The organism is Planococcus beijingensis, from assembly GCF_016820615.1.
GTDB classification, from domain to species: Bacteria; Bacillota; Bacilli; order Bacillales_A; family Planococcaceae; genus Planococcus; species Planococcus notacanthi.
This window is the reverse complement of sequence record NZ_JADHDZ010000009.1, coordinates 57,672-104,355: the sequence shown is the minus strand read 5'-3', so window position 1 is coordinate 104,355 and position 46,684 is coordinate 57,672. Positions and strand designations below refer to the sequence as shown.

General features: G+C 39.5%; 48 protein-coding genes (1 of these 48 running past the window's edge). 19 read left to right on the top strand and 29 right to left on the bottom strand.

Annotation, left to right across the window (positions count from 1 at the left end):
• The 5 genes from IRE19_RS17150 to IRE19_RS17130 form a co-directional block, all read left to right on the top strand.
• Window positions 1-2,040: heavy metal translocating P-type ATPase (locus IRE19_RS17150; RefSeq protein ID WP_203341329.1), on the top strand; the 2,040-nt coding region annotated here is incomplete at its 5' end.
• A 231-nt stretch (window positions 2,041-2,271) separates the two neighbouring features.
• Window positions 2,272-3,690 carry a dihydrolipoyl dehydrogenase gene (gene lpdA, locus IRE19_RS17145; protein WP_203341328.1) on the top strand — a complete coding sequence of 473 codons (1,419 nt, stop codon included), beginning with the start codon at window positions 2,272-2,274 and terminating at the stop codon, window positions 3,688-3,690.
• Window positions 3,691-3,873: 183 nt separating this feature from the next.
• On the top strand, window positions 3,874-4,536 hold the full coding sequence (locus tag IRE19_RS17140) for a class I SAM-dependent methyltransferase (protein ID WP_203341327.1): 663 nt from the start codon (window positions 3,874-3,876) through the stop codon (window positions 4,534-4,536).
• 483 nt (window positions 4,537-5,019) lie between these two features.
• Window positions 5,020-5,418 (top strand): MerR family transcriptional regulator, encoded by a 399-nt coding sequence (locus IRE19_RS17135; RefSeq protein ID WP_101803168.1) that lies wholly within the window; start codon window positions 5,020-5,022, stop codon window positions 5,416-5,418.
• A gap of 2 nt (window positions 5,419-5,420) precedes the next feature.
• Entirely contained in the window at window positions 5,421-5,699 is a 279-nt protein-coding gene (locus IRE19_RS17130; RefSeq protein ID WP_101803167.1) for a thioredoxin family protein, read from the top strand.
• A gap of 102 nt (window positions 5,700-5,801) precedes the next feature.
• Here IRE19_RS17130 and IRE19_RS17125 read toward each other — a convergent pair whose 3' ends face one another.
• The 11 genes from IRE19_RS17125 to merR all read right to left on the bottom strand — a co-directional run bounded on the left by IRE19_RS17125 (window position 5,802) and on the right by merR (window position 15,505).
• A complete protein-coding gene (locus IRE19_RS17125) occupies window positions 5,802-6,080 on the bottom strand; it encodes an adhesin (RefSeq protein ID WP_101803166.1) in 279 nt (92 codons plus the stop codon).
• 51 nt (window positions 6,081-6,131) lie between these two features.
• Window positions 6,132-6,560, bottom strand: a complete 429-nt coding sequence (locus IRE19_RS17120) for a protein-tyrosine phosphatase family protein (RefSeq protein WP_101803165.1) — start codon at window positions 6,558-6,560, stop codon at window positions 6,132-6,134.
• On the bottom strand, window positions 6,557-7,525 hold the full coding sequence (gene trxB / locus IRE19_RS17115) for a thioredoxin-disulfide reductase (protein ID WP_203341326.1): 969 nt from the start codon (window positions 7,523-7,525) through the stop codon (window positions 6,557-6,559). The genes IRE19_RS17120 and trxB overlap by 4 nt, the downstream gene beginning before the upstream one ends.
• Before the next feature lie 19 nt (window positions 7,526-7,544).
• Complete coding sequence (gene arsA / locus IRE19_RS17110) at window positions 7,545-9,317, bottom strand: arsenical pump-driving ATPase (RefSeq protein ID WP_203341325.1); 1,773 nt, start codon at window positions 9,315-9,317, stop codon at window positions 7,545-7,547.
• A gap of 13 nt (window positions 9,318-9,330) precedes the next feature.
• Window positions 9,331-9,690 carry an arsenite efflux transporter metallochaperone ArsD gene (gene arsD, locus IRE19_RS17105; RefSeq protein ID WP_149457020.1) on the bottom strand — a complete coding sequence of 120 codons (360 nt, stop codon included), beginning with the start codon at window positions 9,688-9,690 and terminating at the stop codon, window positions 9,331-9,333.
• 82 nt (window positions 9,691-9,772) lie between these two features.
• Complete coding sequence (gene arsC / locus IRE19_RS17100) at window positions 9,773-10,192, bottom strand: arsenate reductase (thioredoxin) (RefSeq protein WP_149457019.1); 420 nt, start codon at window positions 10,190-10,192, stop codon at window positions 9,773-9,775.
• A 33-nt stretch (window positions 10,193-10,225) separates the two neighbouring features.
• Window positions 10,226-11,521, bottom strand: a complete 1,296-nt coding sequence (locus tag IRE19_RS17095) for an arsenic transporter (protein WP_149457018.1) — start codon at window positions 11,519-11,521, stop codon at window positions 10,226-10,228.
• Between the two features lie 13 nt (window positions 11,522-11,534).
• Window positions 11,535-11,885: an ArsR/SmtB family transcription factor gene (locus tag IRE19_RS17090; RefSeq protein WP_101803159.1), complete on the bottom strand. Its 351-nt coding sequence runs from the start codon at window positions 11,883-11,885 to the stop codon at window positions 11,535-11,537.
• Window positions 11,886-12,198: 313 nt separating this feature from the next.
• A complete protein-coding gene (locus IRE19_RS17085; protein ID WP_149457017.1) occupies window positions 12,199-13,167 on the bottom strand; it encodes an arsenic resistance protein in 969 nt (322 codons plus the stop codon).
• 292 nt (window positions 13,168-13,459) lie between these two features.
• Window positions 13,460-15,100 carry a mercury(II) reductase gene (gene merA, locus IRE19_RS17080; RefSeq protein WP_203341324.1) on the bottom strand — a complete coding sequence of 547 codons (1,641 nt, stop codon included), beginning with the start codon at window positions 15,098-15,100 and terminating at the stop codon, window positions 13,460-13,462.
• Between the two features lie 3 nt (window positions 15,101-15,103).
• A complete protein-coding gene (gene merR, locus IRE19_RS17075) occupies window positions 15,104-15,505 on the bottom strand; it encodes a mercury resistance transcriptional regulator MerR (protein WP_101803156.1) in 402 nt (133 codons plus the stop codon).
• Between the two features lie 303 nt (window positions 15,506-15,808).
• Here merR and IRE19_RS17070 point away from each other — a divergent pair, with 303 nt between their 5' ends.
• Window positions 15,809-16,417, top strand: coding sequence for a recombinase family protein (locus IRE19_RS17070; protein ID WP_203341323.1), 609 nt, complete (start codon window positions 15,809-15,811; stop codon window positions 16,415-16,417).
• A 112-nt stretch (window positions 16,418-16,529) separates the two neighbouring features.
• Here the strand turns inward: IRE19_RS17070 and IRE19_RS18510 are convergent, their stop codons facing one another.
• From IRE19_RS18510 to IRE19_RS17035, 8 genes are all read right to left on the bottom strand, one after another.
• Window positions 16,530-16,655 carry a hypothetical protein gene (locus IRE19_RS18510; protein ID WP_255548324.1) on the bottom strand — a complete coding sequence of 42 codons (126 nt, stop codon included), beginning with the start codon at window positions 16,653-16,655 and terminating at the stop codon, window positions 16,530-16,532.
• Between the two features lie 62 nt (window positions 16,656-16,717).
• A complete protein-coding gene (locus tag IRE19_RS17065) occupies window positions 16,718-17,203 on the bottom strand; it encodes a type II CBASS E2 protein (RefSeq protein ID WP_203341322.1) in 486 nt (161 codons plus the stop codon).
• Window positions 17,193-18,350 carry a nucleotidyltransferase domain-containing protein gene (locus IRE19_RS17060; RefSeq protein WP_203341321.1) on the bottom strand — a complete coding sequence of 386 codons (1,158 nt, stop codon included), beginning with the start codon at window positions 18,348-18,350 and terminating at the stop codon, window positions 17,193-17,195. Before IRE19_RS17060 ends, IRE19_RS17065 begins: the two co-directional genes overlap by 11 nt.
• Window positions 18,351-18,431: 81 nt before the next feature.
• Entirely contained in the window at window positions 18,432-19,442 is a 1,011-nt protein-coding gene (locus IRE19_RS17055; protein WP_349291300.1) for an SAVED domain-containing protein, read from the bottom strand.
• Window positions 19,443-19,958: 516 nt separating this feature from the next.
• Window positions 19,959-20,729, bottom strand: coding sequence for a hypothetical protein (locus IRE19_RS17050; RefSeq protein ID WP_203341319.1), 771 nt, complete (start codon window positions 20,727-20,729; stop codon window positions 19,959-19,961).
• Between the two features lie 81 nt (window positions 20,730-20,810).
• A complete protein-coding gene (locus IRE19_RS17045; protein WP_203341318.1) occupies window positions 20,811-24,236 on the bottom strand; it encodes a PIN domain-containing protein in 3,426 nt (1,141 codons plus the stop codon).
• Window positions 24,237-24,835: 599 nt separating this feature from the next.
• Entirely contained in the window at window positions 24,836-25,780 is a 945-nt protein-coding gene (locus tag IRE19_RS17040; RefSeq protein WP_203341317.1) for an HNH endonuclease, read from the bottom strand.
• A 206-nt stretch (window positions 25,781-25,986) separates the two neighbouring features.
• Window positions 25,987-26,700, bottom strand: coding sequence for a hypothetical protein (locus IRE19_RS17035; RefSeq protein WP_203341316.1), 714 nt, complete (start codon window positions 26,698-26,700; stop codon window positions 25,987-25,989).
• A gap of 244 nt (window positions 26,701-26,944) precedes the next feature.
• Between IRE19_RS17035 and IRE19_RS17030 the strand changes: the two genes are divergently transcribed.
• Window positions 26,945-28,516 carry a DUF4062 domain-containing protein gene (locus tag IRE19_RS17030; RefSeq protein ID WP_203341315.1) on the top strand — a complete coding sequence of 524 codons (1,572 nt, stop codon included), beginning with the start codon at window positions 26,945-26,947 and terminating at the stop codon, window positions 28,514-28,516.
• Between the two features lie 550 nt (window positions 28,517-29,066).
• On the opposite strand, the gene IRE19_RS17025 is transcribed toward IRE19_RS17030, so the two are convergent.
• Window positions 29,067-30,260, bottom strand: a complete 1,194-nt coding sequence (locus IRE19_RS17025) for a hypothetical protein (RefSeq protein WP_203341314.1) — start codon at window positions 30,258-30,260, stop codon at window positions 29,067-29,069.
• A gap of 672 nt (window positions 30,261-30,932) precedes the next feature.
• On the opposite strand from IRE19_RS17025, the gene IRE19_RS17020 reads away from it, so the two are divergent.
• The 3 genes from IRE19_RS17020 to nadS all read left to right on the top strand — a co-directional run bounded on the left by IRE19_RS17020 (window position 30,933) and on the right by nadS (window position 32,697).
• Window positions 30,933-31,223, top strand: a complete 291-nt coding sequence (locus tag IRE19_RS17020; protein WP_203341313.1) for a hypothetical protein — start codon at window positions 30,933-30,935, stop codon at window positions 31,221-31,223.
• A gap of 791 nt (window positions 31,224-32,014) precedes the next feature.
• The gene (locus tag IRE19_RS17015; RefSeq protein WP_203341312.1) at window positions 32,015-32,377 is read left to right on the top strand and encodes a type II toxin-antitoxin system RelE/ParE family toxin; all 363 of its coding nucleotides are present in this window, start codon (window positions 32,015-32,017) and stop codon (window positions 32,375-32,377) included.
• Window positions 32,374-32,697 carry a NadS family protein gene (nadS, locus tag IRE19_RS17010; protein ID WP_203341311.1) on the top strand — a complete coding sequence of 108 codons (324 nt, stop codon included), beginning with the start codon at window positions 32,374-32,376 and terminating at the stop codon, window positions 32,695-32,697. Before IRE19_RS17015 ends, nadS begins: the two co-directional genes overlap by 4 nt.
• A gap of 196 nt (window positions 32,698-32,893) precedes the next feature.
• Here the strand turns inward: nadS and IRE19_RS17005 are convergent, their stop codons facing one another.
• The gene (locus IRE19_RS17005; protein ID WP_203341310.1) at window positions 32,894-33,199 is read right to left on the bottom strand and encodes a hypothetical protein; all 306 of its coding nucleotides are present in this window, start codon (window positions 33,197-33,199) and stop codon (window positions 32,894-32,896) included.
• Between the two features lie 375 nt (window positions 33,200-33,574).
• Between IRE19_RS17005 and IRE19_RS17000 the strand changes: the two genes are divergently transcribed.
• Both IRE19_RS17000 and IRE19_RS16995 read left to right on the top strand, forming a co-directional pair.
• Entirely contained in the window at window positions 33,575-34,420 is an 846-nt protein-coding gene (locus tag IRE19_RS17000; RefSeq protein ID WP_203341309.1) for an MBL fold metallo-hydrolase, read from the top strand.
• A 2-nt stretch (window positions 34,421-34,422) separates the two neighbouring features.
• Window positions 34,423-34,644, top strand: a complete 222-nt coding sequence (locus IRE19_RS16995) for a DUF3006 domain-containing protein (RefSeq protein ID WP_203341308.1) — start codon at window positions 34,423-34,425, stop codon at window positions 34,642-34,644.
• A 177-nt stretch (window positions 34,645-34,821) separates the two neighbouring features.
• On the opposite strand, the gene IRE19_RS16990 is transcribed toward IRE19_RS16995, so the two are convergent.
• The 7 genes from IRE19_RS16990 to IRE19_RS16960 form a co-directional block, all read right to left on the bottom strand.
• On the bottom strand, window positions 34,822-35,190 hold the full coding sequence (locus IRE19_RS16990; RefSeq protein ID WP_203341307.1) for a hypothetical protein: 369 nt from the start codon (window positions 35,188-35,190) through the stop codon (window positions 34,822-34,824).
• A gap of 699 nt (window positions 35,191-35,889) precedes the next feature.
• Window positions 35,890-36,096 (bottom strand): hypothetical protein, encoded by a 207-nt coding sequence (locus IRE19_RS16985; protein WP_203341306.1) that lies wholly within the window; start codon window positions 36,094-36,096, stop codon window positions 35,890-35,892.
• Between the two features lie 127 nt (window positions 36,097-36,223).
• Window positions 36,224-36,469, bottom strand: a complete 246-nt coding sequence (locus tag IRE19_RS16980; protein WP_068870671.1) for a hypothetical protein — start codon at window positions 36,467-36,469, stop codon at window positions 36,224-36,226.
• Between the two features lie 109 nt (window positions 36,470-36,578).
• Window positions 36,579-36,911, bottom strand: coding sequence for a hypothetical protein (locus tag IRE19_RS16975; RefSeq protein WP_203341305.1), 333 nt, complete (start codon window positions 36,909-36,911; stop codon window positions 36,579-36,581).
• A 541-nt stretch (window positions 36,912-37,452) separates the two neighbouring features.
• Entirely contained in the window at window positions 37,453-38,130 is a 678-nt protein-coding gene (locus tag IRE19_RS16970) for a hypothetical protein (protein WP_203341304.1), read from the bottom strand.
• A 150-nt stretch (window positions 38,131-38,280) separates the two neighbouring features.
• Window positions 38,281-39,129 (bottom strand): site-specific integrase, encoded by an 849-nt coding sequence (locus IRE19_RS16965; RefSeq protein ID WP_203341303.1) that lies wholly within the window; start codon window positions 39,127-39,129, stop codon window positions 38,281-38,283.
• 143 nt (window positions 39,130-39,272) lie between these two features.
• Window positions 39,273-40,778, bottom strand: coding sequence for a primase C-terminal domain-containing protein (locus IRE19_RS16960; RefSeq protein WP_238943292.1), 1,506 nt, complete (start codon window positions 40,776-40,778; stop codon window positions 39,273-39,275).
• A 946-nt stretch (window positions 40,779-41,724) separates the two neighbouring features.
• On the opposite strand from IRE19_RS16960, the gene IRE19_RS16955 reads away from it, so the two are divergent.
• The 3 genes from IRE19_RS16955 (at window position 41,725) to IRE19_RS16945 (ending at window position 44,024) form a co-directional block, all read left to right on the top strand.
• The gene (locus IRE19_RS16955) at window positions 41,725-42,534 is read left to right on the top strand and encodes a ParA family protein (RefSeq protein WP_149456994.1); all 810 of its coding nucleotides are present in this window, start codon (window positions 41,725-41,727) and stop codon (window positions 42,532-42,534) included.
• The gene (locus IRE19_RS16950; protein ID WP_203341301.1) at window positions 42,527-42,988 is read left to right on the top strand and encodes a hypothetical protein; all 462 of its coding nucleotides are present in this window, start codon (window positions 42,527-42,529) and stop codon (window positions 42,986-42,988) included. Before IRE19_RS16955 ends, IRE19_RS16950 begins: the two co-directional genes overlap by 8 nt.
• 763 nt (window positions 42,989-43,751) lie before the next feature.
• On the top strand, window positions 43,752-44,024 hold the full coding sequence (locus IRE19_RS16945; protein ID WP_149456992.1) for a hypothetical protein: 273 nt from the start codon (window positions 43,752-43,754) through the stop codon (window positions 44,022-44,024).
• A gap of 7 nt (window positions 44,025-44,031) precedes the next feature.
• Here the strand turns inward: IRE19_RS16945 and IRE19_RS16940 are convergent, their stop codons facing one another.
• On the bottom strand, window positions 44,032-44,256 hold the full coding sequence (locus IRE19_RS16940) for a helix-turn-helix domain-containing protein (protein ID WP_203341300.1): 225 nt from the start codon (window positions 44,254-44,256) through the stop codon (window positions 44,032-44,034).
• Between the two features lie 437 nt (window positions 44,257-44,693).
• On the opposite strand from IRE19_RS16940, the gene IRE19_RS16935 reads away from it, so the two are divergent.
• The 4 genes from IRE19_RS16935 to IRE19_RS16920 all read left to right on the top strand — a co-directional run.
• Window positions 44,694-45,185 (top strand): helix-turn-helix domain-containing protein, encoded by a 492-nt coding sequence (locus IRE19_RS16935; protein ID WP_203341299.1) that lies wholly within the window; start codon window positions 44,694-44,696, stop codon window positions 45,183-45,185.
• Between the two features lie 294 nt (window positions 45,186-45,479).
• The gene (locus tag IRE19_RS16930; protein ID WP_203341298.1) at window positions 45,480-45,665 is read left to right on the top strand and encodes a hypothetical protein; all 186 of its coding nucleotides are present in this window, start codon (window positions 45,480-45,482) and stop codon (window positions 45,663-45,665) included.
• A 33-nt stretch (window positions 45,666-45,698) separates the two neighbouring features.
• A complete protein-coding gene (locus IRE19_RS16925) occupies window positions 45,699-45,926 on the top strand; it encodes a hypothetical protein (RefSeq protein WP_203341297.1) in 228 nt (75 codons plus the stop codon).
• Window positions 45,927-45,998: 72 nt separating this feature from the next.
• Window positions 45,999-46,684 carry the 5' portion of a hypothetical protein gene (locus IRE19_RS16920; RefSeq protein ID WP_203341296.1) on the top strand. The gene runs 436 nt beyond the window's last position, so 686 of the gene's 1,122 nt are visible here — the first part of the coding sequence; its start codon is at window positions 45,999-46,001; its stop codon lies beyond the right edge, outside the window.

Genomic DNA, 46,684 nt, shown 5'->3' with positions numbered 1-46,684 from the left:
GCTTCGAAAATTTCCGTTTACGGGACGGCCTCGGTTGAAGAATTGGAGAAAGCCGGTGCCTTTGAAAATTTGAAGGTCGCTCCTGAAATCACAGGCCGGCCAGCCGGTCCGAAAACGGAAACCGATAAAACGACGACTGCAAAGGAGAAGAAAGTGCCGTTCTACCAAAAGTACAACGTCTTGCTCTACTCCACCCTGTTGATCGTCTTCGGGTACATTTCCCAGTTCGTCAACGGGGAAGAAAACCTGATGACATCCCTCCTGTTCGTGGCAGCCATCGTCATTGGCGGATACTCGCTCTTTAAAGTCGGCTTCCAGAACTTGATACGCCTGGATTTCGATATGAAGACACTCATGACGGTTGCTGTCATCGGGGCCGCTTTTATCGGCGAATGGGCGGAAGCGTCCATCGTGGTGATTCTCTTCGCCATCAGTGAAGCATTGGAACGCTATTCCATGGACCGGGCCCGACAATCCATCCGTTCGTTGATGGACATTGCCCCGAAAGAGGCACTGGTTCGTCGAAATGGACAAGAACAGTTGATTTCGGTGGACGACATTGCCGTCGGGGATATCATGATCGTCAAACCCGGGCAAAAGATTGCGATGGACGGTATGGTGGTCAACGGCTACTCGGCAGTCAATCAGGCAACGATTACCGGTGAATCCGTGCCCGTCGCCAAAACGGTGGATGATGAAGTCTTCGCCGGCACGCTGAATGAAGAAGGTCTGCTGGAAGTTAAAATCACCAAACTGGTCGAAGACACGACCATTGCGAAAATCATTCACCTGGTCGAGGAAGCGCAAGGCGAACGCGCTCCTTCACAGGCGTTTGTCGATAAATTCGCCAAATATTATACACCGATCATCATGGCCGTTGCCGCACTCGTGGCCATTGTCCCTCCCCTCTTGTTTGACGCCAGCTGGGAAACCTGGGTCTACCAAGGGCTGGCTGTGCTAGTCGTAGGTTGTCCGTGTGCATTGGTCATTTCGACTCCAATTTCGATTGTATCCGCGATTGGCAACGCAGCGAAAAAAGGCGTTCTGGTAAAAGGCGGCGTGTACCTGGAAGAAATGGGCGCCATCAAAGCGATTGCGTTTGACAAGACCGGCACCCTGACCAAAGGGGTTCCCGTCGTCACGGACTTTGAGGTATTGAACAAGGATCTCAATGAAAAAGAACTGCTTTCCATCGTCACAGCGCTGGAGTATCGCTCACAGCACCCTCTTGCTTCGGCCATTATGAAAAAAGCGGACGCAGAAAACATTTCTTATTCTTCGGTCTTGGTCGAGGACTTCTCATCCATTACCGGCAAAGGGATTAAAGGGACCGTAGAAGGGATCACGTACTACATCGGCAGCCCGATTCTCTTCAATGAGCTGGGCGCCGCAAGTGCCGATAAGAACTTGGAACAAAACGTCACAGCTCTTCAAAATCAGGGCAAGACGGCGATGATCATCGGAACGGAACAGAATATCCTGGCGGTCATTGCCGTGGCAGATGAAGTCCGTGAATCCAGCAAGGAAGTCATCGCTAAATTGCATGAAATGGGCATCAAGAAGACGATCATGCTGACCGGTGACAACAAAGGGACCGGTCAGGCCATTGGCCAGCAGATCGGCGTCACCGAAATCCAGGCCGAACTGATGCCGGAGGATAAACTGAATTTCATCAAACGTTTACGAGCTGAATACGGCAACGTCGCGATGATTGGAGACGGCGTGAACGATGCTCCGGCACTCGCTGCTTCTACTGTCGGAATTGCCATGGGTGGTGCCGGAACCGATACCGCTATGGAGACCGCTGATGTGGTCTTGATGGGCGATGATTTGAGCAAACTGCCCTTCACGGTGAAGTTAAGCCGGAAATCCTTGAACATCATCAAAGCGAACATCGCGTTTGCCCTCGGCATCAAATTGATTGCGCTGCTGTTGGTCATTCCGGGCTGGCTGACCCTTTGGATCGCCATCATGTCCGATATGGGCGCTACCCTTCTGGTTGCGCTAAACAGCTTACGGCTGATGCGCGTAAAAGAGTAACGAAAAGAGCTTTCCAGCCTAATGGAAAGCTCTTTTCTGAAATACATACTATTGCTCAACCAGTCTAAAGCATAATTTTATTTAATTCTCGAGATAAAGGGTATGGAGTTTTAGAAGAGGCTTACCTGTCACGAAGCAGCATGTTGTTACTGCAGGCTCTCCTCTTGTGTAATAAAAAGAAGTAGAATCATCGTTTTATTCAATAACCAAATGCTGAAGGAGGAAACAGAAATGACTGAAGAAGCAAAAAAGGATATTGATCTATTGGTGATTGGAGCCGGATCGGGCGGCTATGTGGCGGCCATTCGTGCTGCACAGCTAGGGAAAAAAGTGGTGTTAGTGGATAAGGCCGAATTAGGCGGCGTTTGCCTGAACCGGGGGTGTATCCCTTCCAAGGCGCTGATCAGTGCTTCTGAACGAGTAAAACACATCCAACATGCCGGCTCCATGGGCATCAAGGTTTCGGGCGAAGTGGTCGTGGACATGCCGGAAGTTGTGAAATGGAAGGATGGCATCGTGAACAAATTGACGAGTGGAGTCCAGACCTTGCTGAAAGGCAATGGCGTGGAAGTCATTAGCGGGGTAGCTTATTTGACAGAATCCCATCAGGTAAAAATCAAAACCGTAGACGGAGAACAGCTTTATACGTACAAAGATCTGATTCTGGCAATCGGTTCCCTGCCGACCGAACTGAAAAGCCTGCCGTTCGATCAAGAACGGATTCTCTCATCAACAGAAGCTTTGACGCTCCAGGAAGTGCCGAAACATCTCGTGGTGGTCGGCGGCGGGTATATCGGATTGGAACTCGGAACAGCCTATGCCAAATTCGGGGCGAAAGTGACCATCCTGGAAGGAACGGATACCATTCTTCCGGGAACGGACTCAGCACTGACAAATGTGGTTAAACGTCACTTAAAAGATATGGGCATCACCGTCATCACCAATGCCATGGTCCAAGGCGGTGAAAATACAGGTGAAGAAGTCAATGTCCGGGTTCAAGTGGATGGCAAAGACGAGGTCATTAATGGCGATTACTGCTTGGTTTCCATCGGGAGAAAACCGAACACAGGAAACATCGGCTTAGAAAATATTGGTGTGGGACTTGATCAACGCGGGTTTATCAAGATAAATAACCAATGTCGAACCACGGTTGACCATGTGTACGCGATCGGTGATTGTGCAGGCGGTGACCTTCTGGCCCACAAAGCGAGTTATGAAGGCAAAATTGCGGCAGAGGTGGCAAGCGGCCAAAAAAGCGTCATTGATTTTCAAGCGATGCCGTTTGTTATCTTCAGCGATCCGGAAGTTGCGTATACCGGATTAACCGAAAAAGCGGCAAAAGAACAGGGCTATGAGACGGTTTCCAGTCGCTTTCCGTTCCAAGCGAACGGTCGCGCTTTATCCATTTCCGATGCCGATGGTTTTGTACAGATTGTGGCTGAAAAAGAGACCAAAAGAGTGTTGGGCGTCCAGATGGTTGGACCGGAAGTATCGTCCCTTATTGCCGAAGCGGTCTTTGCCATTGAGACCGGAGCGACTGCCGAAGACCTCAGCCTAACGATTCACGCCCACCCTACGTTACCGGAGCCACTGATGGAAGCTGCGGAAGGAATCATGGGACACCCAATTCATATGCTAAACAGAAAATAACTTATAGCGAAAACACATCGAGGCCGGTCTGCACATTCATAAGCGCAGGCCGGTTTGTTTTTATACGAGTATCTATGACATTCTGAAGTGATGATAAATCGAATAGATTAGCGAGTTCTCTCTTTTTTCAAAACGGAATTATTCGGAACAAAAAATCCACTTAATTGAAAGGATGCGAACTTCATGAAGATAGATAAGAACAATGCGTATATACCGGCACTCAAATACCGCTGGATGACCCGGTTCTACGATCCGTTAATTCAATGGGGGATGCAGGAAAAAAAGCTTAAAATGCATTTGGTCAATCAAGCAGCCCTTCAACCTGAGGAAGTGGTGATGGATCTAGCTTGCGGCACAGGAACCTTGGCGCTCTTAATACGGCAATCACATTCTCACGTTCAAGTGATTGGAGTCGATGCGGACCCGAAAATAGTAGCAATTGCGAAAGAAAAAATCAACAGAAATCAAACTAATGGAATTAGCTTCAAGGAAGGATTTTCTGACCGGCTTCCCTTTTCTAATAATCTGTTTCATCATGTCTTTACCAGTTTATTTATTCATCATCTGACGCTAGAGAAGAAGAAGGAAACTTTTGAGGAAGTTCGCCGGACACTCAAACCGGGCGGCCAATTCCATATTATTGATTTTGAGAAGCCGCAAAACGGTTTGATGCGTGTTGCATTCTTACCCGTCCAGTTGTTAGACGGGTTCGAGACCACTTCCCCTCATGTCAAAGGCATTATTCCGAATCTCTTGAAAGAAACCGGATTTGCTGCAATTGAAGAGACGGGGCAATTTCCAACCGTGGTCGGCACGTTACGGGCATACAGAGCTTTTAAGGCATAAAATTTTGATACTCAGCTACTTTCTTTCACCTTACGTACTTGCATTTTCTATATATCTATTTTCATTCAATTCACTTTGTAGTCATAAGGAACAAAACTTAAAAAGGGTATTAGAAAAGCGTTAGTAAAAGTACTTTAACAAATTAATAGGGAGAGAAGATGTGCTTGTAGCAACCTCTTCTCCTCCTTTGTATTCAGCAACTTCTGATAACTACTGATATGTAAACCGACTATACCTGAATCTTCTCTTGTGAATTCGATAGAATTCACAAGTTAAACGTGATTTACTTTTTCAGAAACCATTTAAAATTCTTGTTTCCAGAAGAATGAGAAAATGAATTAATTGAGTATGTCTCTTCTTCTTTTCTATAAAATAACTTCAATTTTAATAACCTTTAATTAACCAAGTGAAAGGATTTCAAACCGCTTGACCCTGTAGTTAGGTTTAGGGTTTATACTGTATTCAAAGGGAGGGAGAGAAGAAATGAAAATTGGTGAAGTAGCCAAGGCGGCCAACGTGAATATCGAAACCATTCGCTATTATGAGAAATACGGGTTAATTTCGGAATCTCCCCGAACCGATTCCGGTTACAGAATTTTCTTCGCTGAAGTCATTGAAGACATCCGGTTTATCAAGAGAGCACAAGGCTTAGGATTTAGCCTCGAAGAAATCAAAAAACTTTTATCAGTCTCGAGAGAACATGAATTTCATGCAGAAGAAATGCATCATTTTATGATGAACAAAGCAGAAGAAGTAGAAGTTAAGATTCAAGAGTTAAAAAGTATGAAAAATTTATTGGAAGACCTGGCAGGAAAGTGCCCTCGTTCGAAGGTCGCTAAAGACGAATGTCCCATCATTCAAAAACTTGAAGGAGTGAATTAAGAATGGCTAAAAGACGAGTTGAAATATTTACAGCAGGGTGTTATTTATGTGATGACACGGTACAGCAAGTCAACGACCTGGCTTGCGATAATTGTGAAGTTACTGTTTACGATTTGAATAAAGGCTGTGAAACGAATGAATGCCGGGAGAAAGCAAAAGCTTACGGTGTTCAAACGGTGCCGGCCGTTGCAGTTAATGGCGAATTAGTAGACTGCTGCAAGGACACAGGAATTGATATGGATTCCTTGAAGAAGGCCGGAGTTGGAAAATCCGATTCGTAAATTTAAATCAAGCGTCAATTTTTAAAAAAGCATCCAATCTACAGTATTGTAGATTGGATGCTTTTTAGCTAAGTAAATATTAAAAAATACAGATTTTTCTACTTAACAACCAGCCGGTGCACCGACCATGACCAGACCCGATTGTTCCCCTTGTTTTTCAAAATCTAATGTTAAGCTGTCTGATGCATCTTTTGCTTCAACAGCAATTGCCATCCGGATGCCGTTGATGTCCAGTACTTCATCTGTTGCTTCTGGTGCATCCAGCGACAGGCCGATTTGCGGTCCGCAGCACCCAGCTACTGCGTGAATCCGCATGCCTTCGGCTTTCTGCTCTTCCAGAATCGATTGGATGTATTGTTTGGCTTCATTTGTGATCATCATAGGTTGTACCTCTCCTTTTGGATTCATTTTCGGTTTTAATTCTATCATTCATTAGGCTTCTGGGAAAATCCGCTGAAGGGATTCCTTCAAAGGCGGTTTCACATTGATTTTCTCGCGAACGGATTTCGCCTGCGCTTCCGCTTCTTCGATACTATTGGCTTTGCCGATGGATAATAGCGTACCGATGGCCACCGTGCCGGTCCGGTTGCTGCCGCCTGCACAGTGGAAATAGATTTTCTTGCCGTCGTTATAGGCGTCCACCACTTGATCGATCGCTTTCTTGACCGATTCATCCTGCTGGTCGTCGGAATCATCCACGATCGGGCTGTGGACCCGGAGGTATTCGTACTCGCCTTCGGTCACTTCTGCCCGCAAATCCACCACAAGGTCAACCTGTTCCGTGTTGACTGCATCCTTGGCATCCGCTGCGCCGCCAATGAAAATGCGGTCCTTTACCAGTTCCTGATAATTTTTGCTCATTGTGCTTCCGCCTTTTCTGATAACGTTTGGCTCCAGTCGATGATTTCCTGGCCTTCGAGGTGACGTTCGGTGTCCATTGCCGCCATGCACCCGGATCCGGCTGCGGTAATCGCTTGGCGATACCGTTTGTCCTGAACATCGCCGCAGGCAAAGATGCCTGGAATGTTTGTTTCCGTTGTGCCTGGCACGATCTGAATATAGCCTGTTTCATCGGTGTTAATTTGCCCGTTCAGGAAAGCCGTGTTCGGCGTGTGGCCGATGGCGACAAAGATGCCGTCCGTTTCAATAACCTCTTCGGCCTCTGTCTCGCCGTTCAATACTTTCAACCCGGTCACTTTCGTTCCGTTGCTGATGACTTCAACCGGTGTGTTGTTTAATTTCCACGAAATCTTTTTGTTCTGTCTGGCACGGTCCTGCATGATTTTGGACGCCCGCAATTCATTGCGGCGATGGACGATGACCACTTCATCTGCAAACTTCGTCAAGAAGCTCGCTTCTTCCATGGCCGAATCGCCTCCGCCTACGACGATGATCTTTTTCCCGCGATAGAAAAAACCGTCACAGGTCGCGCAGGTGCTGACGCCTGAACCAATGTTCTCGGTCTCCCCCGGGATCTGCAGGAGTTTAGCCGAAGCACCGGTTGATAGAATCAGCGCTTCCGTCACCACTTCACCTAAGCCGCTGACCTGTAATTTAAACGGCTGCTGGGAGGCATCCACTGCCGTCACCCAACCGCTTTTGAATACGGCACCGAAACGTTCCGCTTGTTTGCGCATGTTGTCCATCAATTCCGGGCCCATGACCCCATCGACAAAGCCGGGGAAGTTCTCAACTTCGGTTGTCAGCGTCAATTGTCCGCCCGGCTGATCGCCTTCAATAATAAGAGGATTCATGTTGGCTCTTGCTAAATAAATCGCTGCCGTCAATCCGGCAGGTCCTGTTCCTAGAATGACTACTTTATGCATATTGATTCCCTCCAACGGGTTATAGGATGAATTCTTTCAACTGGGTGTAGCCGACTTTTTCTTCCTGCAGCCAGGGGATCACAGCGCATTTTGGCGCCAGTTCTTCGTCCACTTTTTTGATCCATTTCTTCTCGGAACGTGCCCGGCCGCGTAAAATCGGGTCTGTCGTTTCCGTGGCGTACAAGCTTTGGTTGATGACCCACCATTTGGGCTCGATCTGGGCGCGCTTCAAGTCCTCTTGCAGCCGTGCCGCTTCGAGTACGGGCGTCGCTTCCGCCAGCGTCACGATAACGACGCCGGTTTCTTGCGGATTGCGCAAACGCGGCAACAGCTTCTTCACGTTTTCCGGCACGTCCCCGGTCGAACGGCTCATCTCTTTGTGGTAAGCTTCCGTCGAATCCAGCAACAACAATGTATGGCCGGTCGGGGCCGTATCAATCACAACAATTTCGTTCTCCGATTTCTCGACGACCGCCGCAAATGCCTGGAATAACGCGATTTCTTCCGTACAAGGCGACTCCAGATCTTCTTGCAGATAAGCCAATTCTTCTTCGCTCAGTCCGGTTCCGGCATTGGCAAGAACCGTCTGTTTGTAGCGTGCGACTTCGATTTCCGGGTTGATGCTGCTAATGGACAGGTTGTCGCGTGTTTCACTGCCTGCAAACGTATAGTCCAAATGGGCAGCTGGGTCTGTCGTGGTCAAATGGACGCGGTGTCCTCTTTCAGACAATCCGACTGCAATGGCTGACGCAATCGACGTTTTGCCTACGCCGCCTTTGCCCATTGTGAAAATAACACGGGTATTTTTTTCTGCGAAATCCTCAATCACTTGGTTCAACCCCGGAAGAGCTAACGCTTCTTCGTCTGTCTCTTCCAGTTCAACTGTTGTGATGGCATACGAACTGAATAGGTGCCGAAGATTTTCTATACCCGTCAACGAATACGATACGAATGGCAGCGAGAAGGTCATCACTTGCTTTAACGCTTCCGGTGTTTCCTGTAAAGCTAAGCGCTGTCGGCTATAGAATGCGGTCGATACGGCATCTTCCGGCTGGTGCGTCTGCAGCAGTCCGTTCACAATCAGCAACTGGTTCCGGATGCCAATCTCTTTCAGTTCCGCAGAAGCCCGGTCCGCTTCAAACAACGACGAGTTGTCCGGACGCGCAATCAATAACAGCGTCGTCTTTTCCCGGTCGGAGAGGGAGGCAACCGCTTTGGCATACATCTCTTTCTTTCCTTCTAACCCGGCCAGCGGCCCCAAGCAAGAAGCCCCATGTGTGCTTTCATTCAGGAACCCACTCCATGCCGTCGGCAGCTGCAACAGCCGCAGTGTATGGCCTGTCGGTGCGGTATCAAACAAGACATGATCGTATTGCGTCAAGATGGTTTCGTCCGCCAACAGGTGGGAGAATTCGTCAAAAGCCGCAATTTCTACGGTGCAAGCGCCGGACAACTGCTCTTCCATGGTTGCCAACACCGCATCCGGCAGTTTTCCACGGTAAGGGCCAACGACGTTTTCCTTGTAAGCCCGGGCAGATTCTTCCGGATCGATGTTGCACGCAAATAGATTTGAAACGCTTGGAATGGCCATCGGTTCATTCGTCAATGCGACTTCCAACACGTCTTGGAGATTGGATGCGGGGTCCGTGCTGACCAACAGCACCTTCTTCCCTTGATCGGCAAGTGCCACGGCCGTGGCGCAAGCTGTCGACGTTTTGCCGACACCGCCTTTTCCGGTAAAGAACAAGAACGGCGTCAAGGGCATCTTTTTTGGATTGAACAGTGAATACATGTGCTTCTCTCCTTTAGTTGCCAAAATTAACGGACACGCGAACCCGTGGATTTTCCTGCAATTCGGCTGGTGCGGTTCCGGACCATTCAGCCAGCTCTTCGTTTGTCGGATACTCCGCCACTTTGACGACTTCCCCGTCTACCAGCACTAGCGGAAGTGATTCCGGCCCTTTCTCAACCAACACTTGGTTGACGACCTGATTCTCTACAAATGCACTTGGATCGTTCGTCAAATTGTAACGGGTAATTTCAAAGCCCTTTTTCTCGAGCGAATAAACCGCAGAAGCGATGCGCGTTAAATCTGGGTCTACAACGGGACCGCAGACGCCTGTCGAACAGCACATGGCCGGGTCAAAGATTTCAATTTTTTTCATGACAGATTCCTCCATTACGATAGTAGAATATGCTAATGTTCTATTGAGAAAGAAAGCCGGACACAAGGTCACGGCTCTTTTTTTACTTCCCTGTTTCGGCGAATTGTCGGATGCGTTCGCCCATTTCATCACGGACGCTTTGGAACACGGCCCATTTTTCTTCTTCTGTTCCTTCTGCTTTTGCCGGATCCACAAAGCCCCAGTGATCGCGCTTTACATGAGGAGGCGTCATTGGACACTTGTCTGCAGCATCGCCACAAAGCGTGACGACAAAGTCCGCATTGTTCAGGATGTCCGTGTCGATGATATCCGATGTTTGATTGGAGATGTCGATGTCCACTTCGTTCATCGCCTTCACCGCGTTCGGGTTCAAGCCATGCGCTTCAATCCCAGCGCTCAATACTTGCCACTCGTCTCCAAGAATTTCTTTCCCCCAGCCTTCCGCCATTTGGCTACGGCAAGAGTTACCTGTGCAGAGGAAATACAATGTTTTTTTCGTCATGATAAAAACTCCTTTTTGAATTCTATATTTTTTCTAGAGAATCAATAACCATAGATACAGCCCGATGAGTGTTGACAGAAGCACCGGAACCGTCAGGATAATCCCGACCTTGAAATACGTTCCCCAGGAGATTTTTACGCCTTTGAGCGACAACACATGGAGCCACAGCAACGTGGCCAGGGAACCGATCGGCGTGATTTTTGGTCCCAGATCCGATCCGATGATGTTCGCATAAATGAGTGCTTCGCGAATGGTTCCGGACGTTTGCGTTTCGGAAATGGCGAGCGCGTTGATCATTACGGTTGGCATATTGTTCATCACCGATGACAGGATGGCAGCGATAAAGCCCATCGAAATCGTGGCGACGAACAAGCCTTGCTCTGCTGCCACTTGGATGACGTCCGCAAGCACACTCGTCAAGCCGACATTGCGGAGCCCGTAAACCACAACGTACATGCCGAGTGAGAAGAAGACGATGTTCCACGGCGCGCCGCGTAAAATGATCCGTGTCCGGACCGCCGGACTTTTCTGCGCCATCAGTAAAAAGAAGATGGCGATGATGCCCGCCACAATCGAAACCGGAACGCCGATGAATTCGCTGGAGAAATACCCGACAAGCAGGATCACCAGAACAAACCAGGACAGACGGAACATCTTATGGTCTTTGATGGCCTCATTCGGTTTTTTCAAGTTTGTGACATCGTAATTTTTCGGAATATCCTTACGGAAGAACAAATACAGCACCAAGATACTGGACACTAAGGCGAATAGGTTCGGCACGATCATACGGGACGCGTATTCCACAAACCCGATGCCGAAAAAGTCAGCCGAGACAATGTTCACCAGGTTACTGACGACCAACGGCAAGGATGTCGTATCGGCAATGAATCCACTGGCCATGATAAACGGAAAAATCATTTTTTCCGAGAAATTCAAGTTTCGGACCATCGCCAGAACGATCGGCGTCAAAATCAGGGCTGCCCCGTCGTTCGCAAACAAGGCCGCCACAAAAGCACCAAGGATGCTGACGAAGACAAACATGCGCACGCCGTTCCCTTTTGCAATTTGCGCCATGTGAAGCGCTGACCATTCGAAGAGGCCGATTTCATCCAAAATCAACGAAATGATGATGATGGCGATAAAAGCAAGTGTGGCATTCCACACAATTCCAAATACATCTTGTACATCTTGAAAATCAACGACTCCAACCAGCAAAGCAAGTACTGCCCCCCCAATAGCTGACCACCCAATCGAAAGATTCCGTGGCTGCCAGATGACGAGTACCAGTGTGAGGAGGAAGATCACGGATGCTAAAATTCCTTGTACCATTTACTTCCCTCCACTATTCACAACTGATTCTTAGTCCTTGTTTTTCCAATTCACGAATTCTCTCATCCTGACTAGGAATGAATTCCATGATGTTAAGAACCATTTCATACATGTCGCTTTCTTTATTCAGCGAGTAGAAAATCCACTGGCCTTTCCGATTTTCCTTCACCAACCCGACATCCCGGAGTTTCCTTAGATGCTGGCTAATGGCTGACTGGCTGATGCCGAAGATCTCCACAAATTCACATACGCAGCATTCGTTCTGTTCCAACAGTTTCATCATTGAAAGCCTGGTTTTATCCCCTAAGAGCTTTAAGACCATGCTGGCTTTTTCGATTTCAATTTCCTTCGCTTTTACTTCCATCTGTTTTTCACCTCTTCACTTTACTGACAATATGTCATCTCTTTGATTCATTTATTATATTATTTCTAAAACCAATAACAGCATATCAGCATATACTTATATGTTCAAGTGCTTTTTCTTATTTTTTTATAAAATTCGCCGCACAAAGTATATATAAAATAAAAAAAGAAGGACAGATTGCCAGGCAATCCGTCTTCCCATTTATTTTCCTTCTATAATAAGTACTGTGTGTTCAGTTAATACTTCCGGTAACATCATGATATATAAACTTAAAATAATTATTTTCTAATCACTATCTGCTTCCGGCAAATTACTAATTGAGATTTTTCGGTGGACTGGTTTTTCTTAATGAGAGCAATACTTGAGAAGCGATTGCTAACACGGGCAATTCAATAAGCGGACCAATCACTAACGCTAACGCAATCAAGGGTTGATCTGGAAAAGCGATGACCGCAATCGCTAACGAAACGGGCGAATTGCGTGCAATGATGGTAAGACTTAGGCTCACTGTATCTTCGTACGAAAACTTCATGGCTTTCCCTACTGTTTGTGCAAGCACGAAATTAATAACGAAGAAAAGTAACACCGGTATGATTAATACAGAAATGACCTCAAGATTATTGATTAAATAATTTCCTTGTGAAGCAAACATGGCCATAATTGCTAGGGATAAAAAGATGATTTGTGCAGTAGCAAAAAAGGGAACCAACTTCTTATTTAAGAAGACTTCTTTCTTACTCAAGGCATAACGGGTCAAATGGGCAAGAGCGAAAGGAATCACCAGTACCAGTAGAATGCTTTCTCCAATGGTCGATAACGGAATGGATTCAATCGTGCCGGCGAAAATGAACAGGTAAACCGGCAAAAGCACGACCTGCAGAATCAAGTTAATCGGCAAAACGGAAGTGGATAAGGGGACATTTCCTTTGGCAATGGAAGTGAACATCAAGTACCAATCTGTACATGGAGTCACCATCAGCATGATAAAACCAATCCATAGGGCTGGATGATCAGCAAGGAAGATAGCTCCCAGCCCCCACGCTACTAAAGGCGTCCAGACAAAATTGATAATGGTATTGGCACTTAGAAATTTCCTGTTTTTAAAGGCATCTTTTAGGTGCTGCAAGGGAATGGTTAGAAATAATCCATAGAGCATCAGCAGTAAAAATGGAACGATAAAAGACTCTGCGTAAGTTTCAAAAAAAACAAACTGTCCCAGTAAAAGTCCGATACCTACTGCCGATAAAATGATAACAGTTTGAAACTTTTCAAATACGTTCATGATGGCACTCCTTTATGGAAAGAAAAAACTAAATATATGAGCGACTCCCTATTTAGATTAACTAAGTCAAAAATTTTCAGCCAGCACTTTTGCACACAAAAAAGAGAGAAGATAAGCTTCGATGAGCCTATTGGTTCCCATAACATGATAGAGATTCTAATTAAGCAAGTACTTGCTCCAATCCAGTCAAATAATCGAACGGCTGTCGCAATGTGATTGATCTATTCTTCTGCTTCCTAATTGTTCAAATGGGCTCCCAATCAACAGCTTGAATCTTCAACAATGGGCATTTTTATCCGGCACAACATGACAACTGAGAAACATCGTTGTCGAACGTTAGCGCAGCCAGTTTCACACCTTCGGCCATGGTTAGATACGGCGCGAGGGTTTCGCTAAGATTTTCGATGGTCAAACCGAATTTCACAGCAAGTGTCACCGCATAGATGACATCCCCAGCATTTTCCGCTACGATATGCCCGCCCAGCAGCTGGCGTGTTGTCGCATCCGCCACCAACTTGAATACTCCGGTTGTTTCCCGGTTCACTTGCGCTCGCGGAACAGCCTCCAACGGCAGGACGGAAGTGATGACATCATAGCCGTTTTCTTTTGCCTGTTTCTCTGTCAAGCCGACCGTGGCAATCGCCGGAGCTGTAAACGTTACCCCCGGTACAATGGCCAAATCCAGTTTTTCATTCTGCCCGCCGACCGCATTTCCTGCTGCCACTCTTCCTTGATATGCCGCGACATAAACAAATTGAGGACCGAGCGTCACATCACCTGCTGCATAAATCCGTTCATTGGTGGTTTTGGCATAATCATCAATCCGAATTTCTCCAAGGCCCCCTGTTTCAACACCCGCCGCCTGCAGATTCAAGTTTTCCGTATTGGGCGTTCGGCCGGCTGCAATCAGCAATTGATCAGATTCGATGATCCGCTTCTGACCATCCACCTCGACATAAACTTTTTTCACCTCTCCGACCTGTTCAATTCGCTCGTACGTGGCACCGGTCACTAACCGAATGCCTTGTTCGGTCAAAGCTTTCGTTAGGGCTTCCGAGATTTCCGGATCATATTCCTTGAACAAACGCGAACTTCTTTGCATCAGTGTGACTTCTGAACCGAGATGGTGAAATAGCTGGCCCAATTCCACACCAATATAGCCGGAACCGATGACTGTCAGGCGTTTCGGCACTTTCTTTAGCTCCAACAAGGTCGTGCTGGTCAAGTAATCCACTTCTTCCAATCCGGAAATGGCTGGCACAGCCGGAGCCGCCCCCGTCGCAATCAGAAACCGTTTGGCAGATAGCTTCAGGCCGTCCACTTCAATGGTGTGTTCATCTATAAACCTGGCTTCCCCTTTGATCAACTCAAAACCGTAGTCTTCAATCAAATCGACATATTTCTTGTTCCGGAGATCCGTCACCAATTCCTCTTTCTGTTTGACCAGCGGAGCCAAATCCACTTCATTCGCAGAGGTGTGCAGTCCGATAAACGGGTTGTTCCTGGCCAAGTGATTGATTTCTCCCGCCCGTAATAAGGTTTTGGAAGGAACACAGCCAATGTTCACACAGGTACCGCCTACCGTTCCCCGTTCAATCATCGCCACTTTCGCCCCATATTTTACAGCTTCGATGGCGGAAGAAAAGGCAGCGCCCCCGGAACCGATGATGATGTAGTCATACTCGCCTTCTTCATCCGGTTGCATCGCTTTTGGTTTTTGAACTTCTTCTGCTTTTCCCGGCTGATACTTGGCATCAGCAATTGCTTTTTTTGCCTTTTCAACCTCCATGTCTTCCGGCAGTTTAAATACAGCTTCACCTTTTCGGAAATCGGCTTGGATCTCTTTTGCGCCAATCGCTTCAAGCGCGACTGCAATGTGTTCTTCGCATCCTGTGCAGGTCATCCCTTGGACATCCACTCGGTATTTGTTCATGTTCTACTCCTCCTCCATCAAAACATCAATAATCGGGCATTCATGCAACTCTTTTTCATTTGGACACCGCTCTTTCAACTCACTCAGCATCCGTTCCGCCCGCTTTAGATCCTCAATCTGCTTTCGGACTTCCACTTCTTTTCTGGACACAAAATCGAACATATCTTCACAGCGCACATTGTCTTTGTCCACAACACCCAATAATTTATAAATTTCATTCAATGAAAATCCCAACTCCTGCAGCCGCCGGATAAATCCTACCCGTTTGACCGTTTCCTTTGAATAAATACGATACCCCGAATTATTCCTGACAGGTTCTTGCAATAGCTCTTTTCGTTCATAGTACCGGATGGTTTCCTTATTCACTTCACATAGAGTTGCAAGTTCACTGATTCGATAGCTCAATTTTCTTCACCTCAGAAAAAGTATAAACCATGTACTTAGGTACATGGTCAAACATCTACACTTCAATACTTTCTATATATAAAATTTCAAGTTACTAAAACGAGATTTAAAATAGTCGTTTATTAAAAATAAAGCGTTCGTAAAAGTACACTTTTACGAACGCTTTGAAAAGGGCTAAAAAGGGCCGAAAAAAGCGTTCGTAAACGTGTCAAATCACTTTACGAACGTTCGCTAATTTGCATACACTTTTACGAACGCTTTTCAGGTATAATGAGAGGAAAGAATCGCTTACTGAGGTGAATTATGGAACATCGCAAATTTGGTTACATACGTGTCAGCAGCAAAGATCAAAATGAAGGCCGACAAAGGGAAGCCATGCGAAAAATCGGCATCACTGAACGGGACATTTATTTGGACAAACAAAGTGGGAGAAACTTTGAACGGGCGAACTATCAATTACTGAAACGGATTATCCGGAAAGGTGATATTTTGTATATCCACTCGCTTGATCGGTTCGGCCGGAACAAAGAGGAGATCCTCCAGGAATGGAACGACCTGACAAAAAATATTGAAGCGGATATTGTGGTGCTAGATATGCCGTTATTAGATACGACGCAGTACAAAGATAGCATGGGGACCTTTATTGCGGATCTGGTTTTGCAGATCCTATCCTGGATGGCTGAAGAGGAACGGGAACGCATCCGAAAACGGCAGCGTGAAGGAATCGACCTAGCATTGCAAAATGGCATTCAGTTTGGGAGGCCAACCGTTTTTGTTTCAGAGGAATTCAAAGAGGTTTATAGAAAATGGAAAGCTGGAGAATTTACAGCAGTGCAGGCCATGCAAGAATTAGGAATTAAGAAAACAACTTTCTATAAATTGGTGAGGAATTTTGAATCTGAAGTAAAATAATGCTTTCTAAGTAAGTGGCTATTATATATAGAAGAAACTCGAATAAAAAGAGGATTTCAGTAAATTGAAATCCTCTTTTTTGCTTAGGTATAATTCAATTAAGTAGGTATTATTAATGCTTACTGTCTTGATGATTTTTCAAAGTTTTGGCTGCTTCACTCTTTTGTTTTTTAATTGAAGATTTGTTTCCTAGAGTTTTACCTGCTTTGCCAACTTTCCCCCCCGAATGTTTAGGCATATATTTTCCTCCTCTATTTTCTCAACGATATTTCTTTTAAATTATGAACAGATTTTTGTCTCTTAACTTTTATAGTATGCCGGATTTTCTTCAACTATAGGGTTTCCATGATCAATTCCCCCACCTAACCATTCACCAGTTACCACCCATAACTCATAGTAGGTTAGCCAAAGGCTTATCCACGGTATCGTGGTCTTGTAAATCCACATACTGCGCTTCCACTCCTTTGCTTTGGGATAAAAAAGACAAAGGGTGTCTTGGCCATACATATGTGGAATAGGTTGATTTTTATAAGATTTGAATGGCGGACTCAACACCCATACACTGGGAGGTCCTTGCATTTCATATTCAATCTTAATGGTATATTCGGGACTGAGAGGCTGAGGCTGTAATGTGCCTATCCACGTCACTTTCTGTTCTGATAAAGACTCTTGAAACTGGGGAAAGCGATTAACCAATGAATAAGATTGCTCCCCTAAAGAAAGATTTTTTTCTTTAATTTTTTCATTCTTTCTTTTCGGCTTTTGATTAAATTTATCATTCACCATAAAACGTATTCCGTTTTACAGTAGTAATTTCTTCAGCTGCTACAACGGGTGTAAAGCTCATTACACCTGCAGCCGTGATTCCTAACTGACCGGCTTGTCTATATGCTTCATTAACTTTAGCCTGTTTGTTCATTCCTTTGTTTATTGGTTCTTCCCCAAACATTTCTTTCAAAAGAGAAGCTACTTCTATATATCCTTCTTCTTTCGCATCGCTAATTTCTGTCCATTTTTCTCTAAAATCACGAATAAAGAAAAGGAAGGAATCATACAGCTCTGGTTTCTCGTTCCAACGCTCACTTAATACCTCCAATTTATTCTGTGGATTATAAACTGTAATTTTGCCTGATTGAGCAGCATTTAAAATTCCGTCCAGTATACCTTCGATTGCATCATGAACGGAAGATTGGTTGCCATAAAATTCACCCGCTAACGTGGTAAGTACAATACTGATAGGAGCTTTTTTAGGATTTTCTTCAAAATAAATATCACGGTGTCGCTTCATTAATTGAACGGCCCTTTTCAAAGGTGGTTTGATTTGTATCGGTTCTACCCCTGGCATCTTCTCAATTTCCGCACTTTTTTCCATTAGAATTTGATTATTGAAAGAAACATCATAATCCTTAGCCGTCTCTTCAAACCAATTGGCATAGCCCTTTGGATTGCTGTCCTTCCAATCGGCTAACTTTCTGTCCGGAACTTTCACACACCCATTCGAATCTTCCTTGACCGGGCAGGCAGGCAAAATATCCATGTGAAAGTTCCGTTTGTAATTCAATCGAATGCACCTATTTTTCCGTTCGACCATAGGGGCATAAACCTCATGTTCACGAAGCCTTTCTTCAATCAAATCAAGTATTTCAATAGGGTTCTCATATTTTTTCCAATCTAGATTTAATTCACAAACAAAATCTAAATCAAACTCTTGATTGAACATTGGATGCACAGTGGTGCCGATTTTAAGAGAACCTTGAGGGTAGATATCGATATCAATATCTGGGAAACGTTCCTCATCTTCTGATAACCAGTTAGCTACAGCATTATAAGAAGTCTCAGATTGGTCATATTGGCTTTTACTTATTTGTAGAGCTTCACCAATACTTTGAAGCAATTCATCTAACTGATGGTCCTTTGAATATGTCTTCAGCATAAAATACCCCCTTTAATATTCTTAGCAAATTTTTTCTCTGAAAGCCAAACCCTTTAGATTCCGCTTTTTGAATCATTATTTTTAGTCTATTGTCAAAGCTTTGATAAATATTCTTTCATGGTTGTTTTGGTCATAGATAACCCATGGCATTTCTGCTTTAGGCATTCTAGCTCTGCCCATTTCTACTGCACAAGAAACTGCCATTGCCGGAAAAATGCTTAAGGAAGTAGAAAACCCGTGTTTTTCTTTTATATCCCTCATTAGTTGTCTAACTACCGTCCGCATCATAACCAACTGTGCTTTTGATCGAATGATATCGTTACCTACCAAGCCATCTTTCACAGTTAATTCCCAGATGGATACCTCTTTCCCTAAGATACTGTGAATCCTGTCATGTGAAACTTTGTCGCTTAATGAAATGACAAGTACAGGAGGATGATTACAAGTAACTGGTTTCTTAATTAAAAATTCGAAGCCTTCCGGAAAATCCTGCCACATCCAAGTCTTTGGTTCTCTAATGGGTTGATAGACATCAACATCAACTTTATCAGTAAATAATGTTCCTAACTGAATTAGCAAAGGCATCGGCGCTAAAGAAAATAATGAAAAATGAGCTCCATTTTTATTTCGTATCCTTTTTTCAACCTCGCTTTTAAACTCGGATTTCAGGTTTACAGATTCGGCCGTCCAAAATTCTGGCGAATGATCTTGTTGAGCCCAAGCCATGGAAATAGCAACTGGATTTTCTTCGGCAGGATATCGATTCGGGAATATAGCTTCAATTGCTTCCTCTTTATTTAATGGAGAAAATTGTGCTCCTATGTTGCTTCCATAAAAAACAATATGAGACTTTTTATCGGAGGCTATTCCCGTTACAATAGCAATTCGCTTCTCTTGTTCGCGTTTCCACTGTTGAAGCAAAGATCCAGAATACTTTTCTCCATCTTTATCAGCATCAATCAGTTTATGGCAACCGGGACACATTAAAGTTAAGTTCTCAATGCTATTTAAAGATGAGAGTCGTGTTTTAAAAGGTCCCCAACCTCGTGGTCCAGACTTTGAAAACGAATAAATATGGGCTTTTTCTGAAATGTTTACTGATTCTTGGGTTACTGGTGATTTATAGAGTAATCGATTGCACCCTGGAAATTGGCAGCGGCCCGCGGCTCTTGCCCAAAGCTCTCTTTCTACTTTTGGATCAATACGGCGAGTAAGTTTAATTTCTGTCGTGATACAAATTCCTCCTTTATGGATTATTTTTTATAATCTATTTCTATTGTGTAAACATATGGTATCACGAAAACCGAACTTAATCAACATGTAGTACGAACATATTTTCTATAACACATCATATTGTGTTCCTTACTATTCCCTTCAATGATAGAAGTCAAATCACTGTCTTCTTTTAAGCTAAAATGTAGAGAAGATTTTTGGACCCTTGAATTTACCACTGTTTTTCTTAACTACCATCCCCATAGATTTAAGATATATAGTTTGTGAAATAAGTTTTGATAAAATAGAAATAAAAAAAGAAGATGACTTTTGTCATCTTCTTGCATCTATCAATAACCATCGTTTTTGATAGGATACATTTCCTGAACTATACTCCTATTTGTCTTTCGCCTTTGCCCATTCCGAAAAATTTTTTATTGTTGTTCCGACTATTATATTAGAAACAGCTTCATTAAAATCTTTTGGCATAAGTGGGATTACTGTATTATTGAAATATTGATAAAAAAGAATATCAAAATTTATTAATTTCTGTTTCATTTCTTCTATATTGACTTCTTTTCTACTTAAAACTCTTAGCTCATAATCCCCTTCTTTTCTAAGTAAACTGTCATCATTTATACCTAATCCTTCTACATGAATTGACCCAGCATGTTTGACACGATTATAAAGGGTTCGAATTTCAGAAATTAAAGGATCATTTAAAAAATCCTTTACTGCTTTAAAAAGAGGTGAACTCTTATCTAAGCGTTTCTCTAGTTTATGGAATCTAAATTCTTTGATTTCTTTTTGGTAGTATTCAGTTTGAAGAACATCAAAGCTTTTATTTCCATGATATAAATACAGTGCTTGCCAAGAAAGATCTATACAGTAATTATAATTGGCCATTGCATCAAATAAAAACTTCGCCTTTATAAATACTGTAGTAAGTTGCGATTCTTCAATAGACATTTCAGTATAATTTTGCTTTTCTAAGAATATTAGCGAAGTTCTAGCGTTAGAAACTTGATAATAAACATCTTGAATTTTATGTCCAGTTAAAATTAAATTGGCATTGTCTTCTGCATATTTACCATAATGTAGATAACTATCTCCAAAATTAAGCCAAGAAGAAGTACTGTATTTATTATATAAGTCTCTAACTTCCATATTTGTCCTCCCTGTTACAAATAATTAATTTACATCTAATGTTGCTACTTTTATTCATCTCTTAGTTATTACCTATTTATTTTATCGTTCTATATAAGCATCAATCGGATAAAAATACTCTTTTTCTATTAGAATTTCAAGAAGCGAGAGTGCTTCTTCTGTGTTAATTAAGTTCTCAACAGATAATAGACCTACAAAATTATTTGTCTTTATTTCTGAAGAAATAGCAGCTGTAGCTTTTCTCAAAAACAAATCATCTACTATTAAACTATGGTTCTCCCTTTTACTCAACTCAATAGCTGAAATATCTTCAGCAAACACTATATCTGATAGGACATCATATACCTCCGCTGCCGCACTTTCCACTTCAACTTTTTCTACTTTTGAAATAAAATTTAATATTTTTATCCAAAACCTTCTTTGTTCTAATATTTCTTCAGTGCTATTCATATGACGAGAAATTTGATTTTCTTCTGTTAAGTTTAATCTTCCAACTTTGTTCTCTTCATAACTACTTAACTCTTTAATAACACCCTTAACTCTATTTTCTATATTTTTCACAACTATTAATTTATCAACAATAGGCTCCAGGTTCGATAAATAATCTAAATGGGTTAATAAAATGATGGAACTAAGAGATAAAATGTATTTTTGACTTTTGTGTGATGCTGGAGCTCCAGCGTAATAAGGTTGAGAAGGTGTATTAAATATACCTATGAGCACTTCAGCAAATTGAGTTAAATTCTTTCCTGATAGATATGAAATGGGAATACCTAAATCACTCCCTGAGAAGTTATATGCTGAAAATCGATTTTCATGTTGTTCTTTCTGCTCTTTTAAATTCTCTTGCAATTGCTCCCCTAACTCTTTTGAAGAAGTAAAGGATAAAACCTTCATAAATTTGGGATCAGAATATTTATTGTTAATTTCATCTATACAGTAACGAAATATGTATGCCCCTAAACTAATTACTTCCACTATCTCGTATTTTTCTTTATCTATTTCAATTTCCTGCCCCACCTGACCTAATGAAGAGAGAACTAAACTTATTTGCTCATTCTGCCCATAATTTTCACAATCAAAAATTATTTCTCCTGGTTCTCCAAAAATCGAATCATCCACATGTATAGCAATCTTGCGTTCTTTCTTTTTGTTTTTTAGTGTAGTCACTGTATCCACTTTTGTTCTATCTAGATTAACTTCTGTTTCTTTATATATGAGACGAGAGAAATGGAGACTTACATGGTTTTTTAAAATATTGCTATTGATATTATTTCTTAATAAGTACAATGCCTGTACAGCTATTCTTTCTGCTTCTTCAAAAGAATTTTGATAAGCTCTAAGTCTAGAGATTAATTGAAGATCTTGTGGTATGCCTAATCTCATTAAACAAGAAACTTCATTATTAAATTGTTCAATATTATCCATTTCAATGTTTGCCACTATTTTATATCTGGAATAGAACTCATCTATTCCAAAAAGACTTTGATATTCGTCTAAATTCGAAATGAAATCGACATTAAAATCTCTTAATTCATAGTTGATTCTAAGGTTGTATTGAAGTAAACTTCTAAATTTACATCCACTTTTTAGAAACTCCCTTACTTTCTTTCTAATTTCCATAAGATCTTCTCGCGCTGTATAATGATCCACTGTTTTTAGATAAAGTATTAGTAAATTTTCATTGGTTGTAACTCGATGCTCCAAAAGATTTCTACTACTATCTTTGAAACCAAAACTCAAGAAAAGCTCACTTATTCTTTCAAGTATATGGTCATTAACATTAGTCATATTATTCAATATATTATTATGAATTTCATCAATAAACATTGTAGAATCGAATTCTAAGCCGACTCTGAGAAGCAGGGGATACAATGGAATTTCATTTGGATATTTTTTAATTAAATTCATAAAATTTATTTCATTTTTTTCAAACCCTTCTAATTTCACAACAGCAATTAAATATAACAATTTTATAGTAGGATTTGTTTTTAATACGTCATCCTTAATATTCTCGTATACTGCTATTACTTTATTCCATTCTTTTTCAGCAGAATAAATTAAGAATAAATTTACAATGTTCGGTAGGGTTTCATTCCAGTATTCTATAAGTTTTTCCTTAGCTTCAGTATTTCTTCCACTCTTTGAGAGTATATCTGCTTTAATACTTTCTACTAATACATCTCCATTCATTGAATTTGGAATATTCTTCATCTCGTCTGCTGCTTGTTTTATGTCTATTATTAAAACAAGATTCAAATAAAGAAACCAGTATGCTTTCTGATTTTCAAATGGTAAATACTTAACTATATAAAACAACTCTCTGAATTGGTTTATCACATCTATATATATTTCGCCAGAGTCTTCCATAAATCTCATTGTTTCACTATATTTATAGAATAGGTCATAGCCTTGTGCCAACACTTTATTGTATCTATAAAGAACAGATTGGCTTAATTTACTTGCAGAACTAAAAAACTCTTCAGCTTTTAAGAACTCTGCTTCTGAAAGTAAAATTAATCCTACATATGAATGCGCTTCAGGAAAATCCTTAAATTCATTTTTTATTTTATTTTCTTCTAGGAGAAGTGCTAATATTTTTTCATAATCTTGATTGCAAATATCAAAGTATAGCCTTTTTAATAATATGCGTTCAGAAGAATAGCCTTTGGAATAAAGATCATTTAATGCAGTCTCGAGTAATTCTGAATCATGTTTATAGCATGCAATTGAAGAATCTATTTCAGATATATATTTTGAGTCGCTATCTATTCTTCTTATTGAATTTTTTATTTCTTCTAAATTAGTATAGTCTCCAATCAGTATATTGGCTCTTGCTCTCTGGTAATATATGACCTCCCTCTGTTTCTTGCTAAGAGAGTTTTGAGATTCTAAAGAATTATTTATTATAGACATTGCTTCATCTAATTTATAATTATCTAGCGCTTTTTGAATTAATGTTATTTTTTCTTCAGCAAAAATATTGTCTTCTTTCATTCCTTCAATTTTATTCTCTACACTTTGTATAATTTTTGTGGTAGAGGAATCTACTATTTCGCCTATTATAGACAGTTTGGCCGATTCTTTTAATGATAGTGAGTCTTCTCTGAGATCAATAAGGACATCTATTAAATCAGAAAAATATTCCTGAAAAATCTGTTTATTATAAATCAAAGATCTTTCATGTCGTTGGTAATACTCATTAACTTTAGATACAGATTTATTGGAAATAGCCATTTTAAACTCTTCCAGAGAATTATCAGCTGAGTTATACCCATTAAAAATTCTTTTATAAATTTCATCACTTAGTTCCGGAGTTTCCAAAACTTTTTGAAAAGCCAAAGTATCTAATTCTGTGTTATCAAAATTTCGATTAAAACTTTTAAGTACTTCCATTATTTTTAAGTTTATTTTTTGGTTATCTCGATCAGTTTTATTTTCCCAAGCTAAATTTGATATCATATTAACCCCAAAACTAACAATTGCTCCCGCTAAAAACCCTGACATTCTATTCAACTCCTTACTAACTCTATTTTGTTACAGTGATCTCTTAATGATTATTGTATATTAATTTTAAAACAGAATTTCCAATTGTAGGTATAAGGTAGCGGAATCTTTCAAAAATAACCTATTTCAATTCTTTTACAGTTTGATGAAATAGATACTTCCAATACTCTATTACTTTATACAAAATTGAATATATCAGTTAAAAATTATCTATATTCATTAGCTGCGTTAGAATTTCCAGAAAATTATTCATTAGATTTTAGTTGAACCTAATAAACAACTTATTAAAACCTAAAAATTAATCTAGATAAATTTTATTCTTGTATAAAGTATTAGTAAAAATCTTTATCGCTTGTTCAACTGCTAATTTCTTGTTTTAATCTGCAAAATATATCTAGTTCCCATATGCCTTATAAAAATAAATTACAACTATCTTTTTCCTCTCCTTTTAAAATAAAAAAGCTCCTTGAAGACATTCCTCCCCGAAGGGGAAAATGCTCTAAAGAGCTTAAACGTTAAAACCTGCGGACACTAAGGGGCCGCTAATACTCTTTGAGTATAGCAAAGCTAATATAGTTGCAATACCTCTTAAAACCAACTTAGACTCTCTCGCCTGCTAACCTCTTAAACGCATCCGTTAATGTAGATTCTAATTTCTCTCCTGTCACAGGATTGATAGAAATAAATCGATTCACGAAATCAGGATATCTTTCAGCATTATTGCTGACAATAATAGTGCCTTCCATACAATCAAAAATTTGAATTTCACAATAGATCTTATTTCCATCTTTAATAAGGACGGCCATATGGAAGTCACCTCCTTGTTTCAGACGTTTATATAAGTCTAGGGAAATACCTTCATTGATGGAACCAATTTTATTTATCTTAGCGTCTGTAAAATTTTTAGCGATCAGTATCTTTCTAATTATTTCTCCATTAGGATCGTTGAAGTAATTTTCTCCAATCCAATAATGAGATAACTCGTATGCAATTTTTAAAATTGCTCTCTTGTATTCAATAAGATCCGCGGAAGCCTCTATAATCATTTCTGGTGCTGGTTCCCTGGTTTCAACGGCTCTTCTTAAAATTTCTGCTGATTCCATTACTGGAAATCCATTTCTCTTTAAAGTTTTATTTACCATGCCGGGTAATCTTGCTTTATCTTTCAAATCTACTCGATAGTGTAAATTGCCTGAACCATCCGCAAGAACATTGAATTGTTTTTCGGGTTGCATATATACACCCTTTGAATTACCAACAGAGTCAAATTCAAGCCGCATCTCTTGTTCCATATCTCCTTTAAGGTATCCCTTTTTGAAGATATTAGGAATTTCACCAGATTTTCCGGGAATTCTGTAAATCATTCTTTTTATTTTAACTAAAAAGTGATTTACAAGATGCGTATCTACATCATGTCCTAAACGACTGTTGCATATTATGCAGACATTGTATTGAGTTAACGTACCTCCAATAGAATCTGGAAAAACGTGTTCTTCATTAAATTCTTCTTGTTCTTTAATCTCTTTACAAATGATGCATCTCATTGCTATTCTCCCTCAGTGCATAGTTTTTTAGTCCCTCTCATTTTAAAACAAATAGGACTCAAAGAAAGTGTAACCCTGAAAACCATCTTGGAACTTTCTATGTAACAATGTAAATAAAAAATTTAAGTTTCTCGATTTAGTTTATAACAGAAAATAAACTCGATATTTAAAATCGACGCTCGAACTTAGGTTACTTTGCCTTTGGTTTAGGCATAACTCCTTTTATATTCGACTAGGTTTCCTAATATTATTAAAGTACTTAAAAAGGCTAAGCACGCTGGAAACAGCAATACAGAGCTGTAATTGTTATCAGAGAAAAAGACGAAAGTACCAACAGATAATATTAATACAGCTATACTCACTCCAATGGACTTTTGCCAATTTGTATTTTCGCTATAAAGTTTATACGTATAGGTATTCTTGTTAATGATTTTTTTAATCTTTTTCTCTTTCCAATCATCTATCAATAGGTATTCATTCTTTTTATTATTTAATAGTAACAGGTTATTTTTGGTCAGCCTTTCAACACTCCATTCTTCGTCATTTATAAGTATCATGTACTCTGATTTTAAATTTAAAACCTTCTCTATTCCTGTAACCATTAGATTCATACATATATTTAATAGAAATATCATTGCTAAGAACATAATTAGAAAAACCATTTCACTTACGTTTGCTTGTTGGACCAATAAATCTTTTTGAAATATGACTGCATAGAGAGTAGTTAGAAAAACACTAGGAATTATTGTAATAACCATTTTTGAAGCAAATCCTTTTAACTTTTGATAATCCGTCATTAACTTTTTCTCTAATTCAGTAACAAACCAAAAATCTATAGCTGCTTTCAATATGTAAACTAAGAAAGTACCGGCTCCTATTAAAGGACCATAAGTGTTCACCACTTCAATAATTTGATTCACCCTTCTACCTCCTCTTTCTCAAATAAAAAAGAATATTTTAAGTAAATTAAAAGTTAAACTTAATATTATAATTGTAATATTTTTCTATTTCTTATACTAGTTAAAACAATTCTTTATTATTACAACAATTGGTTATTCTGGTATCCTTAAGTAGATATCGGGCTTAATTTCAGAGAATAAATCGTAATACTTTAAAAAGAAAAGTTAGGAAACGATAACTTTCATTTATAGAGGAGGAAATTCTATGCCTAAAAATGTAATTCAATATGATTTATTAATCTCTTGTCCCTCTGACGTGAAAGAGGAGCTAGCTATAATTTATGAAACTGTTGAAGATTTCAATCGTATGTTCGGCTCAGCAAATAATATTCAAGTTATTACAAAACATTGGTCAAAAGATTCTTATCCTCAATCAGGTGGATCCCCCCAGAGTTTATTAAATTCTCAGTTCATATTTGATTGTGATGCTGCTTTAGCTGTTTTCTGGACAAGATTTGGCACTCCGACTGAAGATTATGGATCTGGAACGGAAGAAGAAATCGAAGAGTTGATAAAAAGTGGCAAACAGGTCTTTCTCTATTTTAGTGATAGGCCAACCAATCCTTCTTCTCTTGATTCCGAACAATATAATAAAGTAACTGAGTTTAGAAAGAAATACTCTAGTCAAGGTATATATCATCCCTATTCTGACTTAGCTGTTTTTAAAAAAGATCTTTTAAATCATCTCACGCTTTACTTTTTAAAATTGATTACTAATGAGAATGCTGAAAAAGATGAAATCAATAGAAGCAAGCTCTCGGTAAAAGGGACTTTGAATGGGAAAATCACTGAAGAGGGAATTATTGCTACAGAAAAAGATTATTTAAATGTACCATTAATAACCAATTTGACAAATGATATTTCTAAAATTTTCGATAAAGCGAAAAATTATCCGCTCGTCATTAAACCTGAGGAAAAAAGTACACCTAACACTTCATTAAATAAGACAAATATTAACTCCAGCATTGGAAATTGGGCCTCATTACTAGCTGCTCAACCGGCAAAAATTGAAAACCTGATGATGGCAAAGATTCGGGAATATGCAAAAAGACAGAACATCGAAATAAGAGAAGATTTTTTCTACCTTGGTGACCTCGGTAACCAAAAGAATCTTGCTAACCTTCCAGGTATGGGACATTCTTATAGTTTAGTTGGAACAGAAGAAGAAAAAGAAAAATATGACATGATAGAAAATTTATATTTTAAAATCGTAGAACTTCAAGAGTGGTCCGATTTTTTTGACACATTGAGTTCTCTCTTATATGTGGAGTTAGCCTTAACTAACTTTGGTTCAAGTTTCGATGAAGATATTGATATTAGCCTGTACATTCCAAAAGGAAATCTACAAAACACTGATGAAATACCTATTCCTGGAAATGAAATCATCGAGCTTATAACTGAACACATCGATAGTTTCTTTAAGCCCAAAAAGTCTATAGCAGTTAAAGAATATGAAAATTATCCATCTTCGACTTCCCCCTTTACTCCGTCATTTCCTGGTTTTCAAATGTCTCATTCACAAGAAGTAGACAGAAACCGTCAGGAGTATGAGGAAGCCATAAAAGAGCTATTTTGTTATGAGTATTTTTCAGAGGAAAAATTTGAAGTAGTACGGTTTACACAACCATACTTAAAACAAAATTCCAACGTTTTCTTTCCTTCCATTCTTCTTTTAAAGTCTAAGCCTGATTACGTTTACTACGAAATTTCTTCTAAATTTTCGCCTGAAGTAATAAAAGGCGAATTAGTTGTATCAATGGACAGTGAAAACCAATAAGAGTTTTTATGGATGCGATTTTTAAGTTATATTTTAGAAAAGAGTGGCTCTGGCTGCTCTTATTTGTTTTTGCTTCCCCTTTATTAAAAGATTGGAGTAAAAGCGATTTTAATAGCGAAAATTTCTAAGAAATAATTGAGAACAAACGAAGTATTTTTCTCGGAAATGAAAATAGTATCGACAATCCTCTATTAACTTAACTAATTAATAATGACTACGTAAGTGCTTCATTAAAACAGAGAACTACATCACAATGTCACTATATAAAAAGCTTCTCAATCCGTTAAAGAAGGACCGAAAAGCTTGTAATATTTTTCTTAACAATTTTATGATTCACATGCATGTACATTTTTATCGCAATCCATTTTCGATTGATAGAAAGCATGGCCTTGCGGATCACCTGCGGGGTAAACTCTGTGCAATTAGCAAATACCTCTGAAGAGGTGGAAGTGCTAGTAGCGATTGTGGCAGCGGCTTGTGATGCTTTTTCTTCTTTAAATCTTAATTTATAACATAAGATAGCTATATACTATAAATCCACATAACTTCCTTACATATTTTTTGAGTTCTCAAGTTTATTAAATGTAACTGTCACCTCCGTTTTAAATTCCTCAAATTCTTCAAAACTATATTTTTCATTATGCTCTATAAAGAAAGTTTTCTCTCCTACGCTTATAGAACTTATAAATGCATTATCTATAGAAAAGTTTAATAAAGAGCTAATATTTCGAAATTCCAAATATTTTTCAACACTAAATCCCCAATTCTTTCTAATTGACGGAGTACTTGTAAAAAAAGATTCGGTTGCGAAATTAGAAAGTATAATTCTTGTTACCTTGTCCGACATCATAGCTATTGCAACTGCTTGAATTTCTATAGTTCTTAATAAATGAATTTGCGAAATTATTTCTTCGGTTTTACTTTTGTCAATATAAGCATTTTTTGTTAAGTCTAACACTGCAGGTAATCTTTTTTCTAAATTTATAAAGTGATTATAGACAGACTTATAAAGATCCGTTTGTTTATAGTCTTCTATATTTTTAAATCCTACGTATTTTTCAACAAATTTACTCGTAAAAGCATCTGACATAAATACTTGTGTTCGAGAATATATTTCTGGGTCCATCAATAATATAGGAAAAGGATCTATACATAATCTGAATACTACAACTGCACCGACGCATTTTTTTAAGCAAAATTCAAACTCTTCAATGATAGGAGTTTGGTCTCTCTCTTGATTCAAAAAATGTTTTCTTGAAACATAAAAGGTATCAAACCCTTGTTTATGAACATGTTTATTAAGAAGTTTCTTAGTTTTTTTTATGCCATCAAAATAGATGGGCATTTTTTCTTTCACATCTAAAAAAATCGCTTTTTGTTCCTCTAGTGATTTAACCATAGAATTATACATTGGAAATATACTTTTCTCTTTCCATTTCAAGAGTTCTTTTTCTCGTTCTTGTTCTTGAAGATTCGCTAAATACACCAACGTAAGAGTGGTTTCAAGCGATTGTCTTAATGAATAGTAAGCACAATCTAAATAACCTTGTTCAAACAAAGAAATGGCATTTGTAATTAATTGCGCAGATTCTCTAATAAAAGTAATAGCTATTTGAAAAATATCCAACCTACTTACAAAACTATTTTCAAGTTGAAATAAATCAGTATAATAGTCTTTTTTATTTGGAATTTCTAAAGGTATTAAGTTTCTATTTTCTTTATATTCTATACCGTTAAATTCCATTTTCTTTTCTCCTTTCAATGAAATTACTAACACGGTTTCAATTGTTTAAATACATTTCGACAAATCATATAATTTTACCTTGTTAATAAATATGTCTCTTTAAACTCAAATTTTAGTGAAAGGTATTCTTTAAAACCTCATTTAAATGTTTTAGAAGATATATTTAAATCTTGGTTCTTAAGAGACACCAAATTAGAAACGACTAAGCAAGATAATCAAATTTTTTTGAGGAATTGGATAAGGATGTATTATTAAGACTACAAGCAAATGAACTTAAAGTTGAAGAACATGAAGCCGGTTTAATCCACGAGCTCATGTCCTTTAACTTTTTTATGATTAGCATATTATTAAACTCTTCATTTAATAAGACACGATCAACATTCATTTATTTTACTCATATAAAAACCTAATTTACTTATGATACGGTTCTATGTATCACAACTTAAATAAGTCTTGCTAATCTTGTATATTTTATAACCAATGATAAATTTCAGAAAAAGCGCTAGCCGTTTATCTTTTGTCCTATTAGCATCGCGGTTGAAGCAATGGTGTGATGGTAAAAGGGGGTTGGGTTATTCATCAAACAGTTTCTATTGTTCCGATCGTGAAACTAATTGCTGTCTAGTTCTGTCTTACTTAATAGTAATTTCCAATGCAGACGAAGGTAGTACTATGTGGTTCATATTAGGACTTATCGCAATAGCGGCAACCTTCCTCAATCTGTTTAAGTATGCAACAGGCAAAGATTATAAGCTAGCGATGGCAATGGGGTTATCCTTTACTGCATTAACAGTCGCCGCAGATTACAGTATGGTGGCTGATTGGGTAAAGGCGGAAGACTGGCCTGCTTTACTGGATGTAGTGCCTACGATGGCAGCGGCCTTATGGGTTTTGACGATACTATCGATTTTATTAAATACAGCTCCCCTACTGCTAGAACTAAAAAGCAAAACGAATGATTGATTGTCGCCTCATTTATACAATGTTCACTAAATACTTCGGGCTCTGCAGTTCCTCTATTTTTATACCCAAGTGGTCTGTTTATAGAAAGAAATCAAAGCCAGGGCTGTAGATAGGATGGTTTACTGAAATGCTGGTTTAACTAACTAGGTAATTTAGAAAGATCAATCTTCAACAAACGGTCCAACTTGTTTAAGAACTAATGGTAAAAAATTATAAAAGTCACGAAGAACGGGGAATCTTATGACAAAGGCAACAGGGCTGCTCGTCATTTTGGGAATCATGAACATCACTCTTGTCATCATGCACTTTACAGATTACGTTCTACTTTTTTTAAAACCAACAGGATATGTCATCCCATTGGTTTTTAATATTGCAATGATCATTGTCCTCGTCTTTAAATCAAAACTTTCTAACGTATGGATAATGGCCATCCTTTTCATTGGACTACCTATAGTATTGGTACATGGTTTTTTCATTTTATTAATGGATAACGATTAGACGAAAATTGTTAATCCCGATAGCCAGCAATCCAACGACCGTTCGTTTTTTTACTTGGGAAGGGATCAAGGATGTGGATTTAAATTCGTCGCCATCAGTTGAAATGAAAGACAACAGATAACTATATTACAGTCGGGAGCGATTGGTTAAGAAAAAGTAGCTTTTGCTACTCTTTTTTTGTACTTTTTCTGCTTTATAAATGACACCTAATCACTTACCGGCCACCGAATTGAAAAACCCTATTGAATAGGGTACAATAAACATAGAAGAAGTCACGAAACGATGAGGTTATTATGAAAAGAACATTTGTTTATGTAAAGAATTTTGATCAACAATGGAAACAATACGGACTGGGTGCTGCAGAACAGCGTGAACTGGAACTTCAATTGCTGATGGATCCGGGCCAGGGAGCTGTCATCACCGGTACAGGCGGTCTAAGGAAAATGCGTTTTTCTCCCGAAAGTGAGAACCAAGGAAAAAGTGGCTCTTACCGGATCATTTACTTGGATATTCAGACGGCTTCCCACACGGTTCTGCTTCTAATTTACGCAAAAAACCAACAAGCAACGTTGAAATCAGATCAAAAGAAGATACTAAAGCAATTGGTAGATCAGCTGAAAAACTCATATGCTTCCGAAAGGATGGATGGAAAATGAATGAAAATCAATTTTTTGACGACTTGAAATCGAGTTTAGAGCAAGCCATTGACTATGCGGAAGGCAACCAATCGAAAGCCAGAACCAAAACCGTAGCGATCAAGGAATTGGTCACTTTTTCTGCAGAAGACATCAAAAGTCTGCGGTTGCAGATGAATTTAACACAAAAGTCATTTGCAGCTCTTATAGGGGTGTCGGTCAAAACAATCGAATCGTGGGAACATGGTACCAACCAACCGAGCGGTGCAGCCCGCCGACTCTTAGAAATTTTAAGTAATCAACCGCACGTAGCAGAAGAACAAAAAATCGTCTCTGTCTAACTCCATAACTAGTTACTCATTTCCTTCATCATAAAAAACTGCCTGGTCTAGCTGACCTGGCAGTTTTTTCTTACCTTTTTTAGTTAATGCAAAAAGTTAAGCCTTATTGGGCAGAGAAAGAAACGTATTTAAAAACTCTACTTCCATTCAGTAGCAAAAGAAAAAGAGCCTTCTTTAGGCTCTTTGAATCCATTTTTTAGTTTAATAATGGTGGCTTGACCTTTTCCGGCCGTTTTTCGGAACGATAATAGTTGATCATCCTCGCTACTTGTAAGAGCGGCAATAAAATCAGCACATACAAGAGCGGTTCCATATCCATAAAGAATAATAGGAGCGCAATGAGGTTCGGTAAAAAGATCAGAAACCCAATCGCCATCTTCTTCCACGATTCATAAACGAGAGCACCAATCGTATACCAGAGGGAGACTGCTAATAGAATCCAAGGCAGGTACATCAAACTGAAAAAGTACAAGAAAACGGAAACGTTATCGAACCAACTCATACAGAATCCCTCCTTTTACAATGCATTATTTCCTCCTCATTATACCCTGCATCATTTCTACGTCTGTTTTATTCATGCTCATCCGCACGTTCTGTAGAGAGCCATCCAGCGCAAATCCAACGTTCTACTTTTCCCTTTTGGCGGCAACATCCGGCTCTTATTTTTAATAAATGGAGTAACTTGATTACAGCAGCCTGCCTTTAGCTAACCTAGAAAAAATAGAAAAAGATGCGTTTCATACACAAAAACTTTGCTGTCTACTGTTTTATAAAATAATGGCTAGAAATAAGGAAGAAATCCAGAAAAAATGTATTGTCGGTTGGATCTTCGTAGCTTATGATGAAGATGTAAATAACTTACAGGGAAGAAGGCGATGTGTTGAAGAAGACCCTAAGTATCCTTATGTCCGTCTTCCTGTTGGCTGGGCTTGTTTCTATGCCTTCCGCTTCGATGGCGGCTACCCCAACAATGAAAGTACATTTTATTAACGTCGGCCAAGGTGATGCTACCTACATCAAGATGCCGGGCGGCGAGGACGTCCTGATTGACGGTGGGCGGCAAGGACAGGGAGATGAAGTTATTGCTTATCTCAAGAAACAGAAAGTCGATGACATTGAGATTATGATTGCCACGCATCCCGACGCTGACCACTTGGGTGGTCTGGATGAAGTGCTCAAAGCTTATAAAGTCGAGTCGGTCTATGCACCGAAAGTGGCCCATACGACCGATGCTTATAAGAATTTCCTGACTGCTGTCAAGGCAGAGAAACTGACTATCAAGACAGCAAAGGCCGGTGTGAAACTTCCTCTGAAGACTGGGACGGCCAAGTTTATCGGACCGACACGCGACTATGGCAAAACCGATTTGAACAACTGGAGCGCCGTGTTGCACGTCACGTACAACAAGAACAAGTTCCTGTTTACTGGCGATGCCGAAAAAACTGCCGAATCGGACATGGTTAAGGCCAAGCAGATGCTCCTTGCCGATGTCATTAAGGTTGGGCATCATGGAGCCAAGACTTCCTCCAATGCGGGCTTCCTAAAAGTCGTAAAGCCGAAATATGCGGTAATTAGCGTTGGAAAGAATTCGTATGGCCATCCATCCACTGAAGTACTGAACCGATACAAGCCGTACAAGACGACGATTTATCGGACGGATCAAAAAGGCAACATCATCTTCACTTCGACCGGAACCAAAATCACAGTTGCTACGGTGAAATAATCATGAAGCCCTTAAAAGGAATCATCGATCGGTTTGAAGAGAACATTGCAGTTGTTGAAATTGAAGGGATTACTCGCGACTTTGACAAGAGCATCTTTCCAGCAACAGCGGAGCCGGGTGACTTTGTTGAAATCATTGGAGATCGGGTGACCCTTCTTAATGAGGAAACCGAGAAGCGTAGAAAAGAGATCGAAGAGTTAATGGATGAGCTTTGGGAGGATTAAATTCTCTTGCTAATTCTTCTCTAACTAAATTTGAAGAAAAAAGGCAGCATATGCAGACAAAAACGGATACCGTCTCTAGACAGAGACGGTATCCGTTTTTGTGACATTCAGTCTAAGGAAAGGACAACTTTAATTTTACTCTGCCCATTTCACATGGCTATATCTCTTTCAGGACTTTTATTGGTCAAAGGGTAATCGTCGGTTTTCGTCTTTGTAAATTGAGTACATGGTGCCGACACTTTTCATGGCGGAACAGGTCGCATCACTACAAGCGAAAATATGGGTTTGCGTATCGGTGTAAACATTTACCGTAAAGTTGTAAGGGAAGGTCCCACCTTTTGACTTCTCCAAGAATCGATCGATCGCAATCACCTTCTCCTTGCTGGCGATCTCATGATAATCGGCACTTTCTACTGTTTTTTGCACCATTTCGCTTAACGCGATTTCTTCTTCCGCTGTCGGTTGAAATAACAGCCAATCTCCCAACAGAAATAAATTAATTCCCAAGCTGACAATGAATAGCACAAGTACAAGTTTCTTTTTCATCGTGATACTCCCTTTTTAATCTTAAATAGCGACAAGTATTTTATTGAGCATACATTTTTTAGGAGCGTTTTGTCTTTATAAATTTATTTTCTCTGTGTAACTGATTATTTAAGGTTTATTACCGAAAGAAAAAAGAGCGCGTCAACGAAACACAAGCCCAGATATATCAACGATTTGAATGTATCTTTTTTCTACTAATTTCAGTTTCACTTATTTTTCTCAGGAAGTTAATAAAACCGGGGTTTTGAATGTAACTTAATTACACTTAAGTTACATTCAGATTCAATAAAAGAATTCTACTTCTTTGAAAAACGAAACCTTACTGGAAGTTAATTAGTAGAATGGTTAGGCTTAATTTATTTACGAGTAAAAATAAGTGGTTACTTGAAAGCCTAAAGGAGGCGAAAAAGTGAAAATTTTTTATTGGAATTTATCAGATAAGGAGAAATTTATAAGGTCACTTTGGGGAGGAGTATTAGCATTATTACTTTTATATTTTGCTGCTTACATGTATGAAGGTGATACGTTCGTGAAAATTTATCTACCAATAATTGTAACTCTATGTATGTTAATTTCGCTAGTTTATAAGTATCGGAAATATAAAAAAACAGAGTAATCTAAGATTATTTAAACTCTGTTAACGTTGAATTTGAATGTAACTTACTTGCTATTAAGTTACATTCAAATTTAAAAATAGAACTATTTATTAGATCTTTGCTTTCTCTTATCGAGCACAACCCAAGCATAATAGATGGCCAATCCAACAATTAATATAAGGGTTGGAATGAACTGAAACTCGTTTGGAAGAAAAATATACAGCAGCACGGCCAGTAAACCCAAAGGTAATACAAGAGCAAACCAAATCCTCACTCTTTTATTTTGAAAGCTCATATCGAAACGTTCCACCTGTTTCACCCCTTTTCAAACTGGTTCTTTTGCTATTTTGAATGTAACTTAATTCACAATAAGTTACATTCAAAATCTTTATTTTTAGATGGTTTGAAGATTATTTAAAAATTGTATTTCAAGGAATTTATGAGTTTGAATCATCAAATGCAGCATATACTTTATATTTATTTTCCGCATTTTCATCCTTGGTATATACTCTGCAGTTTTCGATGGCAGCTAATCTAAAAGCTAGAGCATAAGCTATTTTATAGTCAGGAGTACTATAACTATCATAAAGCCTTCCGTACATTTCATTTGCAATTGAATCAGCCCATACATCAGCTTCACGCATCGTATCGAATATGATCTCCTCTTCTTTGCATCGACTCATCGCATTTTCATCTCCAGTATGAAAATTTATTTTACCATGTGCCTTTCTTGCTTGATCTGAATGTAACTTATCTGCACATAAGTTACATTCAAAACCTAGTCTTTGTTGGTTATTTTCCATCTAACTCAGCTGCCCATCCTTTAAACCAATCGGGAGGTAATTCTAACTTGGAGAAGTCCATCTTCATTAGCTTTTCATGAGAATAAAACTCATACCAATGCAAATCCCATTGACACTCAATATCTCTTGCAATAACAAAAGCTAATTCTTCTTGTTCATCTAAATCTTCATCTTTCCAAGCCATCGTTAAATTATCGCACCACATGCAAAAATCTACTTGAGGAAATGAGTTTTCTCTCTTGCATACGGCATCTAAAAGAGCTTTAAGACTTTCAGAGGAATAAGGAAGATTAATACTGGTCTTATTCCAATTCCATTCCACACTGAACACTACCTTCGCTTATTTATTCCAGATCCTTGCCCATAAATTTCGCGTGTCTTTTGGAGGTGTTATCGCCTGAGGTTCACTTTCTTTTTGCTATAAGGAGGATTCTGGCGCATCTATATTGAATTCCACAAGCAATAGTGAGCTAGTTGCTGCTAATGCTCTCCTATCCGATTCAATTTGTGTTTCATTTCTTCCAAGACTTCGACGAACAAGAAGTCGCGCTTTCGCATCTCTTCTTTCAAACTTCGGTTCTCTTCTTCAATGTCTTCTAGTTTTTTTAGATAAGGGCCGCGGTGACGTCATCATAACGAGACAACGAAAGAGGTACAAGTACCGTTAAGAGAGACTATTCTTCTAATACTGAAAACTAACCATGAACGCACCAAAGCCAAAAAAATTATAATGTAAACAACAGTTTACATCAAAAAGCTCAGGTGCCTTTTTACTTTATTGGCTCCTGAGCTTTTTATAAGTAAAAATTTTCTTTTTCCTTAATCATATAAAAGCTAACTGAAAAGACATATAAACTTGGATATTAGGTTGCCTCATTCTGCAATATCTCATTTTCCTTTTCTTCAATATATTCATTGACCAATACAAGTAGAAATCTGTCTCGGTCAATTATACTACTCCATAAATCAATTGCTTTTGCCAAACCTACCCCTGCTATTAAGAGAAAAAAATAACTAATAACTAATTGTATATTGCTCTTATCTGAGAAATTTAAGAAAGTGATTACAGCGGCTCCAATTAAAGCAATTAATATACTTTGAGAGGAACTCAAAAGAGAAGGGAAGCGCGGGCTATTAATTTTAAGTTCTAAGTACTTTTTATAGCTCTTCCACCCTTTTAAATCTCTGAGTTCTAAAGAGATTTCTTTTTTGATCATATTACAATTCTCTTCAAATTCTTCTACAGTAAAATTTTTTTTATCGGATAATCGTTTTTTTATATCTATCGATGGATAGGGGTGACCTAGCCACTCATACAAGGTGTATTTAGCTTTTAATCGCTTCTCATACCAATTAAATATTTTATTTGATAAGTAATCCGAAGCGAAAATCATTATATTGAAAATTATAGCAATTAGTAAATAAGCCAGTACTATTTCAATTAACTTTATATTATCTAGATATGATTGCCATAATGGATTTATAGATATTAAAAATAAAATGATATTTATTATTAAATACGCATTTCTTTTATTTTTCAAAAACCTTCCCCCTTCAAAATGAACATCCATTACCTTTATCAGTTGTAACGCTAGTCGTGGAATGAGCGAAGAAAATTAAACTCTATTTGCTTTTTTAAAATGAAATTACTAAACAAAAGTTTTCCCTAATTTCATTTGGTAATTCAACATTCACTTATAACGCTCAAAAACGAGCTTTAAAGCCGATGTAAGCGACGTTGGCGTAATTCCCAATAATCCCACCATTTCATCAAACGACTTCTCCTGCACCTTATACAAGTCGTAAATATAGGCCATCCGAACCTCTTCCGTCTTAAACGGTTTGGGTAACAGCGCAGTTAAACCAGAATAGATATCCTTCATGTTGTTCCGCACATAATCCGGTCCGTATTTCTTATCCGATGAAACCAGGTAATCATGCTCCCGAAAAACCGCGCGCTCCATCGCCTGTACAATAACCGCTACGTCTGTCGGATCCTCAAAAACCAGCTGCCAGAAAACATCTTGAGACGTTACAAAGTTCATTTCCACTCGATCCCCTAAATCATGAAAATGCCTACTTCGTAACCGTTCAATCTCCCGCATTCGAAACCCAGCCATCGCAAACAGGAAATAAAGCTTGGCATTCAACATCAAATTTGGATGCTGCAGCACCTTTTTCTTTTCCTGCACAAATTCCAGATACACAAGCTGCGCCACTGGTTTCTCTATCACCAGTTGGTATTCAAATTTAGGCATGAAATCAACCGGCACCTTCCCCACCTTCCACAAGTAATGGAAATACTGACGGATATGGGACAGTTTCCGTTTGACCGTAGCCGGCTTCAACCCTTTCGCCTTCTCCTGATCCAAGAATGCCCGGACATCCGCAGGTTTGATTTCATACAGCTCCAGCTGCTTCTCATTCCGCAAGTTCACAAAACGAACAAATGACTTTAACAATTCCAATTCCGTCACCAGCGTACCAGGAGAAATCCCTTCTTTTAATCGATACTCCTCATAGCCATACAGCATCTTCATTCCCCTGCCCTTCTTTACATTTAGTTTAACAGGTCGACATAAGATCCCCAAAATCAATTCGTTAAGGCACAAAAAAACCAGTAGGTAAAATAAGGATTTCAAAAAAGAGCACGTATACAGATATGTATTGGCAGATTGGACAATTAAGAAGAATTGAATTTTTTTCCATTTGAAGAACGGTTTTCAGGGAAACTTGTCAGCAAAGCCAGTTGGACTTCAAGCTCCCACAGAGCGCTTGCGTTCTCACGTGAGCCGTTCATTAACGAGATTGCTTCATAGTACAGAGCACGATGTTGCTGGTTGAATTCAAGAGCACACTGAAGAAGCACGGCGACAGAGGTCAATCCCGTCTGTGCGCTGCGCCCTTTTCCGGTTCGTTTGATCAGCAGTTTCTTGGATTTGCGGACCACTTCGTTGAACGTGCTGCGGGGGATGCCGACGGCTTCACATAATGCGCTCTGGGTTGTCCATTTGATTGGCTGAACCGTACTGGTCTCCGATTGGATATAGGCAAGCAGATCCTCTTCCCACTCGTCGTAGTGGCTGCGGACGCGATCCTTCCGATCCTTCTTGAATTTGTACCAACCTCCGAGGTGATTCGTGACCGGAATATCCTTCCCTGGCAACCAGGCTTCTAATAACTCCTGGATATAAGTCTGACTTGCACCTTTGAAGCGGCCCTTGTAGGCGCTCTTGACGATTTTCTGAACCTCACTGTGACGCACAGGCACTTCAAGGGAGGAATTGTATTCGTCTAGCAGATCCAGTGTCTCCCCCTGTCCTTTTCCGGCACTGTAACAAGCCAAGGCGATTGTGTACATCAAGTTGTCGCGGCCGATTTGCCCCGCGCTTCCCTTTACGTAACGGGTGGCCAATAACTCGCGGAACCACTCGGCGTGTGTCGGATCAAGTGCCTCCTCTTTCGCTTCCACGACGAATAATCCACGGTTTTGGTCATCGTCTTGCCGTTTCGACCACGAAATCAGGTTGTGCAGGGAAAAGACCATCTTTTCGGAGAACCAGCGGACGTTGTCTTCTGAAGGCATGCGGAAAAAGCCAAAGTCATTGCAGGAAAGATCCACTCCCTGCAACACCTTGGCCAAGCTGCGCCGGATGTTCTCGGAAATGCGTTTCGCGACCTTCAAGCCGCGGTAGTCGTTCTGGTTGCTGATGAACAGCGGCGTTTCCAGCACAAAATAGACCTGAAACCCTTTCGGCGTCTCCAGGACCATCGTTGGAATGCCCACGCTGTAATCGAGCGCAGCGGTCAGAATTTCCGTATACGGCTGTTTCTTCGTGTCGATGTCGACGACAAACGTATTGATTTGCTGCAGGTTCTTTTCGGTGTGTCCCTTGAGATGCCACTTTTCTTTATCGACGTACCCTAAGTAATTGTGTACATTGGGGGTCCAATGAGAAAGTTCAACAGAATCCTCCAAGAGAGTCTCTTTCGACGTAATCACGTACCCTTTGACACCACCAGGTGTCGATAGATCTTCCTTGGAACGCGTAACGCCAATCGCACCTTTTTTATGTTTCTTTGTTTGTTTCTGATCTTCGATTAAGTGAGGAAGAGGGGCAGATGAGTTTTTTTTCTTGTAACTATGGATTCCTTCATGGAGAAGTATTTCAAAAACATTAGTCATCATTAACACAAAGCAGCCCCCTTCCCTATCCAATAATAACTCTACAGATTTCCTTCTACCTCATAACCTAAAGCAATGAATAGAGTCTGTAAATAGCGTTATATCAGGGTTTCCAAGGGCACAAAAGTAGATATTTCCACTTTTCTACTTTTGTTAGAATAAAATTCTTTTTCGCATAAGTAGATATTTCTACTTTTCTACTTATGTTATAAACGAGAGCATTCTAGCATAAGTAGATATTTCCACTTTTCTACTTTAGTGAGAATATATCATTATTATTGCACAAGTAGATATTTCTACTTTTCTACTTGTGCTAGAATATTTTTCATTCTCACAAAAGTAGATATTTCTACTTTTCTACCTACGTAATATTTAGTTTGAACTTCGCACAAGTAGATATTTCTACTTTTCTACTTATGTAGTTAGCGTGATAATTTACGAGCACTTTATATTGTCTACAAACATTGTCTCCTAAGGGTTTAAACTAAAATTTCTTCTAATTACTTTATAACAGAAGTAGATATTTCTACTTCTGTTATAAAGTAATTCATTTTAACGCAAGTAGATATTTCTACTTTTCTACTTATGTTAATAATAAATCTATTCTCACATAAGTAGATATTTCTACTTTTCTACTTATAGCTAATTAAGCTCAGTTTATAAATGAAGTAGATATTTCCACTTTTCTACCTATGTTAGAACTATCTCTATTCTCACAAAAGTAGATATTTCTACTTATCTACTTACGTTAATAACAAGTTCATCCTCACATAAGTAGATATTTCTACTTTTCTACTTATGGTTAGATCTTTCATCAAATATTACAGTTGTATTACATTTAACTTTATATTCTCACGAACTTCCACTTGTGTTATTATCAGATATATACAGAAGTAGAAGTTTGTTAGGTAGAAGTTTGTTTAGAAGATAAAAATTAGGAGGAATAGCGATGGTAGCCAAAACAATAGTTGTAGGTAATTTTAAAGGTGGAGTAGGAAAAACCAAAGTCTCGGTAATGACGAGCTGGGAGTATGCAAAAGTACATAATAAAAAGGTATTGCTTGTTGATATGGACCCCCAGGGAAATGCGAGTACCTTGATTGCTCGATCAGCAGGAATTGAAGAGATTAATCAAACTATATTTGATGGCTTCAAGAATGGTAATCTCCGAGATGTGGTTGTCAAAGTTACAGAAAATCTCGATTTGATTCCTGCAGCTGTTTCTTTCAAAAACTTTTCAAAATTTTTATATCAAAACTATCAAAATGATTTAGATCAAATTACTTTATTAAAAACACTACTAGAACCATTAAAAGCAGATTATGACTATATTTTCATTGATGTACCACCGACTATCAGTGATTACTCTGACAATGCCATGATGGCTTCTGATTATGTCCTTATTATATTGCAAGCCCAAGAACTATCTTTGGAAGGTGCCGAAACTTATGTATCGTATCTGCAATTTATGGCAGACGAATATGAAGCAGATATACAAGTTCTTGGTGTATTGCCAGTTCTTCTTAGAGCAGGGGGCCGAGTTGATCAAAGTACAGTTGAACGTGCCACTGAACTTTTTGGAGAGGATAATGTCTTCAAAAATGTTATAAAGCATTTAGAACGCTTAAAGGCTTGGGATGTAACCGGAATTAAAAACGAGGATCATCATGATCGTAAAGCACATCAAACCTTTTTAGATGTAGTGGATGAAATCGAGGAAAAACTTGCAAGATTTGAGGAGGAAAATACCCATGTCTGAAAACTCAAAGAAAGGACCTTTAATTAAGAAAAAAACAAAAACTAATACTCTTGAGAGACCAAAACCTGTAGTAATAAGTAGCCAAAACGATTTTAAGTTTAATAATGAGCAATCAAATCCACTACAACTTACAAGTAATGAGCCTATCAATAAAGAAAAGGCTGTCTCAATTCCTTCAGTAGAGAAAAAAACTGCAATTCCAGTTTCTGAACTAAAGACAAAACCTGCTCGCAAAACTAAGTCGGTAGTGGGTAAAAATAATAATGTCAAATCTATTAAAGTTCCTCATGATCTTCATACTCAAATTGGAGTCCTTGGAAAATTCATGGACGAAAATAAAACCTATGCTATCATTTCAGAACTTGTAGAATATTACACAAAAAATGAATTGACTGACAGACAACAAAAGCAATTTGAGTATATGACAGAATTCTTTAATGAAAATGAAGAATAATCATATTGAGTTCTTATTATTCTTTCCTTAAAAACCATCCACCTAACACAAGTAGATATTTCTACTTGTGTTAGGTGGATATTTCTACTTTTGCGAGGTAGATTTTTCTACCTTTGTTAGGTAGATAATTAAACAGATTTTATTTTAGAAGATTTAGTCAGATGTATGCTTGCATACGTGTATACGCATATGCAAGCATGCCAGTATCTGATAACAATTAAAAATGCTGAGGGTTTCATGTTTTACAAAAGAAAATATAGAATGATTGTAAATCATATCTGATTGGCTGCTAGTTTCATATAGAAGTGATAGAGGATAAATATTGCAAATGATTTGAGCTCCGTGTGTAAAATTTTGTGCCAGTCAATAAGGAATGAAGAACCATTAAATAAAACTATTATTGAAGTGCTAAAATGAAAAAGAAAATCAACTATTTAATTGTACTTTTAACGACCATCTTTATGTTGGGCTGGACCGAATCAGAAAAAATCCGCAAGAGATTGTTACCCTTGAAACAGATGTTCAAGAAGGAACCTAGCTGAAACAAATAAAAGGAGGGAAAAGAAGAAATGACCCCTGCGGTGTTAATGAACCAGTAGTAGAGAACACACCTACACAAGCCAATAATGAATAGTTCGAAGGATACGAACTTATTGAAATGGATAGTGGTGATTTGTCTAGATATCGTGAACTCAACACTATCGTTGTAAGTGTACCGGACTCAACAGTTGATAAGTTTTTATAAAAGAAGGAGGGAATAGCGATGGAAATTGCGAGAGTAAAAGAGAAGTTCATGAATGCGGATATTAAATTGAAGGGGCTTTTTTTTCTGGGGATCATCTTATTTGTAGCAACACTTCCCAAAGGCTTATTTTTACCGTTGGGCGTGTTGGTAGTTTTGGCCATGTTTTCTGAAAGCCTTTGGAGCGGACTGGTTTACATCTTTAAAACAATCCTTCGGTTCGCTATCGGGATTGCTACGCTGCTCCTTGCATTTTACCTAATCATGCTGATCGTAACGTATTTCTTTACTTGATAGCTTCTTAATCCTCGAACATTTTGTGATCGAAAAATTCGGACAGCGTCATGCCGAATCCATGAGCAATATTCTTAATCGTGTTGATCCGCGGATACTTGGATCTGCCAGACATTATTTCGGCCATGGTGGATTGTTTGACGCCCGAGCGTCTGATCAACTCGTTTGGAGTCCATCCTCTTTCCTTCAATAGCTGCTGAATTCGAGTAGTCACTGCCTCATCAATTTGCATACAATACCTCTTTTCATTTACATTCTGGTTTATGCCATGTACCGCTTGTACTCACCAGATCATTTATAAATCTTTAATACAAGATATTTTACCTCAAACTATAATCCCTAACAATGGCAATAGATTTCCTACAAAATTCAGATAAAATCAAAATGATACATAAGTCATCGTGTCGGGTGTGTATATGCCCACGTTTCGTGTTCCTTTATCCCGAACTGCAAAAACCCTCCTACAATACCCACCTATATTCGACACCATTCGACTTAAAAACTAAAAACGCCGCTCTTACAAAAAACCCTAGAAATAGGGCTTTATCGGCCTAAAGTATCGGTATACTGTTTTATTTATCGGTATACCGTTGTAATATTATCGGTATGCTGATACACTCAAATCACTAAATTGCTATGTTTTTAGAACCGTTGATAGGGGGATTTAAAATGCCTGTATGGTTTGGCGATTGGATCAAGGAACAACGAATGGCACTCGGCATTTCCCAGTCGGAGTTATCCGACAGGACCGGCAAACAGATTCCGCAAAGCACCATCAGTATGTGGGAACAGCGAAAAAACGAAAACCCGACCGCTCAGAATGTGAGATTACTGGTCGAGTCACTGGGAATATCCATGAAGAACTTTCCTTGGGAGCATGTCCGGTTTAAAGACAAGAACACGGAAGCGAGGTGTAATCAGATGGCAGAGCGGTTTTATCTATATGAATTGGCATCGGCATCCAGCTTAAAAACATTCGAAGGAAAGACGTATGAATTGAAAGGAGCTGTTGGTGTGGAGAAAGAGTCCGGCGAAGTTCGTCACATTGCGGATCTCTACTATCGAACGCGTTCAGTGATTTCGGACAAACAGCTTCTGGCCAAACGGAAGAATGCCCACGACGAATTGTTGAAAGTAAACGGTATTAAAAAAGTAAAATGAGCCATCAGTAGCATGCCATTAAGAACAGTAAGCAACAAAAAGGACAACTTCATAGTGCGTGTCTGTCGCAAATGGCAACTTGCGGTATAGATATACGTCGAGATGGTTTGGCCAGAGTCTCCTAAAACTGGCTGTTGTCCCGTTGCCACATTGTAGTTCTGGGTGAGCTAAAAACCCTGTGCGTTGCAGCTATAGGCTGCATAGAGTTAGCGAATGAACCGGCTATAAATTCGCCTATCCTTACTGTTCTTAATGGTGTGCTACTACCAAACAACTCGAAAGGCGGTTTTAGGAATGGCAGCAACGAAAGAACAAAAAGAACTGAAGACGAATGCAGAGGATCTCTTGGCCTATAACGGCAAAGATTACGACGACTGGTTAGAGGAAAAGCATCGGGAAGTGATTTCCGAGAACATTCCGTTGTTGATGAACCTCTTGAAGAAGGAACGGAAAGCCGTCAGTCCTGGATCGGCTTCATAAAACGAAGAAGAAAACGACTAGGGAGGGTTTTCAATGGATGGATTAATCGACACAGGTCTCGCCATATTGGAATGGGCGCAAAGACTGGGCTTAATCGCCGCAGCTATCGCTTTTTGTGCTGGAGGGTACTTCCTGATGCTGGGCGGAGATCGCGGACGGCCGAAAGCAATCGGCTTTTTTATCGGAGCAGCGGTCGGATTAGTTGTGGTAATGGGTGCCTATGGGATTGCAGAAAGCATTGACAGCAACATTAAATTTTAATAACTATACAAGAAGAAGCCGCTCCGGAATGAGCGGCTTCTTTCTATTAACCGGCGAAAGGAGAATTATTATATGTTGAAGATATTATTCGTGGGCGCTCCTGCTGATTCCATTCCGAACCATGAGAAGCTGGAGTTTAGCCAAGCGGTGGCACTCACGCACGAACTGGAATTGGCTTACCGCAACGAACAACACGAAGCAGCTGCGGAGTTCTTTGTCATCGGCAAAGATGGCCTTGATCTATATAAAGGGGTATTCAACTTTGGGTCCTACGATTATCCGAATCTTTATCACCAGATCAAGGACAAGGCGACAAAAATCCGCGTGGATAAGGATAAACAGGCAGACAAGCTCTTTTTGTTGGAACAGATTGAAAAACAAACGCCGGAAGAATTCAAGAAAGAGGAAACGATTGACCGGACACTCGTCAATGTCGATAAAGACCGCATCTCCCGTTTGAAGAAGTGGCAGCGGGTTACGGTATACTCCTTAGCCGGCGTCTTAGGCGCAGGGTTGTTGTTCCTGGGCGCTTTGTTCTTCCTGCAGAAAGTGCAGTATGAGCGAGCTTTGGAGGAAGGACGAAGCATTGTTGACCAGCAGGAACAAACGATTGAAACCTATGAATACGGCTTATTGGGAGAAGAGGAAGAGTTCTTGGAATCCCTAGAAGCCCAGGACACGTTGAGTGAAAGCCAAAAACGGATACTGGCCGCTCTTTATCTCGAAAAAAGTGAATTTGAGAAGGCTGTAGAGATCAT

What these genes read in the sequence shown, in the direction of transcription:
- lpdA (WP_203341328.1), top strand. Translation starts at nt 2,272, where the DNA reads ATGACTGAAGAAGCAAAAAAGGATATTGATCTATTGGTGATTGGAGCC.
- IRE19_RS17140 (WP_203341327.1), top strand. Translation starts at nt 3,874, where the DNA reads ATGAAGATAGATAAGAACAATGCGTATATACCGGCACTCAAATACCGC.
- IRE19_RS17135 (WP_101803168.1), top strand. Translation starts at nt 5,020, where the DNA reads ATGAAAATTGGTGAAGTAGCCAAGGCGGCCAACGTGAATATCGAAACC.
- IRE19_RS17130 (WP_101803167.1), top strand. Translation starts at nt 5,421, where the DNA reads ATGGCTAAAAGACGAGTTGAAATATTTACAGCAGGGTGTTATTTATGT.
- IRE19_RS17125 (WP_101803166.1), bottom strand. Translation starts at nt 6,080, where the DNA reads ATGATGATCACAAATGAAGCCAAACAATACATCCAATCGATTCTGGAA.
- IRE19_RS17120 (WP_101803165.1), bottom strand. Translation starts at nt 6,560, where the DNA reads ATGAGCAAAAATTATCAGGAACTGGTAAAGGACCGCATTTTCATTGGC.
- trxB (WP_203341326.1), bottom strand. Translation starts at nt 7,525, where the DNA reads ATGCATAAAGTAGTCATTCTAGGAACAGGACCTGCCGGATTGACGGCA.
- arsA (WP_203341325.1), bottom strand. Translation starts at nt 9,317, where the DNA reads ATGTATTCACTGTTCAATCCAAAAAAGATGCCCTTGACGCCGTTCTTG.
- arsD (WP_149457020.1), bottom strand. Translation starts at nt 9,690, where the DNA reads ATGAAAAAAATTGAAATCTTTGACCCGGCCATGTGCTGTTCGACAGGC.
- arsC (WP_149457019.1), bottom strand. Translation starts at nt 10,192, where the DNA reads ATGACGAAAAAAACATTGTATTTCCTCTGCACAGGTAACTCTTGCCGT.
- IRE19_RS17095 (WP_149457018.1), bottom strand. Translation starts at nt 11,521, where the DNA reads ATGGTACAAGGAATTTTAGCATCCGTGATCTTCCTCCTCACACTGGTA.
- IRE19_RS17090 (WP_101803159.1), bottom strand. Translation starts at nt 11,885, where the DNA reads ATGGAAGTAAAAGCGAAGGAAATTGAAATCGAAAAAGCCAGCATGGTC.
- IRE19_RS17085 (WP_149457017.1), bottom strand. Translation starts at nt 13,167, where the DNA reads ATGAACGTATTTGAAAAGTTTCAAACTGTTATCATTTTATCGGCAGTA.
- merA (WP_203341324.1), bottom strand. Translation starts at nt 15,100, where the DNA reads ATGAACAAATACCGAGTGGATGTCCAAGGGATGACCTGCACAGGATGC.
- IRE19_RS17070 (WP_203341323.1), top strand. Translation starts at nt 15,809, where the DNA reads ATGGAACATCGCAAATTTGGTTACATACGTGTCAGCAGCAAAGATCAA.
- IRE19_RS18510 (WP_255548324.1), bottom strand. Translation starts at nt 16,655, where the DNA reads ATGCCTAAACATTCGGGGGGGAAAGTTGGCAAAGCAGGTAAAACTCTA.
- IRE19_RS17065 (WP_203341322.1), bottom strand. Translation starts at nt 17,203, where the DNA reads ATGGTGAATGATAAATTTAATCAAAAGCCGAAAAGAAAGAATGAAAAA.
- IRE19_RS17060 (WP_203341321.1), bottom strand. Translation starts at nt 18,350, where the DNA reads ATGCTGAAGACATATTCAAAGGACCATCAGTTAGATGAATTGCTTCAA.
- IRE19_RS17050 (WP_203341319.1), bottom strand. Translation starts at nt 20,729, where the DNA reads ATGGAAGTTAGAGACTTATATAATAAATACAGTACTTCTTCTTGGCTT.
- IRE19_RS17045 (WP_203341318.1), bottom strand. Translation starts at nt 24,236, where the DNA reads ATGTCAGGGTTTTTAGCGGGAGCAATTGTTAGTTTTGGGGTTAATATG.
- IRE19_RS17040 (WP_203341317.1), bottom strand. Translation starts at nt 25,780, where the DNA reads ATGAGATGCATCATTTGTAAAGAGATTAAAGAACAAGAAGAATTTAAT.
- IRE19_RS17030 (WP_203341315.1), top strand. Translation starts at nt 26,945, where the DNA reads ATGCCTAAAAATGTAATTCAATATGATTTATTAATCTCTTGTCCCTCT.
- IRE19_RS17025 (WP_203341314.1), bottom strand. Translation starts at nt 30,260, where the DNA reads ATGGAATTTAACGGTATAGAATATAAAGAAAATAGAAACTTAATACCT.
- IRE19_RS17020 (WP_203341313.1), top strand. Translation starts at nt 30,933, where the DNA reads ATGTGGTTCATATTAGGACTTATCGCAATAGCGGCAACCTTCCTCAAT.
- IRE19_RS17015 (WP_203341312.1), top strand. Translation starts at nt 32,015, where the DNA reads ATGAAAAGAACATTTGTTTATGTAAAGAATTTTGATCAACAATGGAAA.
- nadS (WP_203341311.1), top strand. Translation starts at nt 32,374, where the DNA reads ATGAATGAAAATCAATTTTTTGACGACTTGAAATCGAGTTTAGAGCAA.
- IRE19_RS17005 (WP_203341310.1), bottom strand. Translation starts at nt 33,199, where the DNA reads ATGAGTTGGTTCGATAACGTTTCCGTTTTCTTGTACTTTTTCAGTTTG.
- IRE19_RS16995 (WP_203341308.1), top strand. Translation starts at nt 34,423, where the DNA reads ATGAAGCCCTTAAAAGGAATCATCGATCGGTTTGAAGAGAACATTGCA.
- IRE19_RS16990 (WP_203341307.1), bottom strand. Translation starts at nt 35,190, where the DNA reads ATGAAAAAGAAACTTGTACTTGTGCTATTCATTGTCAGCTTGGGAATT.
- IRE19_RS16980 (WP_068870671.1), bottom strand. Translation starts at nt 36,469, where the DNA reads ATGAGTCGATGCAAAGAAGAGGAGATCATATTCGATACGATGCGTGAA.
- IRE19_RS16965 (WP_203341303.1), bottom strand. Translation starts at nt 39,129, where the DNA reads ATGAAGATGCTGTATGGCTATGAGGAGTATCGATTAAAAGAAGGGATT.
- IRE19_RS16960 (WP_238943292.1), bottom strand. Translation starts at nt 40,778, where the DNA reads ATGATGACTAATGTTTTTGAAATACTTCTCCATGAAGGAATCCATAGT.
- IRE19_RS16955 (WP_149456994.1), top strand. Translation starts at nt 41,725, where the DNA reads ATGGTAGCCAAAACAATAGTTGTAGGTAATTTTAAAGGTGGAGTAGGA.
- IRE19_RS16950 (WP_203341301.1), top strand. Translation starts at nt 42,527, where the DNA reads ATGTCTGAAAACTCAAAGAAAGGACCTTTAATTAAGAAAAAAACAAAA.
- IRE19_RS16945 (WP_149456992.1), top strand. Translation starts at nt 43,752, where the DNA reads ATGGAAATTGCGAGAGTAAAAGAGAAGTTCATGAATGCGGATATTAAA.
- IRE19_RS16940 (WP_203341300.1), bottom strand. Translation starts at nt 44,256, where the DNA reads ATGCAAATTGATGAGGCAGTGACTACTCGAATTCAGCAGCTATTGAAG.
- IRE19_RS16935 (WP_203341299.1), top strand. Translation starts at nt 44,694, where the DNA reads ATGCCTGTATGGTTTGGCGATTGGATCAAGGAACAACGAATGGCACTC.
- IRE19_RS16930 (WP_203341298.1), top strand. Translation starts at nt 45,480, where the DNA reads ATGGCAGCAACGAAAGAACAAAAAGAACTGAAGACGAATGCAGAGGAT.
- IRE19_RS16925 (WP_203341297.1), top strand. Translation starts at nt 45,699, where the DNA reads ATGGATGGATTAATCGACACAGGTCTCGCCATATTGGAATGGGCGCAA.